The following is a 55,370-nucleotide window of genomic DNA, read 5'->3' as shown; positions in this document are numbered from 1 at the left end:
GGCTTGAGATCGGTCACCTTGTGGACCATGAAACCCCGGGTGATCTGAGGCTGATACGCGGTCCAGCGCTTCGAGCCTCCGCGGTGGAATATCCAGCGGTGTGCTTCAAGCCAAGTGAAAAGCTGGTTCGGGGAAAGCTGGAGCTGTTTGGCGGCATCGCTTATGCAAATCGAGCCGCCGGCGGCAGCAAGGCGATTGATTGCCGCGACTTTGGGCGCCTGATGGTCAACCAAAAGTTGGAGGCGCTGGCTCTCCTTCGCCTGATCAGCTGCCAACTGCAGGGCTTCGGCGTAGTTAGCCGGGATATGGAGACGGCCATCGGCCTGATCTTCCAGTTCCTGCCAGCGGTCGACGAGTCGTGCCGTGAATTCGGGGCTGAGCTGGGCGACCACCACAAAGCTGTCGCGCTTGCACAGGTAGTAAACCGATTCAGTGCGCGGGCGGCCCAGTGAGTCGTTGTTTTGTTCGTCCCCCACTGGGGGTTGGACGATAGTTCCGCGCTGAACTAGGCGTGCGATCGACTGCTTCACCTTGTCATGGCGAGAAGTCAGCAGATCGGATATTTCGCGCGACGACATAGACTGACGCGCCATGTTCTGGCGCATTGGGAAAACTGACGAATCAGTTCGCCTCGAAGCTGGCGGGACGCTCGATGAATAGTTCATTGAGCACCACCACAAATAGGTGAGAGCTGCCGTGATAGCATTTCGGCGCCACCAAGCACCAAAACAACCAAAACGGAGCTCTCATGAACGCAGATGACGATGTCGATTACAAAACTCAGGTACCTCCTTTCCGCAATCCGCCGCCACCCCCTACGCCGGCACCAAACCAAGGAAGCTAAGCCATGACCTACAACCGCACCATTTACGAGGCAGGAATGGACATCGACTACGCCATCGAGCTGCACTCCCGGCACCTCAAGCTTTACAGGCACATGAAGTGGATATTCAGTCTGGTTTTCTTGGCCAGTGGTGCGGCTGTTTTCAGCAACCTTGCTGCACTTGGGGATTACGCGAAATGGCTCGGCGCTGCTATCGCCCTGTGCGCAATTGTCGAGCACCTGCTTGGACCAGCAGAGAAGATTGCCAAGCATGCAGAGTTGAAGCGTGAGTGGTGCGTACTTCGAAGCGAGAAAGAAAATGCCAGCTTGAACGACATCGACAGAAAGATCAGCCTGCTGACCGGGGAGGACGTACACATTGTCAGCGCGCTTGAGGTCCCAAGCTTTAACGCAAACTTGCGACGGCACGGGCGAGAAGAGCTTGTCCGGAAGATCGGCGTGTGGGAGTGGTTTGTTTCTGCCATTGCGTAGCGCGGTATGTGTCTGCATAATCGAGCCCTCAGTGTTGTTGAAGAAGCCGGTCTAGCCACCGGCTTTTTTTTGCCTGCGATTCAGGCGATGTAGGTGTCCGGCGCATCCGTGGTAGCTTTTGGCTTCCACACGAAAAGGCCTCGGAGGCCGGACATGACTGAAAAAATCGAAGAATTGGTTGTCAGACTCCACCAGCAAAAAGGTGAGATTGTCGGGATAAACACCATGCTGACTGCGATGGCCAGGTGCTTGCCTCCAGTGCTCCTTGCAAGACTTTTGAACGAATTCGAGCAAGAACTGAAGCACGCAAAATCCGAGCTTTCGTACCAAGCCATTCCTGACGAAGTCATTTCGGGTCTCGATGATTACGGTCGGATGTGGGAGGGCTTTCGGTCCGACACACCCCGTTCTTAACCATCGCTGCGTACCAGATCTTCCGCGCCGGCTCATCGTCTCTGAGAAATGCTTCCAGGTGGCGACCGCGCCCCGTTGAGTAGCCAAGGCTGTATGCGAACATCAGCGCCACGATGCAAACGAACACCTGAGTGATTTCTGTCATCTCAGGCCACCTTCACGGATGCTTTGAGTTGCGCCAGGGCATTCTCAGCGTGAGCGATCTCTTTCAAGATTCGGGCGCGCTCGACCTGATCGACTCGACCGTCAGCCATTGCCGAGTGCGTCTCGACAGTCACTTCAGCGAATTCGAAAGCGGCCCGGCCAAGCGCTTGGTGAATGTCGATCGCCACTGGCTGCTCGACTTTGGCGATTGAGTAGCCGAACTCGCCGGCAAGTGCAGCCAATGGGCGCATGTCATCTGTGTGCAGTAGCAGCGCGTACAGATGCTTTACGTTGAACCACGCGTTGTCGTAGTTCGCGTTGGCACGCTGGAGCAGGCTCACTGGGGGCATGTTCATCAGCGTGGCGAGATTCTTGGTTTCCGCCTCTTCAACGACGACGTCGCATGCCCTGAGAAAATCCTGCATTCCTAAAACCTCACGTTTGTTTATGTGGCTTGGTGCCATCACGCATTGCAAAATGTTTCTACCAACTCACTGATCAAGGACGCTCCATGACCGACTCTTCCGAACTGCAGGGCGAGATAGCTGCCCTTCGCTGCTTTGTGGCTGCCTTGGCATCCCCCCTTCCCTTGGCTTGTCAGATCAGGTTGTGGCCTTCGTTCGAATCAAAAGCCGGTCCGTTGCGTGATCTGTTGAGCAGTGAGGCATCGCGGGGCTTTGAGCAGACGACCGTGTCGCTAAGTACGAAGCGCCATGGTTAAGCCGCAGATTTTTTCGCTTGCTTCTCTGGCTTTGCGAGCTCGTCATGCATCAAGTCAATAGCTCGGCCAGCGATGTAGCTGGGGTTGCTGATTTGGCCGTTACGGATTCGGAAGATCGTGGAAATGTCGCAGTTAGCTCGGGTCGCGATAGCTTTGTAGGTCATGCCCGAGCCCAGCAATGCATCCAGTTTGATCGGGAGTTCGGTAGCGCTCATGGCTGCCTCCTGTGTGGTTATGCACATAATCATGCACCAGTGCATATCTGTCAACGATATGCACTATTGATGTATGCACCGCCCAAGGCGACGATTGCACTCATGCATAAATCTATCGATAAAATTCTTGCTGAACTGATGCGCCGGCAAGGCTTAAGCCAGGTTCAGGTGTCGGCTCGCGCCAAAGTAGGTCAGTCGACGATTTCCAGAATCCTCAAGCCAAACGGTCCAAAAGGAATCAAGGAACCAACTGACAAGCAGGTTCGCCCATTAGCAGAGTTGTTTGGGGTTACCACAGACCAGATGCGCGGGTTTTCGCCTTTAGATGTGGGCGCTCCACCAGCGGAAACTGCCGAGGCGCCGTCGGCCTCTTCGGCGGCGGACAAGCTGCGCGAGATGTTGGCAGGCAAGTCTCTGGGTGATGAGAAGCTGCAAAAGCTTCTGGCGATCGCAAACGGTGATGAGGTCGAGATAGCTGGCGGCGTACTGGTTCATGACGCCTACAAGCCGAGCAAGGTTGGCGACGAAGTGTGGATTGCGCACTACGACGTGAGGGGTGCGCTCGGAGGCGGCGAAATTGCGCACGACTTCCCGGAGATGCTCCAGGACGTGCGCGTCAGCCCTTCCCAGCTCCGCTCTATGGGTGTTGAGTTCAAAGAGCACTACCACCTGAAGATGATTACCGGCTGGGGTCAATCCATGACGCCAACTATCAAGCATGGTGACCCGTGCCTGGTGGACATCAGCATCAAAGAGTTCATTGGCGATGGGATCTATTTTTTCTCGTACCAAGGCTTTCAGTACATCAAGCGTCTGCAGATGAAGGGCAAGGAAAAATTCAAGATGCTCTCGGACAACAAAAAACACCCCGCCGATGACATTTTCATCAACGAGACCTACATCCAGGCGCGCGTTTTGTTCGTCTGGAATGGGAACTTAGTTTGAGTGACGCTAGCATCATTCGAACCCGAGGAGGCGCACCGGATGGCGCGAAGTGATTGGGTGGCATTTGTCGACGAAAGTGGCGACCACAGCCTTGAGTCTATCGACGACAATTATCCTATTTTCGCTCTCACGTTTTGCCTGATCCATAAAGACGAATACGTCGACCGGCTAATGCCTAAGGTCAACCGACTGAAATTCGATCTCTTCGGGCACGATCACGTGGTTTTCCATGAGTCTGAAATTGTCCGAAAGAAAGGGCGTTTCGCGAAGATGGGAAAAGAAGACAGGGAGAGCTTGCTCGGACGTCTTTCAGAGATAATCGATGAAAGCGACTTTCATATTTTTGCGGTAATCATCGACAAGAAGGCTCATAAAAGCCGTTACTCCGACCCAGGGCATCCATACCACCTTGCGATGCAATTCGGGCTCGAGCGGATATACAAGCACCTCATGGGGCTAGGGGCCCACGCTAAGGAAACGCACTTCGTTTTCGAGGCTAGAGGCGGGAAGGAAGATGCGGATCTAGAGCTCGCCTTTAGGCGTGTTTGCGACGGAAAGAACTGGAGCCAAAAAAAATATCCATTCGAGATATGCATAGCCGACAAGAAAACAAACTCCGTCGGTCTTCAGATTGCCGACCTCACAGCACGGCCCATCGGGCTGTCCGTATTGCGCCCAGACCAGCCTAATCGGGCATACGACATTCTAAAAAAGAAGATTGGACGCTACGGAAAAAAGGTTTTCCCATAGTCCAGAAAGCGAAAGGCCCCTGAGTCAAAGTCTCAGGGGCCTAGCGCCGGCCGCGTAGTCGCAACCCATTTATCTGTAAGCTAATCGGAACAATACCGCAATCGGTATTTCCCGTGCTTGTAAGACGATTAAAGCATCTGCTAAGTCACGCGTACACAAAATTCTCATAATTTTAGAAAGGGGCGGTGGTTTCCTCGGCATCGTAGTCATTTGCCTCTACCGGGCGCTCATCATCACTGATCGGTTCCCACTTCACCGTGACATTCCCATCGTCGTCAAAGATGGTTTCCAGCTCGTCGGTGGCTGCCAGAACACCCATCACCTCTTCCCACTCTCGATCACCGTCCGTGTCCAGCCGGTGGATCGTTACCGTACGCCTCTCTTGCGCAATGGGATGGTTGATCATCCCTGAAACCCTTAGACCAAGTCTCTCGATTCCACTGATTTGCTGCCGTACTGCCGGTATAGCCTGCTGTTTTGCCATGTCATGCCCTCCCTATAAATGCTGTATATCCATACAGGTAACTCCGATCATAGCCCAGCAGTTTCTGGAATGTGAAACGCTTTCTCGGGAATATTCCTACAAACAAATATGCACTAGTGCATTGACGCATGGATTGCACTAGTGCATATTTTGTTCATCGAGACGCAACAGCCCCTCAACAGGCCTGCGAATCGAACCGCTCTTTACCACCGCCAAGATCCTCGCGACCGACTACCCCTCCACAGGTAAATGCGAGCAATAAACAGTCGGCCCATGCCAGCTCTGGAACTGGCCGTGAACTCCATATGAGGTCACGCGAAGCCACACAAGCCAGCCGGAAGAACATCGGACACGAAATGTGCGACGCCGGCCAGAGATACGAATCGGGCGATGGGTGTGGTGGAGAAAACAGATTTCACTGGCTGGCCTTGGCGACAGGGCCAGACGGGAAATCAAAGGAGTAAACGCATGGCTTACAAACGAGGAAGTGAAATCAAGGTAGGTGACGTCATCTACACCGGCCTGGGTAACAAAACCGGGCGCATAGCGAGCTTCAAAGAACACCCTCAGCTGGCCCAACGCAATCCCGGGTACACAGGTCGTGTCGCGATCACTGATCGCGGCTCCATCACCGTTATCAACGAAGAGCAGATCCGCATGCCGGATTGAGAATTTCACTGATGCAGCTTGGCAACAGGGTGCATTGGGAAATACCTTACCCCATCCGAGGTAACCCAAATGTTAGGCAAATTGTTCGGCAAGAAGTCGGGACAGGCCCGCGCGGCAGTCTCGAAGCTGGCGAATCGCGACTTGATGGAAGCGGTTGTGTACGGCGCGATCTACGTGGCCGCGGCTGATGGCGAGCTGGAAGACAGCGAGCTCAGCAAGATCGAAACAATCCTCAGCAACAACCCGGCGCTGCAGGGCTTCGGCCCGGAACTGTCGAACACCATCGACCGTGCCAAGACCGATTTCAAATCTGGTGCTCGCATCCTTCGGCAGAATGCCGAGAAAGAACTGGGCGACCTGGCCCACAGCCCGCAAGAAGCGCTCACCGTGTTGAACGTGATGCTCACCGTGGCCGAGGCTGACGGTGAGATTGAAGACAGCGAGCTCAAAGCCCTGGAGCGTTCGGCAAAACTGCTGGGGCTGAACCTGAAAGATCACCTGTAATTGGCCTGGGTCAAGGAGGTACGGAGTCGCCTGCGGGCGGTTCTCATTCTTGCCCTGCTCTTCGGCGTGGTGGTGATCGATTCGGTATCTCGAATCATCAGCATGTGCGCCGACGGGTTCCTGGCGGTTTTGATCTGTGTGCTGATATGGCCACTGATCAAGAAACGGTAGGCACAGGTCAACGGCATGGCAAAGCGATCAACCAACCGCATCAAATTCCATATGTGGCAACCCGCCAGCGAGACGAAGTATGACGGCCCCGCCGCTGACGGCGTGTTCCACGCGGCATGCAGGCTGCCCGGTACAGAGCGATTGGAGCTGATCGCCAAGCTGCAGGCGAAGCACGCAGAGCTTGAAGCGGTCGGACGATAGAACAACCAGCGCCAGCGTCAGCCTGACGTTAACTGCCCGAGCACCTGGTACTCCCCAGCACCAGGCCGCATCGGCCTGCAATTTCGCCGGAACGTGAATACCGGTTACCCGCCAGCCTGTCACGAGGCATCCAATACGGCGGGTAGAGGGTGCGCCCTCTGAGATTGCAGGACCGATGCGGACGACCACCACCGCAATCGCGGCCACCTGCATCACCACTTCATCGGAGATACACATGCTCCAGATCATCCTGATCGGTGCCACGCTCAGTTTTGAAAGGCCAGAACCTTCAACGCTTGCAAGCGTGTCAGGCGATCCATTGCGTTCCCATGCCGAGCGCTGGCGAACGACCATCGGGGTCTCTGCGTTCTGGCGCTGACTGATCCCGCCAAAAACCTCGCCTCTGAACTGCTGCACCTGTGAAAGGCCCGAACGTCAAACGGGCCTTTCTTTTGCGCCGCGATTATCCGTCAGCCCTCCCCAACCAGAGCGCTGACGAATAGACGCAACACTACAAGAGGAAACCTCATGCATCAGGCATTTCAGGATCGTATCGTTGAGCTGGGGGATTTGCTCCAGCGCTCAAGCGCCGCACGCGGCGAGTTCGGCAAGCGCACCGACCGGGCATTGCCTGGTAGTAAGGTCCGCTTCCAAATCCTCAACCACTCCCGGGACTCGTACCAGGTCGTCGAACTGACTACCCGCGTTGTGCGCGAGACCTTCACCAATTGGAAAGAAGCGAGCAACTTCGCTCGGTGCCTCGAATCCCAGCCCACTTTGAGGCTGGTGCAATGATTGGCGAGAACATGCCCGACCAGCACAAGCAGCTCGCCGCGCAGATAGCGAACCAGGTCGATGCTTATTTTGCCGCCGGCGGCATCACGCAGGAAATCGCACCGGGCGTCAGTGCCGAAGCGCCGATGTTGGGCACCACCACTCACCACGAAAAGCTTAAAGCCCGCCGCACGGCCCTGGCGCCCAAGGTCAGGGCTCTGGTTGATAAGGGCATGACCCTGCGCGATATCGGCAATCAGATCGGGCGTGACACCCGCACAGTCAAGCTGATTGCCAGTGAGAACGGCATCAACATCACGGGCACCTGATGCGACGCGCCATATTCAACGCAAGCAGTCGTCGTCGCCCATCCCAACACCAACTCCCACCCAGCGGGCTCAAAGCCCAACCGGAGCATCACGCATGTCCACTCCTACAGATACCACCGAATTTCTCAATGAACTCAACGGCGGGGCTTTCGCCAGCCAGATCGGGCATGCCCTCTCGGAAGTAGCCGCGGGTGTGGTTGACCACGGTAAGGCTGGGAAGCTGGTGATTACGCTGGACTTCACCCAGGTCGGCGAATCCACCTCGGTCAAGATCAAGCACAAGCTCGACTACAAGGTGCCTACCAAACGTGGCACCCGCAGTGAGAACACAAGCCTTGAGACGCCGATGAATGTCGGTAGCGGCGGACGGATTACGCTTTTCGCCGAGAAACACGACCAGATGTTTACCCGGGACGAGGCGCCCATTCCACGTCGCACCTGATTAACCGATAGACCATCCTTCCCCAAGAGACTTTGAAAATGTCCCTGAGCAAAGAAGCAATCCAACTCATCACCGATACCGCGCTTGAAGCAACCGGAAAGCCGCTGGACACACTAGTGCCTACGGTGGTGCTGCCCGAAAGCGCCCGCGTGATCGATCTGGAGAAATACCAGGCGCTACGCAGCCGCTTTCGCGGCATCTTCTCCACCCACTCCCTGGCCGATTTCAGCACTTATGTGACTGACCGCGCCACGGACGCGGCTCGCGGCTTCATCAATCAGGACGACATGAGCTGCGTGTTGCTCTTCAACCTGGGCGACACCGAGACGCCAGGCCACGCCGATGACCGTGCCGTGCTGAAGCTGAAGGCCTCGGCCGGCTACACCGCAGCACAGGCGATCGGCGGCCGGGCGCTTTCGCAGAAGGACCTGAGCGACTGGATTGAAGACTGGCACCAGTATCTGACGCCCGTCGACGACGCGGGCACGGAGATTCCCATTGCCAAAGCGATCGCCGCGGTTCGCACAATCACCATCAAGGCCACCAGCGAGTCGGAAACGAAGGTGGGCGATACCAGCGCCAGCCGTAGTGCAATGGACCAGATTGAAGCGCGCAGCAAAGAAACCCTGCCGGCGGCGCTGCAGTTCCACGTCGTGCCATTCGAGGGCCTGACCGAGCAGCTCATCATATTGCGCATTTCGGTCATCACCAGCGGATCGGTACCGGTTCTGAAACTGCGCTGGGTCGGCGAGGAAGTGCAGCGCGAGGCCATCGCTCAGGAATTCAAAGCAGTGCTGGAGGACAAGATTGGCGACGCGGCCAAACTAGCCCTTGGCTCATTCGACCCAAGATAAATCAAGCCCCCGTTTAAGGGGGGCTTCAATCTCAGTCAGGTACCAGCATGTATGCCAAGTGCCTGAACATCTGATCGTAGGCCTCATAGTAGTTAGCGCAGCTGTTGAAAGTTTGAAAGTGCTTTACATCTGTCTCCTTCAATAGCTTCCCGACAGAGGTGCCTTGAGGCAATGAGGCAGTGGGAGCTAAGCTTAAGTATCGTTTAGCAACTTTTGCGAAGTCTTTAATGCACTTTTCTGAACTATGAGCAACACGATTACGAATTACGATTGCGTCGGCAATTCGGTCTTTGTATACGGGTGGAATTTTTGTAAAAGGCTCGCCACGCTCGAAAAAGATCGTCGCCTTTGAGCATACATCTGCGAACCTGGTCCAGGTTAAATAGCCAGTTGTAATATCATAGTCACTTTTCCCCGCGAGAACATCGATTGCATGATCCATGCTGTTACAGGAGCCAATTTTAAGTACGGGAGCATACGAAGGGCTACGTGCACCAGCCATATATCGGATGAATACTCGACCAAGAAACTCCTCCCAGGCGCCGATGTTGGACATGAAGCAAAGACCAATTACTCTCGTAGCTTGTGAGGGATGAATTGCCGACTTGTTGGCGTGATACGAGTAAGTCGCGTGAGGAAGAATCTGTTCGAACAGGTCAAGGTTGCTGTTCAGCGCTTCGATAAATTTCTTTCTTGATGAGACGACGCTCAAAGCCTTGGCCACTACCCACTCCTTGTGCCCGGCCCCATGCCGGTCAACACGTATAGCCCAACACCAACCTATTCGCCACCGTCCCGTATAGGAGGACGGCGCAGGCGTGATAGTGGGCAGATCGACGCCCCGTCGGCTCCTCGAAATTGACACGCAGCTCCGATGCTCCCTCAGCTAACTCCGCAATCGAGGTTGGCTCATACCACATGGCCAGAAAGCGCATCGACTGCTCCTTCTATTTCAAAAATGGCTAGAGGCACCTGCTCAGCGTTATAAGCCCGGTACTGCAGCAGCTCATCCACGGCTGCCTCTGACACTTCGTCGAGGCCCAAGCCCCGTTTCGCAACCACGCTTAACACGGCGCTCAGCGCCAATGCCAATGCCAATGCCCTGTCTCCGCTCATGACCCATTCCTCCCTGTGGAGGATAAGCGTAACCCATCCTCGAAGGACTCACATGACCATCACCGCACCGGTTATCCGATACCACGGTGCCAAGTTCCGACTTGCTCCGTGGGTGCTCCAGCACTTTCCGCCCCATACGTGCTACGTCGAGCCTTTCGGCGGTGCCGCCGGGGTGTTGATGCAAAAGCCCCGGTCCTACGCTGAGGTGTACAACGACCTCGACGGCGACATCGTCAATCTGTTCCGCGTGCTTCAGGATCCGGTGACGCGATCGGGGCTCACCGATCGCCTGGTGTTTACGCCCTACTCCCGCGCCGAATTCGAATTGTCGTGGGAACCAAGCAACGAACCGATCGAGCGCGCACGGCGGACGATCATCAGGGCGCAGATGGGTTTCGGGTCAGCGGGCGCAACCAAGGGTGTGACCGGGTTCCGCATAGACACGAAACGGCAATACGGAACCGCCCAGTCGTTGTGGGCTGAGTACCCCGACCAACTGGCGGAGGTTGGTCAGCGCTTGAGCGGCGTGCTGATCGAGAACCGTCCGGCAGTGGATGTAATCAAGGCACACGACGCGATCGGTACCCTTCACTACGTGGACCCGCCGTACGTCCACGACACCAGGTACAAGGGCGCATCCAGCGGCCGCTACTACAGACACGAAATGGACGATGGCCAGCACCGATCGTTGCTGAACAGTTTGCTCGAGCTAGACGGAATGGTGGTGCTGTCCGGATACCCGAGCGAGATCTACTCCGACCTGCTGACGGATTGGGCCTGCTACAGCACGTCCGCCCGAATATCAGCAGGGCGTGGCACAGCGAACCGCACCGAATGCATCTGGCTGAACCCGGCATGTGTTGATCGCGTCAGCCAGATCGGGCTGGACCTGGGCGAACGAGCCTGATCACCCCGCCGCCGACCATTGGTGCTCCAGCGCACAGATGGTGCGCTCTATCTGATTGGCTGCGTCGGTGAGGTGTTGCGACTTGTACGCCTCGTACTTCAGCAGTCCATCAATCGCGGCTTCTGACAGATGCTCTACGTCTATCCCCTGCTCGCGCGCCGTGCTCAATACGGCCTTCAAAGCCATTTCCAGCGCAATCACTTTTTCGTCGTTCATGACGCTCATCCTCCCTGTGGAGAGTTAAGCGTAGCCGATCAAATAACGATTAGCTGAAGCGCAATCTGCGTGTCGATCAAAGGGACGGTAGTTGGGGTTTGCCTGAAAACCCATTGACGCACGCGATCAGGATCGAGCCGGCATCCATTGTGTTCGAGAGTCGTCAAAGCCGTTCGGGTGATTTTGTAAAGCCCACACCTGGGGCACGCGCGCTGCTCGTAATCGCCTGCAGAATCGATCGGATTGGTTTCATGTCCGCAGATTAAGCATTCCATACCGCCTCCTTAATGCCTCCAACTGACTCTAGCCGATCACGGCAAGGACCCCTATGTCCGCACATCAGAAGAAACACCCCTTCGACTTCAAAACTCAATACGGCCTTGGCTTCGATCCGCAAGACGATGAAATCGTCGTGGACTTTTTCTGCGGTGGCGGCGGCGCGGGCACTGGTTTGGAAATGGGCCTGGACCGGGCGGTGAGCGTGGCCAAGAACCACAGCGCTACCGCTATCAGCATGCACACCATCAACCACCCTGGCGCGCAGCACTTCACCACGGATGTGTTCGAAGGTGATCCGGACACAGAGTGCGGCGGCAAGCCGGTCGGCTGGTTCCACATGTCGCCAGACTGTACGCATCACAGCCAGGCCGCCGGCGGCCAGCCGCGCAAGCGAGAGATTCGCAACCTGTCGTGGATTGGGCTGAAGTGGGCCGGCATGAAACGTCCCCGGGTGATCAGCCTGGAGAACGTAAAGCAGATTTTGCAGTGGGGCCGCCTGATCGCGAAGCGCGATAAAGCTACCGGACGGGTGATCAAGCTGGGCGGCGCGATCGCTGCACCTGGTGAGGTCGTGCCGGTAGGTCAGCAGTTCCTGATTCCAGACCCGAAGCAACGCGGCCGGACATGGCGCCGATTCGTTGCCCTTCTCGAAGACATGGGCTACGTCGTCGAATGGAAGGTAATCAGGGCGTGTGACTTCGGCGCGCCGACCAGCCGTGAACGGTTGTTCATGCTCGCCCGTTGCGATGGACAGCCAATCATCTGGCCGGAAGCTACCCACGCCAGGAAGCCGGCAAAAGGGCAAAAGGGCAAAAGCCTTGGCGCACAGCCGCGGAATGCATCGACTTTACTGACCTGGGGAAAAGCATCTTCGGCCGCAAGAAAGACTTGGCCCCGGCCACGCTCCGCCGTGTAGCCAAAGGCATGAAGAAGTTCGTAATCGACAACCCAGCGCCCTTTATCGTGCCCATTGCCAACTGGTCCGGGGAAACGGTGCAGTCGGCCAACCAGCCGCTGCGCACCGTCACCTCCTACCCCAAAGGCGGCGCGTTCTCAGTGGTAAGCCCGGTCATTGCGCCAGCCACTCACCAAGGCAGTGACCGCATCAACGATCCGATGGAGCCGCTGCCGACTGTGACGTGCGCCAACCGTGGCGAGCTGACATTGATCAGCCCTACGCTGATTCAAACAGGATATGGAGAACGTGTGGGACAGTTGCCGCGAACACCGGGGATCGAAACCCCGCTCGGCACTGTAGTGGCCGGCGGCGTGAAACACGCAGTCGCCGCTGCGCACTTAGTGAAGTTTCGGTTTGACGATGCTGGCAAGGCGCTGGACGAACCGCTGCCGACGATCACCAGCGGCGGCAACTATCAACGCCCGGCCGGTGCCGCTCACGCGATGGGCATCTCGACTGTGTTTATGGCGCAGATGAACGGCGGCTTCAATATCACCGACGCTAAGGGCGCCGACGAGCCACTGACTACAGTCACCAACACCGGCAGCCAGCAGCAACTGGTGGCGGCGAACCTAGTGCACCTGCGCGGCAACTGCGATGCCCGCGACGTCAACGACCCGCTGCACACAGTCAGCGCAGGCGGAACCCACCACGGTCTGGTGTCGGCCTTCATGGAGCGTCAGTTCGGCGCCAGCGTAGGCCAGAGCCTGGATGATCCAGCGCCGACGGTGACGGCCGGCGGGGGCGGCAAAAGCTCGGTCGTGTCGCTACGGCTGTCGCCAGAGCATGAAGAAGGCGCCCTCCGTGTAGCGGCGTTCCTGATCAGCTACTACGGCACGGAGAACATGAGCGGCTGCGGCCAGCCCGCGCCGACGATCACCACCAAGGATCGCCTGGCACTCGTAACGGTGATGGTCAAGGGCACGCCCTATGTGATCATCGATATCTGCCTGCGGATGCTGCAACCCGCCGAGCTGTACAAGGCGCAGGGCTTCCCGCCCGACTACATCATCACGCACGGCGCAGACGGTAAGCCCTTCACGAAAACCCAGCAGGTCCACATGTGCGGCAACAGCGTCAGCCCTCCGCCGATGGCCGCCCTCGCCCGCGCCAACGATCCGTGGCGCCAGGCTGAACGCCAATCGGCAGCCGCTTAAATCCCAGAAGTAGCCTCTAGAGGCTACTTTTCCAATAGTAGCCGCCGAGGCTACATTGAGGTAAACGTGCATCCCAAACCTCAAAGAGTACACCCGTACTCCTCTCGTAATTCCGGCATCAGAGCCACCATCTACCAGCTCTCTGAAGGCGGCCCGGCCATCAGCCTGCACCGTCTACCCATGTCCAGCATTACGCCCAAACAAGCCCGTGAGTTCGCTCGCCAAATCAACGAAATCGCCAACGCTGCCGACCAGGGTGAAGTGGGCGTGTATCCACAGGAGGGGTTATGAGTCAGACAAAGATCGAATCATTCATCGAGACCTGCATTAACACGGCAATTGGCTACCTCGTAGCTCTCGCATCACAGCTCTTGGTGTTCCCTCTCGTTGGAATCCACGTTCCATTCAGCACCAACCTGGTAATCGGCGCCTGGTTCACGGTTATCAGCATCGTTCGAGGCTACGTGATACGGAGGTGGTTCAACACAAGGCTGAAAAATGCGGCCCGTGTTCTGTCCGGAGGGCCACACTCATGAGCGGCTGGGAGCTGGCTGCACTGATCGTTCTCGGGTGGTTGTTCTTTGCCTGCCTTCTCATCATCCCCGCCGCACGCTTCTGCGCCACCAACATTTATGATGAGGTACCGAGCGCTGAGTCAACCATACCTTAAGGCTTAAATAGCCGGGAGCCCTGTCGCGGCAGTTTAAGAGACTTCGCAGCCACAATCGGAGTAACAGGCCCATCACCAGCAAGTTTCTTAGCTCTGCCAACTCCCCACTCAATTGCCTGAGTCATCGTCTCCCCAGGCCGAGACTCATAAATCTCTTCAATAATCATGACCCCCTTCTCGCCGTATAAGCCGACGAAAAGCTGGGTCCCAGCTGACGCCGAGTGTCGGACCTGAATGTTCACAAAAACCCCCGAACTCAGCCGCTCGTCATGATTCCGGACGTGGATATCCGCTTCAGACCATTGCCAGTATTTCTGACCACGTTTGCGCATCCCGCACCCCTAGAAAATGACGGCGGGATTATCGGTCCGAACAGGTGAATGCGGAATAGCCATTCGACGGGATTGGCAACGATGTGGAAGTTTTCTAAAGATACTTAAACCACCAGCTGCACGTCGTTTAAGAACAAACCCACTTAACTGGCGATTTGGTGATTCGCATACGCACCGTCTGGGATGGCCCAAGCTTGCTAAAGGCTCATAAAACCTTCGCTGATGCTCAATCTTCTAGCGCTGCAAGGCAGCCATCAAATCCGCTGCGCCGGGCTTTTCAAGGTGCAGATGAAGAGCTGCATAAGCCGCGTGATGAGCGCGTACCTGTGCGTGCCATTCAACAGATCCCATGCCGGACGCGGCTACCAGTTTCATCATCTGGATTGTGGATGCGTCGAGGGCGAGCAAGAGCTCGTGAGAAGTAAAACGAAAATCGTAAGCGGCTTGCATGGAACGGCCTTTTTTCCCGCAATCGATAATCGACCGCCTGTTGTATTGACTGTCCAGAGCGCTTGTTAATTCAACAATCCCGGATGGAAGGTCCATACCGTCTGCAGCAACCCTGATAACCCTACCCATAAAGCCTGCTGCATTAGCGGCGAGGACGAAGTCATGCCTGACAATAAACTGGTTTTTGTGAATGGAAACCCGAAGAACTGCACTTGCTCGCTCGACCACGACTCGGGTGGTGGACAGTATTCGGAAGTACACAGCATTACCCTCTGTGCCACCCACGCTCCCAGGCCCTTTGGGCCAGTAGAGGTGGTGCGTGACACTGGCGGATGGTGGTGGCACCCAGACATTCCAAACTTCGGCGACGGCGAAGACCCTGCGCCGTACACGGCATGGGTGGCAGAACAGCGCTTGCAGGTTAAAGGCTGGCACTCCGGGGACGAGATTTACGACCTCCCAGATGAAGACGCCGCTTGCACAGCCTGGAATCCTGAATCGCCAGCTCCTGAATGGTTTCTGCTGGGCATCTTCGATACCGACGACGGTCCCTATGTGCAATGGGCACGCCGAGTGGTGAGGCCATGATCATCGACGACATCATGACTGACAAAATCACGCTGCACGGCCTGGGTTTCGTCCAGGTGCAGCTCGAAGCAAGTCAGCGCCTGCATATCTGGCACCCTGACTTGCCACGCCGTTCCTGCTTCGAACATTCGGCCATCCACGATCACCGTTTCGACTTCGTGTCGCGGGTGCTGGTGGGGACGCAGCGCAACATCGAGTATGCCGATGTCTGGGACGATGACGGTGACTACGTGATGTATCTGCATGAAGGCGCCCGTACCGCGTGCGGCGGGCGCCCCTGGGTTCCGGACGGACGAACTAAAATGATCGCCATGAACGACGATCTCATCGGCGCCGGCCAGTGCTACCGGCAGGGCGCATACAAATTTCATAGGACCGAGCCACAAGGGGATGGCAAAGTCGCCACGATCATGCAGAAAACCTTCGAAGGCCAGAAAGGTGCTCACTCAACCTGCTTGGTTGGCGTTACGCCAGACGGCGAGTTCGATCGCTATCAGTGGTCGCCAGCGAAACTCTGGGAAGTGGTCACCGACGTGATGCTCGGTCAGCGCTTGAAGGTTTCGGAATGAGTCTGCCTTACCAGAACGCCACCAGCGGTGACAAGGCCTTCGCTGAAATCCAGAAGATCCTCGGCCGGTTCGGCTGCGACAACTACGGGATCATGCACAAGGCGCGCGAGCAAATAACCCTGGTGCAGTTTGAGCACCGCGGCCGGACTGTTCAGTTGCCAGGGCATTGGGGCGGCTACGCAACGGCCTGGCTGAAGGAGCACCCACACACCAGTCGGATGCGATCCACGCTGGCCGAACATAAGCAGAAGGCCGCCGACATCGCGCAGATCGCGGTGTGCTCACTGCTTCGCGACTGGGTGAAGGCCCAAGTCACAGCGGTTGAGTGCTCGCTGATGACCTTCGAAGAGGTGTTCATGCCGCATATGTTGCTGCCCGATGGCCGCCGCATGGTCGAAGCTGCGCAAAAGCTACTGCCGCCGCCGGCGGAGTAACCCCTTCCCCATCCTTCCAATCAAGCCAGCCGGTGTACGGCGGGCGAGGAATTCCTATGTCTGCAACTCAACGATTTCACGAAGTCGCCAACGATGCGCTGGTTCAGATCAGCGACCACCTTTGGCCGGGGGCGAAGCTTTGCCTGGTGGTCTACGCCGAAGGCAAGCCTGACCTCGACATCGTACTGAAGGACAACGGCATCAGCCTGGATGAGGTCATCAGCACTCTCCGGCGTGCGGACCTGAGCATCGATGGCGAAAACGCCTACAAGAGCGGCCTGTGCGACATCATCGCCACGGCGATGGCCTGTGGTTACCAAAGAAACAACCAGCCACCTGCCGGGCACTGGGCAAATAGGTTCTGGGATATGGGCCTTGCCGAAGGCGCGATGCGGGAAGAACTCACCGCCGCGCTCAAGCTGAACCGAGAAAATTTGCGTGCATGCCAGGCCACTATCCACCTGTGCGGCGGTTTCGATCCGGCCTATGTGAACGACGCCCAGGCCGCGATGAAGGTTGCCGACGAGGTTCTGGCGAAGTACCCACCACTAAACCCTGCATAGACCCCGGACGGAGAACGCCATGACAAAGCTGACACTTGAGGAATGGGCGACGGACCAGTTCAAGTCGCCGCCGAATCTCAACACTCTTCGGACCTGGGCGCGCGAGGGCAGGATTTCGCCGGCACCCGTCAAACACGGCAAGCGGTACTACGTTGAATCGGACGCCTGCTACCGTGTACCCGAGAAGATGGAAAGAGCCCCGACGGGCACAAGCCTGATTAGCAGAATAGAGAGTGCTCGACATGGCGCCAAGGCCGCGTAGTCCAGGTTCCAAAGATTTGCCGCCAAACCTGTATCGCAAAACTGATCAGCGAAACGGCGTGACCTATTACACCTACCGTGACCCAGTGACCGGACGCGCGTTTGGCCTGGGCAAGGACAAGGACACCGCGATACGCGAGGCTGTGGCGGCAAACCACGCAGAGGTCTTGAAGCCAACGCTCGCGTCGCGAATATCTGCGCCGCCCCTTGAGAAAGCCCGGTGCTTCGCTGACTGGATTGTTGAACACAAGGTTATCTATGCGGAAAAAGGTCTCTCACCTCACACAATGCACAGCTACAAAAGCCGAATTCAGCGTTTAGAAGATGAGTTCGGGGAAAAAGAGCTGCGGAGCATTCGAACGATGGATGTGGCGAGTTTTCTCTCCGCGCTCAACAAGGCAGGCAAGGCCAACATGTCGAGGGCCCTACGTTCGCTTTTACGCGACGTCTTTGCGGAGGCGATCGCCGCGGGCTGGTGTGATCAAAACCCTGTAGATGCGACCAAAGCGGCACGCGTCCAGGTAAAACGGGAACGTTTAAGCCTGGCTCTTTGGAAAGCAATTTATGAAGAAACTCAAAGACCGTGGCTTAGGCGGGCAATGGAGCTGGCTTTGCTCACTGGTCAACGCCGGGACGACATCGCGTCGATGCTTTTCAAGGACGAGGTCGACGGTCATCTGCATGTCATTCAGTCCAAAACGAAGGCCAAGATCCGCATCAGTGTCGGTATTCGGCTGGAGGCAATTGACCTCGATCTGGCCACCGCAATCAAGCGCTGCAGAGACCGAGTAGTTTCGAAGCACATGATCCACCATTCGAAGACTGTCGGCAGCGCCCGGGCGGGGACAAAGATCAAGCTGGATGGCCTTTCGTCAGCGTTCGCCGAAGAGAGGGACAGGGCTGCGGCGAAGATAGGTCTGACGCTGAGCGACAGCCCGCCAACGTTCCATGAAATGCGGTCTCTCGCGGCGCGCCTGCATGCTGCCGAAGGGCGCGACCCTCAGAAATTGCTTGGCCATCGAACAGCAGCCATGACCGACCTTTATAGGGACAGCCGCGGTACCGAGTGGATCGAAGTAGCCTAAGCCTGGAGCAGGAATTTCGGGGATATATTGGGGAGGATTTGGGGAGGATTATTTTCCTCTTCAAATCAGTTACTTGCGCGACAGGCGTATCTTGGAGCAGGACACACCACTGGTACTGGATCGGTCGCTGCACATTGGCGATCAGCACCTGACCATCTATCACTGGATTCTGCCGTTCCGCGACTCACTGGGCAAAGTCCAGGGCATCATCGGCGGCTGGATCGACATCAGTGACCGGCGCCGGTTGATCGAGGAACTGCAAACCGCCAAGGACCTTGCCGATGACGCCAATCGTGCCAAGAGCACGTTCCTGGCGACCATGAGCCACGAGATCCGTACGCCGATGAATGCCGTCATCGGCATGTTGGAGCTGGCGCTGATGCGCGCCGATCAGGGTCAGCTGGACCGGCCCGCCATTGAAGTGGCCTACAGCTCCGCCAAGGACTTGCTGGAGCTGATCGGCGACATCCTCGACATTGCCCGGATCGAGTCCGGCCGATTGAGCCTGAGCCCCGAACGCGCGAATCTGCGGCAATTGGTGGAATCGGTGGTGCGTGTATTCGACGGGCTCGCGCGTCAGAAAAGCCTGACGCTGGCCCTTGATCTGGACGCCAGTATCAATGCCGATGTCCTCATCGACCCGTTGCGGTTCAAGCAGATTCTGTCGAACCTGATCAGCAACGCCATCAAGTTCACCGAGCAGGGCCAGGTCAAGATCAGCCTGCACACCGAGGACCGTCCGACGCCCCAGCGATTGCGGGTGCACGTGATGATCCATGACAGCGGCATCGGCATCAGCCAGGAGGATCAGCAGCGACTGTTCGAGCCCTTCGCCCAGGTCGACAACTCGGGTCAGCTGGCACGCACCGGTGCCGGGCTGGGCCTGGTCATCTGCCGCAGCCTGTGTGAAATGATGGGCGGCACGTTACGCCTCGACAGCCAACCCGGGCACGGCACGCGGGTGGACATGACCCTGGACCTGACCACGCTGGACGCGCTGCCCCCCCAAAACCTGCCCCGGGAGACGGTGCCGCCTGTGGCCAGACAGCTGGAGATTCTGATCGTCGACGACCACCCGGCCAATCGCCTGCTGCTATTGGAGCAGCTGTGTTTTCTCGGCCACCACTGCGAAATGGCCGTGCACGGTGCAGAGGGACTGCAACGCTGGCGCAGCGGGCACTTCGACCTGGTGATCGCCGACTGCAACATGCCGGTCATGAATGGCTATGACCTGACCCGCAGTATCCGCGAACTGGAGCGCAGCGAGTCACGGCAGAGGTGCACCGTGCTGGGCTTCACCGCCAATGCCCAGCCGGAGGAAATACAGCGCTGTCGTGACGCGGGGATGGACGACTGCCTGTTCAAGCCCATCAGCCTGACCGCGCTCAATGAGCGCCTGTCGAAGGTGGAAGCCCTCCCCCCACCCGCCCTGGCCGATGATCCGGACACCTTCGCCCCCGACAGCATCACCGCGTTGACCGGTGGCCGCGAAGGCATGTCCCGGCGCCTTATCGAGCAACTCATCACCAGCAACCGTGACGACCGCGAAGAGCTCTCGGCGTTGACACCCGACGGCCACCGTCAGCAACTGCGCGACATCGGCCACAAGATCCGCGGCGCCGCCCGGATCATCACCGCCCGCCACGTCATCGAGATGTGCGAAGCGCTGGAAGACGCCTGCGACGAGCATGCGCCGGACGAGGTGATCGTCGCCCGCCAGACCGCGCTCGCCCTGGCGCTGGAAAAACTGGAACGCGCCCTGCGCTCCCACCTGGAGAAGACCGGTGACCGTGAACAATGAGCAGAAGGAGGTCTCGCCATGCTGATGCAGCCCATGACTGAAAACGAATTCGATGCGTTCATCGGACAGTCCGTCGCGGGCTACGCCCGAGACCTTGAACGCACCTACCAATACCCGCCAGCGCGGGCCCTGGAATGCGCTTTCAGCAATCTCGACGCGCTGCTCCCCAACGGCCAGCACACTGAAGATCACTGTTTTTTCAACCTCTGCAGCGACACCGGAGACATCGTGGGGGAACTGTGGCTTGAAGTCAGGTTGCAGCCGGGTGAACCGGCGACGCTGTTCATCTGCGACCTGGAAATCCGCAGTCAATTCCAGCGACAAGGCTTCGGCCAGCGGGCGTTGGAGGCAGCCGAGAAATGGGCGCTCGCGCGCGGCATCCGGCGTCTGGAACTGAACGTGTTCGCTGACAACGAAGCGGCACTGGCGTTATACAAAAGTGCAGCGTTCGTCCCCTGTGAAATCACGATGGGGAAACAGCTGGGGTGAGCGGGCAACAGAACTCGAACGCGACGGCGTCGAGGTAAAACACAGGAAGCGGGCGCGATGCCCGCTTCCTTTATGCCATCAGGCAGCCGGATTGATCGGTACCTTGAATATCAGCTCTTTGCATTGACAGACTAGCTCTCAACGTGGCCTGACGTATCCTCGCCGAAACTAAGGCCTTCACGCGAATTAATCGTCGTGATCCTCTTGCTTCTTTCAGTTTGTTCTGTGCCGCCAGCCGACTCGTCATATTAAATGGCTTTATGATAGGCTACGCCATTGCGTGACTTTTCACAGAAACGCGCTTGTGCATGCGATGGCGGCAAGCCGACCATAGTATTAGACATTACTGTTCATAACTGAGCCGAGACATGGATATTTCAAATAAAGTAAAACCCCTCGATGCAAGTTTTCTGGGACGATGGGCTGCAGTTTTCTTTTTAGTGGGGATTGCTTTAAGCGGACTTTTATATTATTCGTCTTTTAGCAGAGCGTCACTGGTCGTTGAAGTTGAAGCTTCAACGCCAGGGAGGTCACAGTTATTCTTCGGCAAAGACCAAGCTTACTCGCAGGCAAACAGCTCATGGGAAAATATAAAACTGGGGCATAATAAATTAATATTCCCGCTTAGCGGCGAATACTCCTCTATCAGATGGGACCTTCTGCAAGAGCCAGGCACATTAAAAGTGACAGATATTTATGTATTAGCTTTTGAAGAAAAACTGAAGCCGGGCGTTATCAAGCTGGAGGCTCTTAATGATATTGCACAACTGGAGCAAGTCAACTCAGGTGGCATCATCAGCACTACCGCCGATGCTAAAGATCCTCAGGTCAATGTGTCGCTGGATTTTCACGGACTGGCTAAAAAACGGTTTCTGAAAAGTAGCTTTATTGGCTTCCTGTTGGCAATTTTGGTGATGCTGGGTCTATTATTCAGAAGCTCACTTTATACCTTACTAAACGACATCGAGATGCTAATAGAGCGTATTCAAGAAATATTTCGCCGGGACGGCTTTAACTACAAGGAAGTCGCTTGGCTCATTGGCATAGGCTGCATCTTTTATTCGTATTTTTTATCGTCGTTTTCTTTTTCTATTGACGACGAAATGGCCGCCGTCAGACAAGATCCGGCAGTCTGGGTTTCCCAGGGCCGTTGGTTTGTATATCTAACGGAAAAATATATATTTCCGCAGTCCGCCATACCATTTGCCCCTTACGTCTTTCTCGTCATTAGCTTTGCACTTTCCTATGCACTCATCCTCCGAGCACATAACTATATTCCAAACTGGAAGAGCTATGCGATTTATCCGGTATTCTGTGCCTTTCCAACGTGGTGGTTTATATCTGAATTTTATTCCAACGTAGCCGCAGTTGCGTTCGGCATATTTTTCATCAGTCTTAGCCTCTATATGGTCTTCATCAAGACCCAGCTAAAACGCGGTACCTTGCTGTTAGCATGCGTGAAAAATTTTATTATTATTCTAATGTTGGCATGCGCCACAAGTGCATATCAGTCACTGTTGCTCGTTTACATAACTATGATCTTCGGTGCGTTACTGATCAGGTCGAGAAACGAAGTAGGTCATGGCGGTGCACTGCTTAAGGCTTCATCATTCTTCCTCCTTAAAAATGCATTAGTAGTCGTCGCGTCCATCATTTGTTACGGGCTCATCAATTTACTGTCACAGAAATATATTGCAGCTGACAGCGGATATGTCGGGAAATTCCTGAACTACAAAGTTATATTAGAGCAACCAGTAGAGGTTCTGCTGGCCATCTTCAATGAAATGCGCAACATCTATGCCGGGGATAGCGTCAGGTATGGCACTGATATCGGGCTGGCGACACTGGTTGTCGCGTGCGCTACGTTAAGCATACTTTCGAGGCGCCTTGGTAAAACTGCAGTGAGGCTGGTGCTGTGGATAGGGGTGTTGACAGCCCCGTTTACTCTGCACTTCCTGTCAGGCGGCGCGCCGCTCCCGATGCGCGCCATGTTGGCGATTGCGTACGTGAGTTGGCTGGCATGTCTTATCGTGCTTTCCAATCAGCGACGTTTAACGCTTGTGTTTGCCGTCCTCTTGGTCAGCGTGTATCAGCTGCAGATATTTAGTGTGACATCTCAGTATATTGCCTCAGCAACCATCACACAGGCCCATGACAGGGCACTCGCGGCAGATATTTATGAAAAAATTGGTGCGCTTAGCTCAGATTTTGACAGGACTTCGCCGTTAGAGATTGATATCTACGGTTACAAGTTGGTTAAGACCCTTTATGCCACTGGCTGGTGGGCAACCATGCAAGGTTCTTTCTTCGGATGGGACGATGGCAGTCTCGACCGCATGCTTAATTACATGAAGGTCATGGGCTACGAAAACCTGTCTGCACCGCCTGACGATCAGCGAGTTGCGATGACGCCCATATTCAGAGATATGCCAGTATGGCCTGCTGCCGGGTCAGTTAGAAAAGTGGGTAATCGCTATCTGGTCAGGTTAGGTAAAGAGCCTGACCCCATGCACGCCCAATTTAAACCATAGGAGGTACCTATGGCACCTCGCCTATCTTTTCTGAATTAAACTATCCAGAAAACATATACCGGCACTGGGTTGAATGAGTGCCGGCCTTGGTGAAAAGATTATATAGACTTGCCTTCGTCTCCAAGCTTTCAAAGGCCCAGCGCGACAGAGTTGATAACATTGAGACTTGCAATCGCCGTCCCATCCCGCGGAAGATTATCTTCCGCGATTTTCTCAGTGTGGAATGGCTATAGCTGATCCTTTCGTGATGGCGGGGAGAATAAAACTTTTGAAAGTACGTAGGTTATCGGGATCGTGATGACAATCGACGCCAACGGAGCTAAGGAGGCATAGAACCCGATCTTTTCAACCCAAAGCCAGATAACACACAAGCTAATAACATATTGGATAGCGTAGATGAACGGAAAAAGTATCGCAGATGTAGCGCCTCTGTGGCTCTGAAACACAAAATAACGGCTCATCACGAACGCAAGCAGGATTCCCATTGCGTAAGCGATGCTAAAGGCCACTGTATAGCTAAACTCTTTGAGTAGTAACAAGTAGGCGACATAGGTCACAGCCGTATTGACGCCGCCTGAAACCAAGAAGCGTGCAAAACTGAAGCTGACTAACTTCTTAATCAAGTTATTAGTAATCAAGATTTTGTTTTTTCAATGATGTGAACTCGTCGTAGTTACGGATGTAGTCCGCCGAATCATAGTAATGGGAGGCGAAAACCAATAATACGGCGTCGCTCGAATAACGGTACTGAATACCCCACGTCATCGGCGGTAGATGGATGCCCATATTGGGTTTATCTAGTATGAACTCCTCCCTATTCAAGCCGTCGTCCGCAACCACATGAACACTACCTTTGACTGCAATGAGAAATTGGTGACAGACGCGGTGAGCATGTTCACCACGAGTTTCTGCGGTAGGAACGTCATAAACCAGGAAGTACCGTTCGGCTTTAAACGGAATGGCTCGGTCAAATTCGCCTACTGACAAGCTACCGCGTATGTCTGTTACTTCTGTGAGAGAATGGAATGTCACATTCTCTACAGAGGTGGCTATTGATGTTTGCCCGGTAGGTATTGACGCTTCATCCTTGGTGCTCCCGGGTTTGGCATTAACGTAACCAATGATTTTGGCTGGATTGCCTACCACAATCGCATTAGGCGGCACTGACCGGGTGACCACCGCTCCTGCGCCAACCATGGCATTCGAGTCAACCGTGATACCTGGCAGAATGGTGCAATTTGCACCGAGAGACGCGCCCTTACGGATCACGGTTTTCGGAAAAGCATCCGGGTATATCTTGCTTCTTGGGAAGCGATCATTCGTAAAAGTTACGTTGGGGCCTATGAACACGTCATCTTCAATTTCGATGCCGTCCCATATCTGCACGCCGCATTTGATCGTCACACGGTTGCCGATGACTACATCGTTTTCAATGAAGACCTGATCACAAACGTTACACTCCTCGCCCAGTCGGGCTGATGGAAGAATATGCGTAAACGCCCAGACTCGTGTGCCTTTCCCGATATGTTGGCTCTCGCAAAGCGCATGCGAGTGTACGAAATAATCACGTGCTGATTCAGTCATTGCCCACCCTCGTAACTTTCAATACGCATTGGAATGGCCAATGGACGTTTTTTGGTATTTTCATAAGTACGCCACGCGTAAGAACCAACGATACCCAAGCCCATGAGGTTCGCGCACCCCAAAAAGGTTACGGTGAGCATTATCATTGCGTAGCCGGGCACTTGAATCATCCCGTTAAGTTTGGCAAAAGCAACAATTATGCCCAGTAGCGCCGCCACCGCCGCGCCAGCCCCGCCCACCCGCGTCAGTACCCTAATGGGTAGGTCGGTGAACGAGAAAACGCTGTCCATCAGATAATTCACTTTCTTGCGAAACGTCCACGCCGACGAGCCATGCTCACGCTCATTGCGGGTGTATGTAATGCATTTGCGTCGGTAACCGAGCCAGAAAATCTGTGCGATCAAAGAGCTGTGGCGCTCTTCCAGCGTCAGAAGGGTGTTACGGAAAGCAAGATTGCAACCAAACATATCAATACCGCCAGGCGGTATCTCCGGAACCACGTAACGACGATAAAAGCCCCAGAATATTCTTGATGCTATTCGGGATGTCAGGGGATCGTTCCGACCTTCGCGTGCGCCGACTACGACATCTATCGGCTCTGTTCGCAAGGCGCGGTCCATGGCTTCGACCAATTCAGGCGGCTCCTGCAGATCAGCCGCCATGACCGCGAAGCGCGTGCCGGAACCGTGCTGAAGACCGGTACGGATTGCCATAAAGGACCCGAAGTTTCGAGACAGCAATATCAGCTTCGAGATGAAACTCTGGGAGGGCAAGGCATTACTCAAAAGTTCAAAACACCGGTCAGGACTGCCGTCCACGACGAAAACAACCTCGAGCTCGCCGTTCATTCTGGTGTTCAATCCCGTGACTGCTTGGAGCAAGTCAGGGATTGATCCTTCGTTTTTGTAGACCGGTATAACGAGCGTGAGCAAGCTTATCTCCTTATGATATGTGTGTGACCCGCAGCGATAATCAGGTCGCTTGAACCATCCGACAGCCTTCGGACACAGGGCTGCGATGTTACCTGATTGCTTAACTTTTCGGTAATCAGGAGCAAGTGGAGAAGTCGCTTGCGGTTTGCTTTATCCCAGCGGATTCAACCGATTGCTATTGAAACTGCACGCCTGATTAACGGACGGCGTGAAACCGCCGATCACCCCCGCAACTAAGCCAGATCGATGCTAAAACCCAATAACCCCCACGAGACAAGCGCGGTACGTATGAAGCTGCTAGACTGCGCGCCGTATTTACCCAATAGGATTTTTTCATGGCTACCAACCGTTCCCGCCGTCTGCGCAAAAAACTATGCGTGGACGAGTTCCAAGAATTGGGGTTCGAGCTCAATCTGGAATTCAACGAAGGTTTGGATGATGAGGCGATTGACGCATTCCTCGACGCATTCCTTGTAGACGCCATGGATGCCAACGGCCTGGACTATGTCGGCGGTGATGACTATGGTCTTGTCTGCCTGGCCGATCGCGGCTCTGTTACCGAAGAGCAGCGCACAACTGTAGAAGCCTGGCTTAAAGCCCGCAGCGAGCTGACCAAGGTTGAAGTCAGCCCACTGCTGGACGCTTGGTATCCCGAGAAGCCGATCACCCCTGCTGCCTGATATCGATCCAGCTTCAAAAAAACCACCTTTCGGGGTGGTTTTTTTTGGGCGGCGAGCGCTGGTCTGTCTGATCGGCTCGGCAGCCAGCCTTCAGAAAGCGCTATTAGCGCCTCAAACCTCCGCCCGCGCCCTTGTCTGCTCCCGTCTTGGGTGCGCGGATGCAAAAGCCCGTCACCAGACCTATATTCTTGGAATGCAAAAAATAGCGCGATTCGACGGGTTTCATCCGGCGCAAGTCACGCCCGCTTGGGGCATAATGCCGCGTTATTACCGGTGCCAATTGTAACTTTCTGCACAAACGGCGTCGGACGTACCTGATATTCACCTCACGTCGGCTTGCCGCCTAGTCTTTAACGGCGTTGGGCGTGAGTGCACGGTTTGAGCGACATGAGTCATGAGGGAATCCATCCCCTCTTTATTTCCCCCTCTTTTGCAGTAGGGTTTATTTAATGATCAAATCTTTACGTCCATTGTTTCTCGCCACCCTTCTCTTGCCTTTGTCCTTGCCCGCTTTCGCTATTCCGGTCAACACCGCACTGCCCCCCAAGATCCAACAGGCCATCAAGGCCAGCAAACTGGACAACGACGCGTTGTCACTGGTCATGCTGCCGCTCACCGGTCCAGGCACGCCAACCGTCTTCAATGCCGACGTCTCGGTAAACCCGGCGTCGACCATGAAGCTGGTCACCACTTACGCGGCGCTGGAAATGCTCGGCCCGACCCATCAGTGGAAAACCGAATTCTTTACCGACGGCACCCTGAGCAATGGCGTGCTGCGGGGCAACCTGTACCTCAAGGGTGGCGGCGACCCGAAGCTGAACATGGAAAAGCTCTGGCTGTTGATGCGCGATCTGCGGGCCAATGGCGTGCAGCAGATCACCGGCGATCTGGTGCTGGACCGCACCCACTTCGTGCAGCCGCAACTTCCCGTGTTCGATGACGACGGCAACGACAAGAACAAGCCGTTCCTGGTCAAGCCCGACTCGTTGATGGTCAACCTCAAGGCCCTGCGTTTCGTGACCCGCAACGACGGCGGCAAGATTCTGGTCTCGGTCGAGCCACCGATTGCCGCCATCCACATCAACAATCAGGTCAAGGCACTGTCGTCCACCAAGTGCACCGGCGATGTCGCGTACAACCCGGTGCCGGGCGCGGATGGCGGCATCACCGTGACGGTGACGGGTCAGTTGGGCGATGGCTGCAACTCCCAGACGTATCTGTCGCTGCTGGACCACCCTACCTACACCGCCGGCGCAGTCCGTGCGATCTGGCAGGAACTGGGCGGCACCCTCCTGGGCAAGGATCGCCTGGACGTCGTACCTGGCAATGCCAAGCTGTTGGCCAAGGCCTTCTCGCCGGATCTGGCGGAGATCATCCGCGACATCAACAAATTCAGTAACAACACCATGGCCCAGCAGTTGTTCCTGAGCCTGGGGTCGGAATTCCGCAACGAAGCCGACGGCGACGACGCCAAGGCCGCGCAACGGGTGATCCGCCAGTGGTTGGCGAAGAAAGGCATTATCGCGCCGCACCTGGTCATGGAAAACGGTTCGGGCCTGTCCCGGGCCGAACGGGTGAGCGCACGGGAGATGGCGCAGATGCTCCAGGCTGCCTGGAACAGTCCGTATCAAGCTGAATTCATGAGCTCCCTGCCACTTGCGGGCATGGACGGCACCATGCGCAAACGCCTCAAGCGCACCGCCATGCGGGGTGAAGCGCACATCAAGACCGGGACGTTGAACACCGTGCGTGCAATTGCTGGCTTCAGTCGTGACAGCAATGGCAACACTTGGGCGGTGGTCGCGATCCTCAACGACCCACGGCCATGGGGCGCCTCTTCGGTGCTCGATGAAGTGCTGGTCGACCTGTATGCCCAGCCTAAACTGGCCAACACTGCCGTCTCTATTGCCCGCTAGTTGATCATGCGTCAACCGACAGGCCCATCTTCGGATGGGCCTTTTTTATGCACACGGGCTCTATTGGCGTGAATGGAGCTGTCCGCGAGAAGGATTGTGCAGGCGCAAGATCGCCAGGGGTCACGCAGGCCTCTTCGCGGACGGGTCCGCTCCCGCAGGGTGTCTGCGCCGCACCCGACTCAAGGCAGCTCGGGTTCAATCCGGTCACGTCCGGCCAGCTTGGCCGCGTAGACGCCGGAATCGGCACGCAGCAGCAACGCATCGCCTTTTTCATTGGGTCGCCAACTGGCGAGCCCGAAACTCGCCGTCACCTGCCCCACACCCTCGATCGGGGCATTGCGCAGCTCGCCCCACAACTCTCTCGCCAGCTGATAGGCCTGCGAAGGATCGGTGTCGGGACACAAAATCATGAACTCCTCGCCACCCAGTCGGCAGAACACATCGCTGCGCCTGAGCCGCTGGCTGATGCGCTGACAGATGATCTGCAACACCAGGTCCCCGGTGGCGTGACCTTGCTCGTCGTTGATGGCCTTGAAGTGGTCGATGTCGAGCATGATCACCGAGAATCGACCGCCATGCCGGTCAGCGCGCAGCAGCTCCGCTTGCAGCCGCTCCTGGAAATAGCGACGGTTGTAGACCCCGGTCAACGCGTCGGTGACCGACATCGTTCGCAGCTCTTCCTCAACGCGCTTGCGCTCGGTCACGTCCAGGCACACCGCCAGGTAGCCGACCCACTGATCGTCCTCATCCACCACAGCACTGACCTGCATGCTCACCAGCAACGTATTGCCATCCTGCCGGACAAACGTCCAGTCACGCGCCGGCTGTCCGGGTTCGTCGACCGCTTCGACCAGCATGGCCTCGCTCGGCGCCACGGTGCGGCCGTAACGCTGGCTCAATTCCCGGGTGTGGGCATCCAGCTCGGCAGGAAGGAGCAACTGCTGCAGGGTCAACTGGCTGCACGCGGTGGCGCTGTCGTAGCCCAGCATCCGCTCGGCACCCACGTTAAAGGTGATGATGACGCCTGAGAGGTCGGTGGCGATGATCGCCACCTGTGTGGCGGCGTCGAGTACGTTGCGCAATTGCCCGTGCGCCTCGCGCAGCTGCAACTCACGCTGGCGCAACTGACCAGTGCTCAGTTCAACCAGGCGCAGCGCCCGCTTGCGCTGGCTGATCAGCACGTACAACAGGGTGCTGAGCATGAAACTGAGCAAGCAGCCAAGGATCACCACGCTGTCGGTGGCAGACGGGTTGGCACTCAGGAACATGGCGGTGGGGCTGATTTCCAGCAGGTACTTGCGGTCGGCAAAGGTCAGCTCGCTGCTGATGTGCAGCGAACTGATCGCCGCGACACCGCTCGACCGATAAACCACTTCAGGCGATTGCGGCGCGGTTACGTCGCGCAGGGTCAGGGACAGATTGTCCTGCTCCTGTTGCGGCAGCCCTTCGGCCATCAGCTTGCGCAGGCTGATGACCGCCGTGACGAAGCCATCCAGCATCGAGGCATCGATCACCCCGGTTCGACTGCGGCTCACCACAGGGGCGACCAGCAAAACGCCGTTTCGGTACTGCGGCTCGACGCCCATCAGGTCCATGAGCGGCGAGGCGGCCATGCTCATCGAGCGCCGCGCCCGCTCCAGCGTCGCGTGTCGAATGGCTTCGGAGTCCAGATCCAGGCCCAGCGGCGGCATAGACGCCGTGCGCGTTTGAGTGAATCGAATCGGGTGATACATGTCCCGGCGGGGCGACCTTTCAAGTTCACCGGAGGGGCCAATCACAGTCACCGAGTAACCGGTCAACCCATCGCGGCGGGCCTTGGCTTCAAACTGCGGGCGATCGGCATCGCGCAACTGCGGCGACCATGAATACGCCTCGGTCCAGATCACCATGGAACTGGCAAAGCCATTGAATTCGTCTTGGGTGACTTCGTCGGAATAGACGAAGAAACGCCGCAGGTTGTCCAGGCGTTGTACCTGGCCATCGAGACGTTCCTGGACTCGACTGAAACGTTCGTTGGCCAGCAGCTCGAAGCGCTGGGTCAATTGTTGTCGGTACAGTTCGACGTTGGCCATGGCCAATAGTGCAGTCAGCACCGCCCCGCCGGCAAACGTCAGCAAAGCAACCGCCCACGACGACGCATCTTCGCTGATGAAGCCCAATATCTTGGCGCTAGGTGGAGGCGACGACATACCCGAAACTCATGACGCCACTGTGTTGCCCCGAGACATGGCCAAGGTTAACTTATAGCGATTCGCCATCAGCTTGCCTAGTGCAGTGTGTCGGGGACGTCTCACAGCGCCCACCTGGCCGACGAAACGGCCGTCCAGCCAGGTGAACGGTCATGGGGCTTAGCGTGCGGTGATTTTCCAGGCACGGTGAATCTTGCTGTTGCGGGCGAAATCCGGATCGAGGGTTTGCGCGGTGATCTCCTCCACGGCGTAACGCTCGGCCAGGTTTTCCTCGAGCTGGAACTTGCGGAAATTGTTCGAGAAATACAGCACGCCGCCCGGCGCCAGGCGCGCCATGGCCAGGTCGATCAACTGCACCTGATCGCGCTGTACATCGAAGATGCCTTCCATGCGCTTGGAGTTGGAGAAGGTCGGCGGATCGATGAAGATCAGGTCGTATTCGTCACGGCTGGTTTCCAGCCAGACCATGACATCGCCCTGCTCCAGGCGGTTCTTGTCGGAGAACCCATTGAGCGACAGGTTGCGCCGCGCCCAGTCCAGATAGGTTTTCGACAGGTCCACACTGGTGGTGCTGCGCGCACCGCCCTTGGCCGCGTGCACACTGGCCGTCGCCGTGTAGCTGTAGAGGTTGAGGAAGCGCTTGCCGGCCGCCTCGCGCTGAATCCGCATGCGCATCGGGCGATGATCGAGAAACAGGCCGGTGTCCAGGTAGTCAGTCAGGTTGACCAACAGCTTGACCCCGCCTTCCTTGACCTCGACAAATTGCCCCTGGGCACTCTGCCGCTCGTACTGCTTGGTGCCGCTCTGACGCTCGCGGCGCTTGATCACCACACGGCTCTTGTCGATGTTCAACGCCTGAGGAATGGCGGCCAGGGCGTCGAACAGACGCGCCGAGGCTTTTTCAGGGTCGATGGATTTAGGCGCTGCGTATTCCTGGACGTGAACCCAGTCCTCGTAGAGGTCGACTGCCAGCGAGTACTCGGGCATGTCCGCGTCGTAGACCCGATAGCAATCGATGCCCTCGCGGCGCACCCATTTGCTCAGCTGCTTGAGGTTCTTCTGCAGGCGGTTGGCGAACATCTGCCCGCCTTCGCTCAGGCGCGCCTGCTCGACCACAGGCTGCGGCTCACGAATCGGATTGCCGTTCTTGTTCAGCTTGACCGGCTCAGCTGGCACCTCGTGCTCGGCCTGTTCGCGCTCGATCTGACGTTGCTCGGGGGTGCGTCGTTCGCCAGTAACGAACTGATCAGGTTGAACCTTGATCAGCAGCAGCTTGCACGGCAAGGCGCCGTTCCAGAAGGCGTACTGTTTGTGGCTGCGAATGCCCATGCGCTTGCCCAGATCAGGCGCGCCGGTAAACACCGCCGCTTCCCAGTTCAGGCAGGCCTGACGCAGGCGCTCGCCCAGATTCTGATAGAGGTACAACAGGCTCGCTTCATCACCCAGACGCTCGCCGTACGGCGGGTTACAGATGACCAGGCCTTTCTGGTTCTGATCGGGGCGCGGCTCGAAGGTGGCCACTTCGCCCTGGTACACCTTGATCCATTCGCTCAGGCCCGCGCGTTCGATATTGTTGCGCGCCGGTTGAATCAAGCGGGGGTCGGCTTCGTATCCGCGAATCCACAGCGGCGTCTTGGCCAGGCCCGCCTGGGCCCGGGCCAGCGCTTCATCATGCAGCTTGCGCCACAGCGCCGGGACGTGCCCGAGCCAGGCTGAGAAACCCCAGCGCTCACGCTTGAGGTTGGGGGCGATATCGGCGCCGATCATGGCCGCCTCCACCAGGAACGTCCCCACGCCGCACATCGGGTCGGCCAGAGCGCCGCCTTCGGCCGCAATACGCGGCCAGCCGGAGCGAATCAGGATCGCCGCCGCCAGGTTTTCCTTGAGCGGCGCGGCACCTTGCTGCAGGCGATATCCACGCTGGTGCAAGCTGTGGCCGGACAGGTCCAGGGACAGGATCGCTTCGCCGCGGTCCAGTCGCAGGTGAATGCGCAAATCGGGGTTGAGCTTGTCGATGGAAGGGCGCAGGCCGTCGGGCGTGCGCAGCTTGTCGACGATGGCATCCTTGACCTTCAGGGCGCCGAAATGGGTGTTATCGATGCCGGAACCGTGGCCACTGAATTCAACCGCCAGCGAACCATCGGGCTCGAGATGGTCTTGCCACTCGACGTCGAGCACGCCGTGATACAGATCTTCAGCGTCCTTCATCGGGAAGCGCTTGAGCACCAGCAGTACACGGTTGGCAAGACGCGACCACAGACATAAGCGGTAGGCTGTTTCCATGTCGGCGGTGCCACGGATGGTCGAGGTGTGCTCGCGGGTGTCCTCGAGGCCAAGCGCAGTGGCTTCCTCGGCCAGCAGGCCTTCGAGGCCTTTAGGGCAGGTGAGGAAAAGTTCGTAACGGTCCGACATGATCATTCCAGAGCCTTGGGCTTGAGCGGCGGGACAACGCATTGTCCGGCCCGATTTATAACAGACGTCTTTCTTGGAGAACGCCTGCGTGGCACACACATGTGCCGGTCCACCACACAGCCGCTTTAATGAAACCTGGCGCTGTGGCAGTCGATGGACCTGTCCAGTGACCGGTCCGAATCTGATATTAAAAAACCACTATTGAGCCCGACGCCAGCCGCAATAAAAAGCCATGCCATGACCCTTCGTCGCTTTAATCCCTGCTACCAACCGTCGGACAGCGAACTTGAGAACACGTCTCGGTATCGGCGCAGAGGCCCGCATCAAGGGCATCACAAAATAAACTGGCTGTGAAAGCATCCGACGCTTATGGCCTTTAAGTGCCAATCATGACCTTCTTATGACAAAACGATCATTCACAGCGCCGGGCGCATTGGTTAGAAATCACCACAGGTTGTCGTTGCAATGACGGCAGCACCAAGCCCGCGACGCCGGCAGCGGGTACCAACGGCAGATGATTTTCTGCCCGACCTCAACCTGAGGTCTCCAGGGACATTACAGTCAACAGACGAGGGCAACACCCTATGAGAAGACTTAAGCGTGATCCGTTGGAAAGAGCATTTTTACGCGGATATCAATTTGGCGTTCATGGAAAATCCCGTGAGCTTTGCCCCTTTACTCTACCGTCAGTACGCCAAGCCTGGATCAACGGCTGGCGAGAAGGACGCGGCGACAACTGGGACGGTATGACCGGCACTGCGGGAATCCACAGACTCAACGAACTTCACGCGGTCGGCTGACACACAAGGTAGCTCCCGACTAAAACATTTCTCGATCCCAACGCACCATGCGTGCCCCATCCGGGCCGCGGGCCAAAGCCCAGGGGGTTCCTTCGCGGAACCCCCTTTTTGTCAGCCAGGATTCAGACCGTAGGGCGTGGCATCGCCGCAATGGCATCCACCGACTGGCGAATCAGCGCCGGCCCCTTGTAGATGAAGCCTGAATAAATCTGCACCAGGCTGGCACCGGCGGCGATCTTCTCAGCCGCATGCTTGCCCTCGGTGATCCCGCCTGCCGCGATGATCGGCAACTTCCCGCCCAGCTCCGCCGCCAGCACCTTGACGATACGGGTGCTCTGTTCCCGCACCGGCGCACCAGACAGCCCGCCCGCCTCGTCGGCATGGGGCAGGCCTTCGACGCCTTGACGACTGAGGGTGGTGTTGGTTGCGATGACAGCGTCCATGCCGGACTCGAGGAGCGCGGCGGCCACCAGCGCGGTCTCTTCGTCACTCATGTCCGGCGCAATCTTGATCGCCAGCGGCACGCGCCGGCCATGAATCGCGGTCAGCGCTTGCTGGCGAAGCTGCAAGGCTTCAAGCAACTGCTTGAGCGAGTCGCCGAACTGCAGGCTGCGCAGGCCCGGCGTGTTAGGTGAACTGACGTTGACGGTGACGTAACTGGCGTGGGCGTAAACCTTGTCAAGGCAGATCAGGTAATCGTCAACGGCGCGCTCGACCGGGGTGTCGACATTCTTGCCGATATTGATGCCGAGGATACCGCTGTACTTGGCGGCCTGCACCCGACTGACCAGATGATCAACGCCGAGGTTGTTGAACCCCATGCGGTTGATGATTCCTTCAGCGTGAGGCAAGCGGAACACGCGTGGCTTGGGATTACCTGGCTGTGGACGCGGGGTCACGGTGCCAATCTCAACGAAGCCAAAGCCCAACTGTGCAAAGCCATCGATGGCCGCGCCGTTCTTGTCTAGCCCTGCAGCCAATCCGACCGGGTTCGGGAACTCAAGACCCATGACCGTCGTTGGCAACCTGACCGGGGCTTTGTTGAACAGACCATTGAGCCCCAACCGCCCGCCCGCGCCGATCAGGTCGATCGACAGGTCATGGGACGTTTCCGGGGAGAGTTTGAACAGTAACTGGCGGGCCAGGTTATACATGGGGAGCGCGGCTCGTTGCGGCTGAATTCAGCGGGCGATTATAGACGCCGCACCGGTGCAGCGCGAGACCTGTCCTGAACATTGCGAAATAGCCCCGACGCCACTGGGTTTCGCGGCGCGCAAACAGTCAAATGGCGGACATAAAAAAACCCGGCCGAGGCCGGGTTCTTCTGAGGCTTGGGCTAATTACTTAGCTTGAGCTTCTACTTCAGCTTCTACGCGACGGTTAACAGCGCGGCCAGCGTCAGTTGCGTTGTCAGCAACTGGACGGGTTTCGCCGTAGCCAACCGAGTTCACGCGGTTAGCGCCAACACCGTACTGGTTAACCAGAACTTGTTTAACGGCGCTTGCACGACGCTCGGACAGTTTCTGGTTGTAAGCGTCAGGACCGACGGAGTCAGTGTGACCTTCAACAGTGGTGGTGGTTTGTGGGTACTGAGTCATGAAATCAGCGAGATTTTTGATGTCGCCGTAGCTGCTAGGCTTGACTACCGACTTGTCGAAGTCGAATTTCACGTCCAGCTCAACACGTACAACTTCAGCAACTGCCGGGCAACCGCTAGCATCAACAGTTACGTTGGCTGGGGTGTCTGGGCACTTGTCGACGTTGTCGCACACGCCATCGTTGTCGCTGTCGGAGCAAACGTCAGCTACTGGAGCTGGAGCTGCTTCTACTTTCTTGGAGCCGCCACCGAAGTTCACGCCGATACCGACGCTAGGTGCCCACTCGGTGTCGCCCTGGTCGATGTTGTACTGAGCTTCAACGCCAGCACGAGCATAGAAATTGTCGGTGAAGTACAGCTTCGCACCGCCGCCAACGTTGGCGAAAGTGGAACGGTTACGACCGCCGCTGCCGTTCTGACCGATGCTTTGGTCAGAGAAACCTGCGGAGACGTATGGACGCAGCATGTCGCCCGGGTTGTTGAAGTGGTACAGAGCGTCAAGAGCGGTGTTAGCGCCTTTGATGTTCTTGCCGTCATCGCTGCGAACGTTGTGAACTTCGTCGTAGCCAAGACGCAATTCAACGTCGTCGGTCAGGAAGTAGCCAAGCGAACCGCCGAACAGGTTGCCGTCATTCTTGAAATTACGAGCGCTGTCGAACTGTTCTTTCTTGGCGAAGCCTTCGATTTCGACTGCGCCTTGGCCTTGTGCCAGAGCGCCGAACGAAGTTGCGGCAACAATAGTACCAATGGCCAAGCCCAAGGTGTTTTTCAGTTTCATCCGTTAAATCCCCATCTGGTGATTGTAAAGCAGTCCCGCATAACGGGGACAACTCATCGGCAAGTCTATCAGAACTTGCCTGCTCGTTAGAGATATTTGCACCGAGTTAAGTTTCGGTAACGCCTGCAAATTTCTCACGTAATTTATCAAGTGCCCTTTTATACCGCATTTTCGTGGCACTCAAGCCCATATGCATGATGTCTGCGATTTCCTGAAACTCCAGCTCTGCGACAAAACGCAGCACCAGAATTTCGCGGTCAATCGGGTTCACATACACCAGCCAGCGATCCAGCCCACCTTTCTCATCCGGCTTGGGCGCCTTTTCTTCAGACGCTTCTTCCAGCGGATCCAGGCTCAGGGCATCCATCAATCGCCGCTTTCGTCGCTCCTTACGGTACTGCGTGATGCATTCGTTGTACGTAATGCTGTAGAGCCAGGTTTTGAACTTCGATTTACCCTCGAAATTCTTCAAGCCATACAACACCTTAAGCATCACTTCCTGACAGACATCGTCAGCATCGCGATCGTTCCCTAAATAACGTGCACAGACGTTAAAAAGTGTCCTCTGATAGCGACGCATCAGCTCTTCATAAGCCCGCGTCACATGGAACAGCTCGGCATGCGCGCGCGCGACCAACTCCTCATCAGAGAGCTCGCGGGGATCGTAACGCAGAGAGAGCGGTTGGGGTCTATTCAAAACAAGTCGTGCCGACAGTCAGGTGAATGTCCGCCACCCCGGATACACCGGGATTTCGCGGCGGCATACATTAGCAGATTCGCCGGTTCAGCGGCTGCTCACTCGTTGCTCGAGAAGGACCCGGTTGGACAATGACACCAACTCCCCTTCATCGGTCAGCAATGTAGTTTTCACCGTACCTATTTCTTCGATCTGTCCTTCGACCTCTCCAACACGCACTTGTTGCCCTACCTGATACAACTCCCGCACATAAATTCCGGCCAGTATCTGCCCCGCGATCTCGCGGCTTCCCAGGCCCATGGCCAGCGCAACGGCCAGACCAACGGTAATCAATCCGATCACGATCACGTGATTGAGCAGATCGGTCTTCACTTCCAGCTGACTGATGGCCACCGAGATGCTGATGATGATGACCAGCCACTGCGCAAGGCGCCCCAGGCCCGCCGAGTAATCCAGGCCGACGCCTTCGGCCGCCCCTCGAACGATTCCGTTCACCAACTGCGCCAGCAGCACGCCCACCAGCAGCACCAGGGCTGCGCCAAATACTTTCGGCAGGTACAGCGCCAGCATGTCCAGCGTCGCGGAAACCCGCTCCAGCCCAAGGGACTCTGCGGCCGAGACCAGGAAAATCAGCAGCACAAACCAATACACAATCTTGCCGATCAGGGTCGAGATCGGCACTTGCACACCGGCCCGGCTGAGCAGCTTGGTCAAGCCGGTGCCGCCCATCAGGCGATCGAGTCCAAGCTTGGCCAGCAATTTCGATAACAGGGTGTCAAGCAGCTTGGCTACGACAAACCCCAGCAGTACCACGACCAGCGCGCCGAACAGGTTCGGGATGAAATTCGCGACTTTGGTCCATAACGCAGTCATTGCGGTAACGAGGCTCTGTGTCCAGAGATCCAATTCCATATTCAATCAGCCTTGTCTGAAGTACTGGCGCGTGCCGCCTTGTGACGAGAAACCGGTGACACATGAGCCGAACCGTTGTTCACCGCAATCATGAGGGCCTGTGTGCAGCGGCCCAGCAATCCAAACAGGTCACCTGCGCCCACCTGTCGATTGGCGGTTTTCAAAACACGGCCCAGGCATGCATCGTCATCCCGGCTGGAGGAAGACGCATTAAGCATGTCGCGCAGTGATTCTTCAAACGGATCGTGCATACGGTACCTCACGCAATGTCAGTGAAAAGACGCAGCCATATTTGAGCGAGTCACAACTGCGTCGTCATTGATGTAGGAAATTTCCGAATCAGACCCACTTCAGACGCCTGAACATCCACCATTGCCCCAGTGCAACCACCACCATCAGCGAGCAGGCCATGAGGAATCCATACGGATTGTCCGACCCCGGAATACCCCCCACATTGATGCCCAGCAAGCCCGTCAGAAAGCTCATCGGCAGGAAGATGCCAGTGATGATCCCAAACCGATACATGGTCCTGTTCATGCGCTCGTTCAAGCGTCGATCTTCGGACTCAAGCACCAGCCCCACGCGCTCGCGGCTCAATTCCAGCTCTTCGAGATAACGCGTCAGACTGTTGTTCAACTCGTTCCAGTAGTCCGCATCGTCAGCGACAAACCACGGCATTTTCAGACGCGTCAGCTGTGCATAGATCTCACGTTGCGGGGCCAGGAAACGGCGCAGTCCGGCCGCGCGACGACGGATGTGCAGCATCGTGCCGTGCTCGGGCACATGCCGTTCGTCGGCATCCATCGCTTCTTCCACTTCATCGACCAGTTCGGTCAGGTCGCTGACCACTTTCTGGACCTTGTCAGTCAGGTACTGGGACAGATACAGCAGCAACTCCGAGGCGGTTTTCGGTCCTTTACCGTGATGAAGCTGCTCAAGCAATTCATCAGTCGCGCGCAATGAGCGCAGCCGAAGGGAAATCACCTGCTGGGCGGCGGCGAAAATCCTCACCGAGACCATGTCCTCCGGCTCGGCACCGGGGTTGAGGTTCACTCCACGCAAGAACAGCAGCAGCTCGTCCTCCGGCAATGGCAACAGCCGCGGACGGGTGTTTTCCTCCAGCAACAGGTCACAGACAAATTCAGTCAGACCACTGGCGGTGCGCAGCCAGGTCTGGGTGTGCGGATGGCTGCGGTCCCAGTGCAGCCACACGCTTTCGTGCGGCTGCAGTTGCAGGCCATCCAGTTCGGTACGAGCGATTGAACGCGATCCGCCTTTACCATCCAGTACCAGGGCGTGCAGCAGCCCCCATTGCGCGTTTGTCTCGTCGAACATTCAGTGTCCTGTTTTGCGGCGATCAGTCGGGCATCTTCAAAGGGCTGGGCGAGACGATGATGCCGTTGTTGTCGGCGTACACGTACTCTCCCGGGCGGAACGTCACGCCAGCGAAGGTCACCACGACGTTGAGGTCGCCGATACCGCGCTTGTCGGTCTTGAGCGGGTGGCTGGCCAGCGCCTGGACGCCGAGGTCGGTCTGCGCGATGACATCGACGTCGCGAATGCAGCCGTAGATCACAATCCCTTCCCAGCCGTTGTGGGAGGCCTTTTCGGCGAGCATGTCGCCGAGCAGCGCGCGGCGCAGTGAACCGCCGCCGTCCACCACCAGTACCTTGCCCTTGCCGTCCTGTTCGACCTGCTCACGCACCAGGGAATTGTCTTCGAAGCATTTGACGGTGACGATTTCGCCGCCGAAAGAATCGCGGCCGCCGAAGTTGCTGAACATCGGCTCCACCACGGTGATCAGTTCAGGGTAGGCGTCGCACAAATCCGGAGTGAGGTAGTGCATGGGGTAACTCCTGTCGGTGATGAGCAAGGATAAACCTGTGGTCACAAGGCTTGTGTGGCTCGTCAGTCGGACCACACCCAATCACGTTTGGCTTCCTTATCAAGCTGCCTTTGAGCTGGAACGTAGCTTAGCCGCAACTGGCGCACAGCGAAACGCTCCACGGCATCACGCCTCAGGGAGTTACCGAGGCGTTCAGCGTCGATTCAGCCACCGGCGCCAGCGATGGAGGGTCCAGCCACGCCAGCACCAACGGCCACACCTGCGTTTGCGCCGCCTTGCTGACCAGCATCTGCACGTGACCGAAGTCCTCGGTGAAGCCCTGCTCGCGCCCCAGGCAGAGGAATTGCTTGCGCGCGCTGCCGAACTGCTCGAACAGTTCGCGGCAGGCCCAGGCCGGGTCCTGATGATCACCCGCAGCGGTGACCGCCAGCAGCGGCACCTGGACCTCGCGCAGCCCGGCCCACCAATCCTCCTTTTTATCCCCGAACCGCCCGAACAGGCCGCGCCAGCGCAGGCTTTCGAGGATCACGCCCATGGGCTCGTCCTCCGGCCCGCGCTTGAAGCGGGGGCCGGATACATGCTCGAAGCGCTTGAGCACCCAGCGCCCGATCCACTGCACCGGCGGAATCTTCAGGGGCCAGAAGCCGCGAGTGATCTGGCTGCCGAACAGCGCCACCGACGCCGCCTGCTCAACGCCGAGGTGTTGACCCGCCAGCGCTGCCGCCAGTGTCGTGCCACCCAGCGAGTGACCGATCCAGTGAGGAATCCGGCCGCTTTGCTCGCGCACGAACGCGGCGATGGCCGGCAGATCGTAACGGGCGTAGTCCGCCACGCAGTTATGCCGGTAGGCCTGATTGCGCGCGGACAGCCCGTGGCCGCGCATTTCCGGGATCCACACGTCCAGCCCGGCGCGTGCCAGGTATGCGCCCAGGCCAATGCCCTTGGGCGAATACCAGAACCGGCGGTTGGTAAAGCTGCCATGCAGCAGGATCACGGGCGTGCCGCGCACGTCGGGGCTGTCCGCCAGGCCCAGGCGGGTGACGGCCAGCTCCACGGTGAAATCAATGCTGTTGCCGGGCTTCAAACGGTAGACATCCTCGATCAGGTCGCCACGGCGTTCGGCGCTGATCAAGGCCACGGGAAAGAGATCGCTGCTGCTTTGCATATCGTCTTGCTGGGCTCTGAAAGCTCATCGCCTGGCCGGTGGTCTTGGCAGACACACCGTCCGGCGCTGAAAAAATCGCACAAAAAAGGGCGGTATCGGCACACCGCCCTTCCAGAAAAAAGCTGACCCACCGAAGTGGGCCCGCATTTTACTCAATTTACATCACGTCGGTGCGTCTTCTTCCGACAGGAAGAACCAGGTTTCCAGCACCGAATCCGGGTTCAGGGACACGCTCTCTATGCCCTGCTCCATCAGCCAACGTGCCAGATCCGGGTGATCGGACGGGCCCTGACCGCAGATGCCGATGTACTTGCCGGCCTTGTTGCACGCCTGAATGGCGTTGGACAACAGCTTCTTGACCGCCGGATTACGCTCGTCGAACAGGTGGGCGATGATCCCGGAATCACGGTCAAGGCCCAGGGTCAGCTGGGTCAGGTCGTTGGAGCCGATGGAGAAACCGTCGAAGAACTCGAGGAATTCCTCGGCCAGGATCGCGTTGGACGGCAGCTCGCACATCATGATGATGCGCAGACCGTTTTCGCCACGGGCCAGACCGTTTTCCGCCAGCAGGTCGATGACCTGGCTCGCTTCGCCCAGGGTCCGCACGAACGGCACCATGATTTCAACGTTGGTCAGGCCCATCTCGTTGCGCACGCGCTTGAGGGCGCGGCACTCCAGCTCGAAGCAGTCGCGGAAGTTTTCGCTGATGTAGCGTGACGCGCCGCGGAAGCCCAGCATCGGGTTTTCTTCTTCCGGCTCATACAGCTTGCCGCCGATGAGGTTGGCGTATTCGTTGGACTTGAAGTCCGACAGGCGCACGATGACCTTCTTCGGGGTGAACGCGGCGGCCAGGGTGCTGATGCCCTCCACCAGCCTCTCGACGTAGAAACCGACGGGATCGTCGTAGCCGGCGATGCGCTTGTCGACGCTGTCCTTGATGTCCTGCGGAAGGTTCGGGTAGTTGAGCAGCGCCTTGGGGTGCACGCCGATCATGCGGTTGATGATGAATTCCAGACGCGCCAGGCCGATACCGGCGTTGGGCAGCTGGGCAAAATCGAACGCGCGGTCGGGGTTGCCGACGTTCATCATGATCTTGAACGGCAGCTCCGGCATGGCGTCGATGGAGTTCTGCTTGATGTCGAAACCCAGCTCGCCTTCGAAGATGTAACCGGTGTCGCCTTCGGCGCAGGAGACGGTGACGCCCTGGCCGTCCTGCAGCAATTGAGTCGCGTTGCCGCAACCCACGACGGCCGGGATGCCCAGTTCACGGGCGATGATCGCCGCGTGACAGGTCCGGCCACCGCGGTTGGTGACGATGGCGCTGGCGCGTTTCATCACCGGTTCCCAGTCCGGGTCGGTCATGTCGGAGACGAGCACGTCGCCCGGCTGAACCTTGTCCATCTCGGACACGTCCTTGATGATCCGCACCTTGCCGGCGCCGATGCGCTGGCCGATGGCGCGGCCTTCCACCAGCACGGTGCCCTTCTCTTTCAGCAGGTAACGTTCCATGACGTTGGCCGACGTGCGGCTCTTCACGGTTTCAGGGCGCGCCTGAACGATGTACAGCTTGCCGTCGTCGCCGTCTTTGGCCCATTCGATGTCCATCGGGCACTGGTAGTGCTTTTCGATGATCATCGCCTGGCGCGCCAGGTTGCTGACTTCTTCGTCGCTCAGGCAGAACCGCGCGCGATCGGCCGCGTCCACGTCGATGACCTTGACCGACTTGCCGGCCGTGGCGACTTCGCCGTAGATCATCTTGATGGCTTTGCTGCCCAGGTTGCGGCGCAGGATCGCCGGACGACCGGCTTCAAGGGTTTGTTTGTGAACGTAGAATTCGTCCGGGTTGACCGCGCCCTGAACGACCGTCTCGCCCAGACCGTAGGCGCCGGTGATGAACACCACGTCACGGAAGCCGGACTCGGTGTCCAGGGTGAACATCACGCCGGCAGTTCCGGTTTCGGAACGGACCATGCGCTGCACGCCGGCCGACAACGCGACCAGCTTATGGTCGAAGCCCTGGTGAACGCGGTAGGAAATGGCGCGGTCGTTGAACAGTGAAGCGAACACTTCCTTGGCCGCGCGGATCACGTTTTCCACGCCACGGATATTAAGGAAGGTTTCCTGCTGACCGGCAAAGGAGGCGTCGGGCAAATCTTCGGCGGTGGCGGAAGAACGCACGGCAACGGCAATGTCCGGGTTGCCGGCCGACAGTTCGGCGAAGGCGGTGCGGATTTCGGCGTTGAGCTTATCGGGGAACTCAGCCTCCATGATCCACTGACGAATCTGCGACCCGGTTCTGGCCAGGGCGTTGACGTCGTCGACATCCAGGGCATCGAGTGCCGCGTGTATCTGATCGTTCAGACCACTCTGCTCAAGAAAATCACGGTAGGCCTGAGCGGTAGTGGCGAAGCCACCCGGGACGCTGACACCTGCGCCTGCCAGGTTGCTGATCATCTCGCCGAGGGATGCGTTCTTGCCCCCCACGTGCTCAACATCATGTTTGCCGAGCTTATCGAGGGAAACTACGTACTCTACCAAGGTGATCTCTCCACTAACTGAGTGTTGTTGTTGGGAAACGCTGTGGGCCTGAACCCGGGCAAAACCGGGTGCTGCGACCTTGTGGTCCGGATCTGCAAAATAAGTAAGAATGCGGCGGTCACGGCTCGCAAGCGGGCCTATCATAGCCAACAATCGTTACCAGCTTAAGAGCCCAAGGCGCAAATGAAACGATCCGCTTTCTTTATCTCCGACGGCACCGGCATCACGGCCGAAACCCTGGGCCAGAGCCTGCTGGCACAGTTTGAAAACATTACCTTCAACAAGTTCACGCGCCCCTATATTGACAGCGTCGAGAAGGCGCGGGCAATGGTCCAACAGATCAACAAGGCTGCCGAAAAGGACGAGGTGCGTCCGATCATCTTCGACACCATCGTCAACCAGGACATCCGCGAGATCCTGGCTACGTCCGACGGCTTCATGATCGACATTTTCTCGACCTTTCTGGCCCCGCTCGAGCTGGAGCTTAGTTCACACTCCTCCTACTCGGTGGGGAAATCGCATTCCATCGGTCACAACTCCAACTACATGGAGCGCATCGAAGCGGTGAACTTCGCGCTGGACAATGATGACGGGGCCCGCACCCATTATTACGACAAGGCGGACATCATTCTGGTGGGCGTGTCGCGCTGTGGGAAAACCCCGACGTGCCTGTACATGGCCATGCAGTTTGGCATCCGCGCCGCCAACTATCCGCTGACCGAAGACGACATGGAGCGCCTGCAACTGCCGCCTGCGCTCAAGCAGCATCGGGACAAGCTGTTCGGCCTGACCATCGACCCGGATCGACTCACCGCCATCCGCCACGAGCGCAAACCCAACAGCCGCTATTCGAGCTACGCCCAGTGCGAGTTCGAAGTGCGTGAAGTGGAAAGCCTGTTTCGGCGGGAGAACATCCCGAACATCAACTCCACGCATTACTCGGTGGAAGAGATTTCAGCGAAGGTGCTGGTGGAGAAAGGGGTTGAACGGCGGTTTAAATAACCCACAATCCTTGTTGGAGCGAGGCTTGCCCGCGAAGCTTACGACGCGATGCACCTGACACACCGCAGCGCATCCTTCGCGGGCAAGCCTCGCTCCAACGGGACCGTTGCGGGTTCGTTTGAATGGCGCTCAGGCAACATCACCCCGGCACCCGAACAACCCCCTCCATCAACACCCGCGCGCTACGGCTCATGATCGCCTTTTTCACTGACCACTCCCCGTCCACCTGCACCGCCTCGGCGCCCACCCGCAAGGTGCCCGACGGATGCCCGAAACGCACCGCACTGCGCGCTCCGCCGCCCGCCGCCAGGTTGACCAGCGTGCCGGGGATCGCCGCCGCCGTGCCGATGGCCACTGCCGCCGTGCCCATCATGGCGTGGTGCAGTTTGCCCATGGACATCGCCCGCACCAGCAGATCGGTGTCGGAAACGGCCACCGCCTTGCCGCTGGACGACACATACGCAGCCGGCGGCGCCACAAACGCCACTTTAGGCGTGTGCTGACGTTTGGCCGCTTCGTCGACGTGTTTGATCAAGCCCATGCGCAGCGCGCCATAGGCGCGAATGGTCTCGAACGTGATCAGCGCCTTCGGATCGCCGTTGATCGCGTCCTGAAGCTCGGTACCGGTGTAACCGAGATCCCCGGCGTTGAGAAAAATGGTCGGGATGCCGGCGTTGATCATCGTCACCTGCAGCGTACCGACACCGGGCACCTCCAGATCGTCCACCAGATGCCCGGTGGGAAACATCGATCCACCGGCGCCCTCTTCCTCTGCGGCCGGGTCCAGGAATTCCAGTTGCACTTCAGCGGCCGGGAAGGTCACGCCGTCGAGTTCGAAATCCCCGGTCTCCTGCACGGCGCCGTCGGTGATCGGGACGTGGGCGATGATGGTTTTGCCGATGTTGGCTTGCCAGATGCGGATCACCGCCATGCCGTTCTGCGGAATGCGGTCAGCGTCAACCAACCCGTTGCTGATGGCGAACGGACCGACCGCCGCCGACAGATTCCCGCAATTACCGCTCCAGTCCACGAACGGCGTGTCGATGGACACCTGACCGAACAGGTAATCGACGTCGTGATCGGCCCGGGTGCTTTTCGACAGAATCACGGTCTTGCTGGTGCTCGACGTCGCGCCGCCCATGCCGTCGATCTGCTTGGCGTAGGGATCGGGGCTGCCGATCACGCGCAGCAACAAGGCATCGCGGGCTGCGCCATGGACCTGCGCCGCGTCGGGCAGGTCCTGCAGGCGGAAAAACACGCCTTTACTGGTGCCGCCGCGCATGTAGGTGGCGGCGATTTTGAGTTGTGCTGGGTGGAACATAAAAATTCCTTCCTTTATATAAGCGCCTACAACGCCCTTTCGGACGCAGCTTCTGTAGGAGCGAACTTGTTCGCGAAACGAGCTACCTGACACCGCTTCGCCAACAAGTTGGCTCCTACAGGGGATGTTGCGCGATACCGTCTCAAGCCACCGCCGCCGACTCCAGAAAATCCTGGGCAAAGCGCTGCAACACGCCGCCCGCCTCGTAAATTGACACTTCTTCGCCGGTGTCCAGACGACAGGTCACCGGCACGTCCAAGGTTTCGCCATTTCGGCGGCGGATCACCAGGGTCAGCGTGGCGCCCGGGGTGCGGTCGCCGATCACGTCGTAGGTTTCAGTGCCGTCGATGCCCAGGGTGAGGCGATTGGTGCCGGGTTTGAACTCCAGCGGCAGCACGCCCATGCCCACCAGGTTGGTGCGGTGGATGCGCTCGAACCCTTCGGCGGCGATCACCTCCACACCCGCGAGCCGCACGCCTTTGGCCGCCCAGTCCCGGGACGAGCCCTGGCCGTAATCGGCACCAGCGATGATGATCAGCGGCTGCTTGCGGGCCATGTACGTTTCGATGGCCTCCCACATGCGCAAGACCTGGCCTTCCGGCTCGATCCGGGCGAAGGAGCCCTGTTTGACCATGCCGTTCTCGCGCACCATCTCGTTGAACAACTTCGGGTTGGCGAACGTGGCCCGCTGCGCGGTCAGGTGGTCGCCGCGGTGGGTGGCGTAGGAGTTGAAGTCTTCTTCCGGCACGCCCATGTGCGCCAGGTATTCCCCGGCCGCGCTGTCGAGCATGATGGCGTTGGACGGCGACAGGTGATCGGTGGTGATGTTGTCCGGCAGCACCGCCAGCGGGCGCATGCCCTTGAGCGTCCGCTCGCCGGCCAGCGCGCCTTCCCAATACGGCGGACGGCGGATGTAGGTGCTCATCGCCCGCCAGTCATACAGCGGCGGGACTTTCGGGCCGGTGTCTTCGTGAATGGCGAACATCGGGATGTACACCTGACGGAACTGCTCGGGTTTGACCGAGGCCTTGACCACCGCGTCGATTTCGTCGTCACCGGGCCAGATGTCCTTCAAGCGGATGTCCCGGCCGTCGACCACGCCCAGCACATCTTTCTCGATGTCGAAGCGGATCGTGCCCGCGATGGCGTAGGCCACCACCAGTGGCGGCGAGGCGAGAAAGGCTTGTTTGGCGTAGGGGTGAATCCGCCCGTCGAAGTTGCGATTGCCCGACAGCACCGCCGTGGCGTACAGGTCGCGGTCAATGATTTCCTGCTGGATGACCGGGTCCAGGGCGCCGGACATGCCGTTGCAGGTGGTGCAGGCAAACGCCACGACGCCGAAGCCCAGTTGCTCAAGTTCGGGGGTCAGCCCGGCTTCGTCCAGGTACAGCGCCACGGTTTTCGAGCCCGGCGCCAGCGACGACTTGACCCACGGCTTGCGGGTCAGCCCCAGTCGGTTGGCGTTGCGCGCCAGCAGCCCGGCGGCGATCACGTTGCGCGGGTTGCTGGTGTTGGTGCAACTGGTGATCGCCGCGATGATCACCGCGCCATCCGGCATCTGGCCGGGCACCTCGTCCCAGGCACCGGAAATCCCTTTTGCCGCCAGATCACTGGTGGCGACCCGGGCATGGGGGTTGGAAGGCCCGGCCATGTTGCGCACCACGCTGGACAGGTCGAAGCGCAGCACGCGTTCGTACTCGGCGGCGACCAACGTGTCCGCCCACAGGCCGGTTTCCCGGGCGTAGGTTTCCACCAGCTTCACTTGCTCGTCTTCGCGGCCGGTGAGCTTGAGGTAATCGATGGTCTGCTGGTCGATGGCGAACATCGCCGCCGTGGCGCCGTATTCCGGCGCCATGTTGGAAATGGTCGCGCGGTCGCCCAGGGTCAGGGCGCTGGCGCCTTCGCCATGGAATTCCAGCCAGGCGCCAACGACCTTCTGCTGGCGCAGGAACTCGGTCAACGCCAGCACCACATCGGTGGCGGTGATGCCCGGCTGCGGGCGGCCCGACAGCGTGACGCCGATGATGTCCGGCAGGCGCATCCACGACGCGCGGCCCAGCATCACGTTCTCCGCTTCCAGGCCGCCGACGCCGATGGCCACCACCCCCAGCGCATCGACATGGGGGGTGTGGCTGTCGGTGCCCACCAGGGTGTCGGGGAACGCCAGCCCGCTCTGCACTTGAATCACCGGGGACATCCGCTCCAGGTTGATCTGGTGCATGATCCCATTGCCGGGCGGGATGACTTCGACGTTCTTGAACGCCTGCTTGGTCCAGTTGATGAAATGGAAACGGTCTTCGTTGCGACGGTCTTCGATGGCGCGGTTCTTGGTGAACGCGTCAGGGTCGTAGCCGCCGCACTCCACCGCCAGCGAATGGTCGACGATCAATTGCACCGGCACCACCGGATTGACCTGCGCAGGGTCGCCGCCCATATCGGCAATGGCGTCCCGTAAGCCGGCCAGGTCCACCAGGGCGGTCTGGCCGAGGATGTCGTGGCACACGACGCGAGCAGGAAACCACGGGAAATCCAGATCGCGCTTGCGCTCGATCAATTGCGTCAGCGACGCCTTGAGGGTCAGCGGGTCGCAGCGGCGCACCAGATTCTCGGCCAGCACCCGGGAGGTGTACGGCAGCGTGGCATAGGCGCCGGGCGTGATCGCCTCGACCGCTGCACGGGCGTCGAAGTAATCCAGTTCAGTCCCCGGCAGGCGTTTGCGGTGTTCAGTGTTCATCATCGGCACTCGGTCACGGTTATTCAAATGAAGGCGCTTCAGCGCGAGGCTCATCTGTAGGAGCGAACCTGTTCGCGAAGGCGTCATGCCTGACACACCACATCAAGCGTTCGCCAACAAGTTGGCTCCTACAGAGAGCAGCGTCCCTCCCACCAGCCCCCCGCTTCTAACGTTGTTCGATGGGCACGAACGTGCGCTGTTCGACGCCGATGTATTCGGCGCTGGGACGGATGATGCGGTTGTTGGCCCGTTGTTCGAACACGTGGGACGCCCAGCCGGTCAGGCGCGAGCAGACGAAAATCGGCGTGAACAGCGGCGTCGGGATGCCCATGAAGTGGTACGCCGAGGCGTGATAGAAGTCGGCGTTGGGAAACAGTTTCTTTTGTTCCCACATCGTTTTGTCGATGGCCTCGGACACCGGGAACAGCACCGTGTCGCCCGCCTCGTCCGCCAACTGCTTCGCCCAGCCCTTGATTACTTCATTGCGCGGGTCGTTGTCTTTGTAGATCGCGTGGCCGAAGCCCATGATCTTCTCTTTACGCTCCAGCATCCCAAGGGTGCCGGTGACCGCTTCTTCAGCGGAGCCAAACTTCTCGATCATGGCCATGGCCGCTTCGTTGGCGCCGCCGTGCAGCGGGCCACGCAGGGTGCCGATGGCGGCGGTGATGCAGGAGTGCAGGTCGGACAAGGTCGAAGCGCAGACCCGGGCGGTGAAGGTCGAGGCGTTGAATTCGTGCTCGGCGTACAGAATCAGCGACACGCTCATGACCTGGCGGTGCAGTTCGCTGGGGGTCTTGTCCAGCAGCAGCTTGAGGAAGTGCCCGCCAATCGAGGGTTCGTCGGTCACGCAGTCGATGCGCTTGCCGTCGTGGCTGAAGCGATACCAGTAGCACATGATCGCCGGGAAGGCCGCCAGCAGCCGGTCGGTGGCGTCGTGCTGCTGGTCGAAACTGCGTTCCGGTTCAAGGTTGCCCAGCATCGAGGCACCGGTGCGCATGACGTCCATCGGGTGCGCGTCGGCGGGGATGCGTTCGAGCACTTCCTTCAGCGCTGGCGGCAGATCACGCAGGCCCTGGAGTTTCGCCAGGTAGGCGTCCAGTTCGCTTTGTGTCGGCAGATTGCCGTACAGCAGCAGGTAGGCGACTTCTTCGAACTGCGCATTGGCAGCCAATTCGCGTACGTCGTAGCCACGGTAGGTCAAACCGGCGCCGGCCTGGCCGACAGTGGACAAGGCCGTCTGCCCCGCCACCTGGCCCCGCAGGCCGGCGCCGCTCAATACTTTTGCTTCAGCCATTGCTGTCTCCAATTTTGAATTTATTAGGGATTTGGCAACTTATGGATCAATGAATGCGGACTCGTGGGAGCGGACCTGTCCGCGAATACAATTGCTCATCTGCCGGAAATGTGTCGAATGTACCGGCCTCTTCGCGGACAGGTCCGCTCCCACAGGGGACTATCATTCAGCCCCGCCTCGCAGTCTCAACCCTTCTTCTGCGCAAACAACGCATCGAGCTTCTGCTCGAACGCGTGGTAATCAATGCGCTCGTACAGCTCCATGCGGGTTTGCATGGTGTCGACAACATGCTGCTGCGTACCGTCGCGGCGGATGGTGGTGTAGACGTTTTCCGCCGCTTTGTTCATGGCGCGGAACGCCGACAGCGGATACAACACCAGCGCCACCTCGGCGGCTTTCAATTCGTCGGTGGTGAACAGCGGTGTCGCGCCGAACTCGGTGATGTTGGCCAGGATCGGCGCCTTCACCCGGCTGGCGAACAGTTTGTACATCTCAAGCTCGGTGATGGCCTCCGGAAACACCATGTCGGCCCCGGCTTCGATGCAGGCTGCCGCCCGGTCCAGCGCCGACTCCAGCCCTTCCACCGCCAGCGCATCGGTGCGCGCCATGATCACAAAGCTGTCGTCGGTGCGCGCGTCCACCGCCGCCTTGATCCGGTCGACCATTTCCTGCTGCGAGACGATCTCCTTGCCCGGCCGATGACCGCAGCGCTTGGCGCCCACCTGATCCTCGATGTGCATCGCCGCCGCGCCGAACTTGATCATCGACCTGACCGTGCGCGCGACGTTGAACGCCGACGCGCCGAACCCGGTGTCGACGTCCACCAGCAGCGGCAGATCGCAGACGTCGGTGATGCGGCGCACGTCGGTGAGCACGTCGTCCAGGCCGGTGATCCCCAGGTCCGGCACACCCAGCGAGCCTGCCGCGACGCCGCCGCCGGACAAATAAATGGCCTTGAACCCGGCGCGCTGAGCGAGCAAGGCGTGGTTGGCGTTGATGGTGCCGACCACCTGCAGCGGGTGTTCGCTGGCGACCGCGTCACGGAAACGCTGGCCGGGCGTGTTTCTGATCGAACTCATTTTTGTTTTTCACCTCGGTCGGGGGCAGCCTGGTAATGCTGCTCGATGTTGCGCTTGGATCCGCCGATATGACGGCGCATCAGCAATTCAGCCAGTTCGCCGTCACGGTCGGCGATGGCGTCGAGAATGCGGTGGTGTTCGGCGAACGCCTGACGCGGACGGTTGGGCGTGGTGGAGAACTGAATCCGGTACATGCGCACCAGTTGGTACAGCTCGCCGCAGAGCATTTGCGTCAACGTGCTGTTTCCGGCGCCCTGGATAATCCGGTAATGAAAGTCGAAATCGCCTTCCTGCTGGTAGTAACCGACGCCCGCCTGGAAGGCTGTATCGCGCTCATGGGTGTCGAGCACCCGGCGCAAATCATCGATCTGCGCCACGGTCATGCGCTCGGCGGCCAGCCGACAGGCCATGCCTTCGAGGGATTCGCGGATTTCGTAGAGTTCGATCAATTCGGCCTGGCTGAGGGACACCACCCGGGCGCCGACATGGGGGATGCGCACCAGCAGGCGCTGGCCTTCGAGCCGGTGAATGGCCTCACGCAACGGCCCGCGGCTGATGCCATAGGTGCGCGCCAGTTCAGGCTCGGAAATCTTGCTCCCCGGCTTGATATCGCCTCTGACGATGGCGGCCTGAATGCGCCGAAAGACGTTTTCGGAGAGGGTTTCCGAGTCGTCCAGCGCCGGGGGTGCGGTTTCGATGGCATCCAACATTGTTGACACCTTTTTAATTTATAGCGCTAAAGCTAGTCACTTCGACCCGATTAGTCAAAGCCAAACGCCTGATTGTTGACAGTACACCCGTTCTGTAGGAGCGCGCTTGCCCGCGAACATTTATTTGAACCCATGCATATGTGTCGTCAAACCCATCCTTCGCGGGCAAGCGCGCTCCTACAAGGCGATCCGGGCTCGTCGGTGATTTCCCGGACCACCAAAACCTTCATGCTAGAATGCGCCGCGCTCGGCCCCGACTTTACGACGGCTAATTCCCGCCTCTTTTTACCTTGCCAGGACCTATGAGCCCCCAACGCCTCCTTATCCTTCTTTGCCTGCTGCTGCCCGGCCTGTCTTTCGCTGCGGACAAGACCGTCTACGGCCTCAACGAGTACGCCGAGCTTGCCGACATCGATCTGCAAGTGGCCGCAAAACTCGACACCGGCGCAAAAACCGCTTCACTGAGTGCTCGTGACATTCAGCGCTTCAAGCGCGACGGTGAGTCGTGGGTACGTTTCTATCTGGCCATCGATGATGCACACGCGCACCCTATCGAACGCCCCCTGGAACGGCTCAGCAAAATCAAGCGCCGGGCCGGGGACATTGATCCGGATGATGACAAGAAATACACGGCACGCCCGGTCATCAGCCTGAAGGTCTGCATGGGTTCATCATTGCGAACCGTGGAAGTGAACTTGACCGACCGAAGCGCATTCCAATATCCGCTTTTGATCGGCTCCGAAGCACTGAAACACTTTGATGCGCTGGTCGATCCCAGCCTTAAATACGCAGCGGGCAAACCCGCCTGCGCGACCGATGCTTTAACCGCTGAGTAATTAAATGCGCGCGCTCACCCTCCATCTGAAAATCCTGATCACAGTCCTGGTGGGACTGGGCATTGCGATCACGGCCTATCAGATACTGGTTCTCGGCATCCCGGTGACCGAAGACGAAACCGACGACCTGTGGAACATCGACGCCAAGGTCGAGTTCGTCGCCAACCCCAAGGACCCGGTCAAGGTCCAGATGTTCGTGCCGCCCCTGGCCCGCGACTACATCAGCCTCAACGAGAGCTTCATCTCCAACAATTACGGCGTCAGCGTCAATCGCGCCGACGGCAACCGCAAAGTCACCTGGTCGGCACGCCGCGCCACCGGCAACCAGACGCTGTACTACCGGCTGGTCCTGACCAAGCGCTACAGCGGCGAAAAAGCCAAGATCAAAGGCCCGATCTTCCGTGACAGCATCGTCGTCGAAGGCCCGGAAAAGATCGCCGCCGACGCCCTGCTCGCCCCGATTCGCCAGCACTCGGCCGACGTCGAAACCTTCGTCACCGAAGCCATCAAGCGCGTCAACAACCTCAGCGATGACAACGTCAAGCTGCTGCTGGCCGGCGATCAGTCGGTGGGCAACAAGGCGCGCATCACCGAAGTCCTGCTGTCCATCGCCCACGTGCCGGTAGAGAAGGTCCACACCATTCGCCTGGTCGCCGATCAGCCGCAGACCCCCGAACTGTGGCTGCGCAGTTTCAATGGCAAGGACTGGCTGTACTTCAACCCCGACACCGGTGAAGCGGGCCTACCCCAGGACCGCCTGCTGTGGTGGATCGGCGACGACAACCTGATCTCCGTCGAGGGCGGCAAGAAAGCCACGGTCAGTTTCAGCCTGAACAACAGCGAGATGAACGCCATCCGCCTGGCCAAGCTGACAGACGAAAACACCGACGCGGACTTCCTCGAATATTCGTTGTACGGGCTGCCGCTGCAGACCCAGCAAACCTTCATGATCATGGTGATGATCCCGATCGGCGTGCTGGTGATCCTGATCCTGCGCAACCTGATCGGCCTGCAGACCCTGGGCACCTTCACCCCGGTGCTGATTGCGCTGGCGTTCCGCGAGACCCAGCTGGGCTTCGGCATCGTGCTGTTCACGATCATCACTGCGCTGGGGCTGTCACTGCGCTCGTATCTTGAGCACCTCAAGCTGCAAATGCTGCCGCGCCTGTCGGTGGTGCTGACCTTCGTGGTGGTGCTGATCGCGGCCATCAGCCTGTTCAGCCATAAGCTGGGCCTGGAACGCGGCCTGTCGGTGGCGCTGTTCCCCATGGTGATCCTGACCATGACCATCGAACGCCTGTCGATCACCTGGGAAGAACGCGGCGGTGGCCATGCCATGAAAGTCGCCATCGGCACCCTGTTCGCGGCGTCACTGGCGCACATCATCATGAGCGTGCCGGAACTGATTTATTTCGTGTTCACCTTCCCGGCCGTGCTGCTGATTCTGGTGGGCTTCATGCTGGCCATGGGACGCTATCGCGGCTACCGGCTGACGGAGCTGGTCCGGTTCAAGGCCTTCATCAAAGAAGATCAAGCGCGGGAAGACGCCAAATGATCGGCTGGTGGAAAACCTGGAAGGCACTGGAAGCCAAGGGGATCATGGGCATCAACCGGCGCAACGCCGACTACGTGCTCAAGTACAACAAGCGCAGCCTGTACCCCATCGTCGATGACAAGATCATCACCAAGGAGCGGGCCATCGCCGCCGGCATGCAAGTGCCGGAGCTGTACGGGATCATTTCCACCGAAAAGCAAATCAGCCGGCTGGATGACATCATCGGCGGGCGCAATGACTTCGTGGTGAAGCCGGCCCAGGGCGCGGGCGGAGATGGCATTCTGGTGATCGCCGACCGCTTCGAGGAACGGTTCCGCACCGTCTCGGGACGGATCATCAGCCGCGACGAAATCGAGCACCAGATCTCCAGCATCCTCACCGGCCTGTATTCCCTGGGCGGGCATCGCGACCGCGCGCTGATCGAGTACCGCGTGACCCCCGATCAGATTTTCAAAAGCATCAGCTACGAAGGCGTGCCGGACATTCGCATCATCGTCCTCATGGGCTACCCGGTGATGGCGATGTTGCGCCTGCCAACCCGCCAGTCCGGCGGCAAGGCCAATCTGCACCAGGGCGCCATCGGCGTGGGCGTCGACCTCGCCACCGGCACCACCCTGCGCGGCACCTGGCTGAACAGCATCATCAGTAAACACCCGGACACCACCAATGCCGTGGACGGTGTGCAGTTGCCGAACTGGACCGGTTTCATGGCCCTGGCCGCCGAGTGCTACGAGCTGTGCGGCCTGGGCTACATCGGCGTCGACATGGTGCTGGATCAGGAGCGTGGCCCACTGATCCTGGAACTCAACGCCCGTCCGGGGCTGAACATCCAGATCGCCAACGACTGCGGCCTGACCCATCGCACCCGCGCGGTGGAAGACCGCCTGGAGCAATTCGCCGCCAGCGGTCGCGTGGAAACCCCGATAGAGCGGGTGAATTTCGTGCAGGAATTGTTCGGGCACGTTTGAACCCTAAACCGACGCCACCCTGCTTCCCGCACACAACCCGCTATGAGCTGACTTGTCTGCAAAGCGGCCGTAGACACCGTCACCTCCATTGACCTGATGCACCGCAAGCACAGGTTTTACTGCCGGTGCCCGGCAGATCGCAGGCAAGCCAGCTCCCACGCCTTCGGCAGAAGCGGGATTCATGCAGCGCCGGTTTCTCAGTCTGGCCGAGAGGCGCCAGAGGCTGTCACCTCCATTGACCTGATGCACCGCAAGCACAGGTTTACTGCCGGTGCCGGCAGATCGCAGGCAAGCCAGCTCCCACGCCTTCGGCAGAAGCGGGATTCATGCAGCGTCGGTTTTTGATTCTGGCCGAGAGGCGCCAGAGGCCGTCATCTTCATTGACCTGATGCACCGCAAGCACAGGTTTTACTGCCGGTGCCCGGCAGATCGCAGGCAAGCCAGCTCCCACGCCTTCGGCAGAAGCGGGATTCATGCAGCGCCGGTT

At 58.4% G+C, this 55,370-nt stretch carries 61 protein-coding genes (1 of these 61 cut by a window edge); 32 read left to right on the top strand and 29 right to left on the bottom strand.

Annotated elements, in window-relative coordinates:
* Positions 1 to 665, bottom strand: the 5' portion of a protein-coding gene (locus tag ABQX22_RS13600) for a phage antirepressor KilAC domain-containing protein (protein WP_349800309.1). The gene continues 100 nt to the left of window position 1, outside the view; the window shows 665 of its 765 coding nt (coding positions 1-665); its start codon is at positions 663 to 665; the stop codon falls past the left edge of the window.
* Positions 666 to 847: 182 nt separating this feature from the next.
* Between ABQX22_RS13600 and ABQX22_RS13595 the strand changes: the two genes are divergently transcribed.
* Both ABQX22_RS13595 and ABQX22_RS13590 read left to right on the top strand, forming a co-directional pair.
* Entirely contained in the window at positions 848 to 1,315 is a 468-nt protein-coding gene (locus tag ABQX22_RS13595) for a hypothetical protein (RefSeq protein WP_349800307.1), read from the top strand.
* 153 nt (positions 1,316 to 1,468) lie between these two features.
* Entirely contained in the window at positions 1,469 to 1,729 is a 261-nt protein-coding gene (locus tag ABQX22_RS13590) for a hypothetical protein (RefSeq protein WP_349800305.1), read from the top strand.
* A gap of 146 nt (positions 1,730 to 1,875) precedes the next feature.
* Here ABQX22_RS13590 and ABQX22_RS13585 read toward each other — a convergent pair whose 3' ends face one another.
* Positions 1,876 to 2,298, bottom strand: a complete 423-nt coding sequence (locus tag ABQX22_RS13585; protein ID WP_349800303.1) for a phage regulatory CII family protein — start codon at positions 2,296 to 2,298, stop codon at positions 1,876 to 1,878.
* Positions 2,299 to 2,590: 292 nt separating this feature from the next.
* Positions 2,591 to 2,809, bottom strand: coding sequence for a hypothetical protein (locus tag ABQX22_RS13580; RefSeq protein ID WP_349800301.1), 219 nt, complete (start codon positions 2,807 to 2,809; stop codon positions 2,591 to 2,593).
* A 102-nt stretch (positions 2,810 to 2,911) separates the two neighbouring features.
* Between ABQX22_RS13580 and ABQX22_RS13575 the strand changes: the two genes are divergently transcribed.
* Positions 2,912 to 3,754 carry a LexA family transcriptional regulator gene (locus ABQX22_RS13575; RefSeq protein WP_349800299.1) on the top strand — a complete coding sequence of 281 codons (843 nt, stop codon included), beginning with the start codon at positions 2,912 to 2,914 and terminating at the stop codon, positions 3,752 to 3,754.
* 39 nt (positions 3,755 to 3,793) lie between these two features.
* A complete protein-coding gene (locus tag ABQX22_RS13570) occupies positions 3,794 to 4,504 on the top strand; it encodes a DUF3800 domain-containing protein (protein ID WP_349800297.1) in 711 nt (236 codons plus the stop codon).
* Positions 4,505 to 4,676: 172 nt separating this feature from the next.
* On the opposite strand, the gene ABQX22_RS13565 is transcribed toward ABQX22_RS13570, so the two are convergent.
* Positions 4,677 to 4,988: a DUF1654 domain-containing protein gene (locus tag ABQX22_RS13565; RefSeq protein ID WP_349800296.1), complete on the bottom strand. Its 312-nt coding sequence runs from the start codon at positions 4,986 to 4,988 to the stop codon at positions 4,677 to 4,679.
* A gap of 468 nt (positions 4,989 to 5,456) precedes the next feature.
* Between ABQX22_RS13565 and ABQX22_RS13560 the strand changes: the two genes are divergently transcribed.
* The 3 genes from ABQX22_RS13560 to ABQX22_RS26915 all read left to right on the top strand — a co-directional run bounded on the left by ABQX22_RS13560 (position 5,457) and on the right by ABQX22_RS26915 (position 6,332).
* Positions 5,457 to 5,657, top strand: coding sequence for a hypothetical protein (locus ABQX22_RS13560; RefSeq protein ID WP_349800294.1), 201 nt, complete (start codon positions 5,457 to 5,459; stop codon positions 5,655 to 5,657).
* A gap of 69 nt (positions 5,658 to 5,726) precedes the next feature.
* Entirely contained in the window at positions 5,727 to 6,161 is a 435-nt protein-coding gene (locus ABQX22_RS13555; RefSeq protein WP_349800292.1) for a tellurite resistance TerB family protein, read from the top strand.
* Entirely contained in the window at positions 6,162 to 6,332 is a 171-nt protein-coding gene (locus ABQX22_RS26915; RefSeq protein WP_441005279.1) for a DUF3927 family protein, read from the top strand.
* 27 nt (positions 6,333 to 6,359) lie between these two features.
* Here ABQX22_RS26915 and ABQX22_RS13550 read toward each other — a convergent pair whose 3' ends face one another.
* A complete protein-coding gene (locus ABQX22_RS13550) occupies positions 6,360 to 6,950 on the bottom strand; it encodes a hypothetical protein (RefSeq protein ID WP_349800290.1) in 591 nt (196 codons plus the stop codon).
* A gap of 111 nt (positions 6,951 to 7,061) precedes the next feature.
* Between ABQX22_RS13550 and ABQX22_RS13545 the strand changes: the two genes are divergently transcribed.
* The 4 genes from ABQX22_RS13545 to ABQX22_RS13530 all read left to right on the top strand — a co-directional run bounded on the left by ABQX22_RS13545 (position 7,062) and on the right by ABQX22_RS13530 (position 8,932).
* Entirely contained in the window at positions 7,062 to 7,328 is a 267-nt protein-coding gene (locus ABQX22_RS13545; protein WP_349800288.1) for a hypothetical protein, read from the top strand.
* An 11-nt stretch (positions 7,329 to 7,339) separates the two neighbouring features.
* Positions 7,340 to 7,636 carry a hypothetical protein gene (locus ABQX22_RS13540; RefSeq protein ID WP_349800286.1) on the top strand — a complete coding sequence of 99 codons (297 nt, stop codon included), beginning with the start codon at positions 7,340 to 7,342 and terminating at the stop codon, positions 7,634 to 7,636.
* Positions 7,637 to 7,730: 94 nt separating this feature from the next.
* Entirely contained in the window at positions 7,731 to 8,078 is a 348-nt protein-coding gene (locus ABQX22_RS13535; RefSeq protein WP_349800284.1) for a hypothetical protein, read from the top strand.
* 38 nt (positions 8,079 to 8,116) lie between these two features.
* Entirely contained in the window at positions 8,117 to 8,932 is an 816-nt protein-coding gene (locus ABQX22_RS13530) for a DUF2303 family protein (protein ID WP_349800282.1), read from the top strand.
* Between the two features lie 31 nt (positions 8,933 to 8,963).
* Here ABQX22_RS13530 and ABQX22_RS13525 read toward each other — a convergent pair whose 3' ends face one another.
* Positions 8,964 to 9,656: a hypothetical protein gene (locus ABQX22_RS13525; protein WP_349800280.1), complete on the bottom strand. Its 693-nt coding sequence runs from the start codon at positions 9,654 to 9,656 to the stop codon at positions 8,964 to 8,966.
* A 185-nt stretch (positions 9,657 to 9,841) separates the two neighbouring features.
* A complete protein-coding gene (locus ABQX22_RS13520; RefSeq protein WP_349800278.1) occupies positions 9,842 to 10,048 on the bottom strand; it encodes a hypothetical protein in 207 nt (68 codons plus the stop codon).
* Positions 10,049 to 10,100: 52 nt separating this feature from the next.
* On the opposite strand from ABQX22_RS13520, the gene ABQX22_RS13515 reads away from it, so the two are divergent.
* Positions 10,101 to 10,955 carry a DNA adenine methylase gene (locus tag ABQX22_RS13515; protein ID WP_349800276.1) on the top strand — a complete coding sequence of 285 codons (855 nt, stop codon included), beginning with the start codon at positions 10,101 to 10,103 and terminating at the stop codon, positions 10,953 to 10,955.
* On the opposite strand, the gene ABQX22_RS13510 is transcribed toward ABQX22_RS13515, so the two are convergent.
* Entirely contained in the window at positions 10,956 to 11,171 is a 216-nt protein-coding gene (locus ABQX22_RS13510) for a hypothetical protein (RefSeq protein WP_349800274.1), read from the bottom strand. It lies immediately after the preceding gene.
* 328 nt (positions 11,172 to 11,499) lie between these two features.
* On the opposite strand from ABQX22_RS13510, the gene ABQX22_RS13505 reads away from it, so the two are divergent.
* The 4 genes from ABQX22_RS13505 to ABQX22_RS26910 all read left to right on the top strand — a co-directional run bounded on the left by ABQX22_RS13505 (position 11,500) and on the right by ABQX22_RS26910 (position 14,101).
* The gene (locus ABQX22_RS13505; RefSeq protein ID WP_349800273.1) at positions 11,500 to 12,366 is read left to right on the top strand and encodes a DNA cytosine methyltransferase; all 867 of its coding nucleotides are present in this window, start codon (positions 11,500 to 11,502) and stop codon (positions 12,364 to 12,366) included.
* Positions 12,367 to 12,374: 8 nt separating this feature from the next.
* A complete protein-coding gene (locus tag ABQX22_RS13500) occupies positions 12,375 to 13,565 on the top strand; it encodes a hypothetical protein (protein ID WP_349800271.1) in 1,191 nt (396 codons plus the stop codon).
* A gap of 66 nt (positions 13,566 to 13,631) precedes the next feature.
* Positions 13,632 to 13,856 carry a hypothetical protein gene (locus tag ABQX22_RS13495; RefSeq protein ID WP_349800269.1) on the top strand — a complete coding sequence of 75 codons (225 nt, stop codon included), beginning with the start codon at positions 13,632 to 13,634 and terminating at the stop codon, positions 13,854 to 13,856.
* Positions 13,853 to 14,101, top strand: coding sequence for a DUF7220 family protein (locus tag ABQX22_RS26910; RefSeq protein ID WP_441005278.1), 249 nt, complete (start codon positions 13,853 to 13,855; stop codon positions 14,099 to 14,101). The genes ABQX22_RS13495 and ABQX22_RS26910 overlap by 4 nt, the downstream gene beginning before the upstream one ends.
* Before the next feature lie 700 nt (positions 14,102 to 14,801).
* Here the strand turns inward: ABQX22_RS26910 and ABQX22_RS13490 are convergent.
* The gene (locus ABQX22_RS13490; protein WP_349800267.1) at positions 14,802 to 15,113 is read right to left on the bottom strand and encodes a hypothetical protein; all 312 of its coding nucleotides are present in this window, start codon (positions 15,111 to 15,113) and stop codon (positions 14,802 to 14,804) included.
* A 66-nt stretch (positions 15,114 to 15,179) separates the two neighbouring features.
* On the opposite strand from ABQX22_RS13490, the gene ABQX22_RS13485 reads away from it, so the two are divergent.
* The 9 genes from ABQX22_RS13485 to ABQX22_RS13450 all read left to right on the top strand — a co-directional run bounded on the left by ABQX22_RS13485 (position 15,180) and on the right by ABQX22_RS13450 (position 23,338).
* Positions 15,180 to 15,605: a hypothetical protein gene (locus ABQX22_RS13485; RefSeq protein ID WP_349800265.1), complete on the top strand. Its 426-nt coding sequence runs from the start codon at positions 15,180 to 15,182 to the stop codon at positions 15,603 to 15,605.
* The gene (locus tag ABQX22_RS13480; protein WP_349800264.1) at positions 15,602 to 16,174 is read left to right on the top strand and encodes a hypothetical protein; all 573 of its coding nucleotides are present in this window, start codon (positions 15,602 to 15,604) and stop codon (positions 16,172 to 16,174) included. Before ABQX22_RS13485 ends, ABQX22_RS13480 begins: the two co-directional genes overlap by 4 nt.
* Positions 16,171 to 16,608 (top strand): hypothetical protein, encoded by a 438-nt coding sequence (locus ABQX22_RS13475; protein ID WP_349800262.1) that lies wholly within the window; start codon positions 16,171 to 16,173, stop codon positions 16,606 to 16,608. Before ABQX22_RS13480 ends, ABQX22_RS13475 begins: the two co-directional genes overlap by 4 nt.
* A 56-nt stretch (positions 16,609 to 16,664) precedes the next feature.
* Positions 16,665 to 17,171 carry a hypothetical protein gene (locus ABQX22_RS13470; RefSeq protein ID WP_349800260.1) on the top strand — a complete coding sequence of 169 codons (507 nt, stop codon included), beginning with the start codon at positions 16,665 to 16,667 and terminating at the stop codon, positions 17,169 to 17,171.
* 19 nt (positions 17,172 to 17,190) lie between these two features.
* Positions 17,191 to 17,433: an excisionase gene (locus ABQX22_RS26905; RefSeq protein ID WP_441005277.1), complete on the top strand. Its 243-nt coding sequence runs from the start codon at positions 17,191 to 17,193 to the stop codon at positions 17,431 to 17,433.
* Positions 17,414 to 18,517: a phage integrase Arm DNA-binding domain-containing protein gene (locus ABQX22_RS13465; RefSeq protein ID WP_349800566.1), complete on the top strand. Its 1,104-nt coding sequence runs from the start codon at positions 17,414 to 17,416 to the stop codon at positions 18,515 to 18,517. The genes ABQX22_RS26905 and ABQX22_RS13465 overlap by 20 nt, the downstream gene beginning before the upstream one ends.
* A 91-nt stretch (positions 18,518 to 18,608) precedes the next feature.
* Complete coding sequence (locus tag ABQX22_RS13460) at positions 18,609 to 20,318, top strand: ATP-binding protein (RefSeq protein WP_349800258.1); 1,710 nt, start codon at positions 18,609 to 18,611, stop codon at positions 20,316 to 20,318.
* Between the two features lie 18 nt (positions 20,319 to 20,336).
* Positions 20,337 to 20,807 carry a GNAT family N-acetyltransferase gene (locus ABQX22_RS13455; RefSeq protein ID WP_349800256.1) on the top strand — a complete coding sequence of 157 codons (471 nt, stop codon included), beginning with the start codon at positions 20,337 to 20,339 and terminating at the stop codon, positions 20,805 to 20,807.
* Between the two features lie 368 nt (positions 20,808 to 21,175).
* Complete coding sequence (locus tag ABQX22_RS13450) at positions 21,176 to 23,338, top strand: glucosyltransferase domain-containing protein (protein WP_349800254.1); 2,163 nt, start codon at positions 21,176 to 21,178, stop codon at positions 23,336 to 23,338.
* Between the two features lie 227 nt (positions 23,339 to 23,565).
* Here the strand turns inward: ABQX22_RS13450 and ABQX22_RS26900 are convergent, their stop codons facing one another.
* From ABQX22_RS26900 to ABQX22_RS13440, 3 genes are read right to left on the bottom strand one after another with little or no spacing between them, the layout of a single operon-like run.
* Positions 23,566 to 23,922, bottom strand: coding sequence for a GtrA family protein (locus ABQX22_RS26900; protein WP_441005288.1), 357 nt, complete (start codon positions 23,920 to 23,922; stop codon positions 23,566 to 23,568).
* A gap of 43 nt (positions 23,923 to 23,965) precedes the next feature.
* Positions 23,966 to 24,922 (bottom strand): WxcM-like domain-containing protein, encoded by a 957-nt coding sequence (locus ABQX22_RS13445; RefSeq protein ID WP_349800253.1) that lies wholly within the window; start codon positions 24,920 to 24,922, stop codon positions 23,966 to 23,968.
* Positions 24,919 to 25,854, bottom strand: coding sequence for a glycosyltransferase family 2 protein (locus ABQX22_RS13440; protein WP_349800251.1), 936 nt, complete (start codon positions 25,852 to 25,854; stop codon positions 24,919 to 24,921). Before ABQX22_RS13440 ends, ABQX22_RS13445 begins: the two co-directional genes overlap by 4 nt.
* Positions 25,855 to 26,189: 335 nt before the next feature.
* On the opposite strand from ABQX22_RS13440, the gene ABQX22_RS13435 reads away from it, so the two are divergent.
* Complete coding sequence (locus tag ABQX22_RS13435) at positions 26,190 to 26,534, top strand: YggL family protein (protein ID WP_349800249.1); 345 nt, start codon at positions 26,190 to 26,192, stop codon at positions 26,532 to 26,534.
* A 449-nt stretch (positions 26,535 to 26,983) separates the two neighbouring features.
* Positions 26,984 to 28,450 (top strand): D-alanyl-D-alanine carboxypeptidase/D-alanyl-D-alanine endopeptidase, encoded by a 1,467-nt coding sequence (dacB, locus tag ABQX22_RS13430; RefSeq protein WP_349800247.1) that lies wholly within the window; start codon positions 26,984 to 26,986, stop codon positions 28,448 to 28,450.
* Positions 28,451 to 28,629: 179 nt separating this feature from the next.
* Here dacB and ABQX22_RS13425 read toward each other — a convergent pair whose 3' ends face one another.
* Both ABQX22_RS13425 and rlmKL read right to left on the bottom strand, forming a co-directional pair.
* Positions 28,630 to 30,639, bottom strand: a complete 2,010-nt coding sequence (locus ABQX22_RS13425) for a sensor domain-containing diguanylate cyclase (protein ID WP_349800245.1) — start codon at positions 30,637 to 30,639, stop codon at positions 28,630 to 28,632.
* Between the two features lie 159 nt (positions 30,640 to 30,798).
* Entirely contained in the window at positions 30,799 to 33,051 is a 2,253-nt protein-coding gene (gene rlmKL / locus ABQX22_RS13420; protein ID WP_349800243.1) for a bifunctional 23S rRNA (guanine(2069)-N(7))-methyltransferase RlmK/23S rRNA (guanine(2445)-N(2))-methyltransferase RlmL, read from the bottom strand.
* 584 nt (positions 33,052 to 33,635) lie between these two features.
* Between rlmKL and rmf the strand changes: the two genes are divergently transcribed.
* Positions 33,636 to 33,851, top strand: coding sequence for a ribosome modulation factor (rmf, locus tag ABQX22_RS13415; RefSeq protein WP_080290409.1), 216 nt, complete (start codon positions 33,636 to 33,638; stop codon positions 33,849 to 33,851).
* Positions 33,852 to 33,973: 122 nt separating this feature from the next.
* Here the strand turns inward: rmf and ABQX22_RS13410 are convergent, their stop codons facing one another.
* From ABQX22_RS13410 to ppsA, 9 genes are all read right to left on the bottom strand, one after another.
* On the bottom strand, positions 33,974 to 35,005 hold the full coding sequence (locus ABQX22_RS13410) for a quinone-dependent dihydroorotate dehydrogenase (RefSeq protein WP_349800241.1): 1,032 nt from the start codon (positions 35,003 to 35,005) through the stop codon (positions 33,974 to 33,976).
* 186 nt (positions 35,006 to 35,191) lie between these two features.
* On the bottom strand, positions 35,192 to 36,226 hold the full coding sequence (locus ABQX22_RS13405; RefSeq protein ID WP_349800239.1) for an OmpA family protein: 1,035 nt from the start codon (positions 36,224 to 36,226) through the stop codon (positions 35,192 to 35,194).
* Positions 36,227 to 36,332: 106 nt separating this feature from the next.
* Positions 36,333 to 36,923, bottom strand: coding sequence for an RNA polymerase sigma factor SigX (gene sigX / locus ABQX22_RS13400; RefSeq protein ID WP_441005276.1), 591 nt, complete (start codon positions 36,921 to 36,923; stop codon positions 36,333 to 36,335).
* Positions 36,924 to 37,010: 87 nt separating this feature from the next.
* Complete coding sequence (locus ABQX22_RS13395; RefSeq protein WP_441005275.1) at positions 37,011 to 37,796, bottom strand: mechanosensitive ion channel family protein; 786 nt, start codon at positions 37,794 to 37,796, stop codon at positions 37,011 to 37,013.
* Positions 37,797 to 37,837: 41 nt separating this feature from the next.
* Positions 37,838 to 38,086: a CrfX protein gene (locus ABQX22_RS13390; RefSeq protein ID WP_349800235.1), complete on the bottom strand. Its 249-nt coding sequence runs from the start codon at positions 38,084 to 38,086 to the stop codon at positions 37,838 to 37,840.
* A gap of 88 nt (positions 38,087 to 38,174) precedes the next feature.
* On the bottom strand, positions 38,175 to 39,170 hold the full coding sequence (locus ABQX22_RS13385; protein ID WP_349800233.1) for a zinc transporter ZntB: 996 nt from the start codon (positions 39,168 to 39,170) through the stop codon (positions 38,175 to 38,177).
* A gap of 22 nt (positions 39,171 to 39,192) precedes the next feature.
* The gene (gene rraA / locus ABQX22_RS13380) at positions 39,193 to 39,681 is read right to left on the bottom strand and encodes a ribonuclease E activity regulator RraA (protein ID WP_349800231.1); all 489 of its coding nucleotides are present in this window, start codon (positions 39,679 to 39,681) and stop codon (positions 39,193 to 39,195) included.
* Between the two features lie 172 nt (positions 39,682 to 39,853).
* A complete protein-coding gene (locus ABQX22_RS13375) occupies positions 39,854 to 40,846 on the bottom strand; it encodes an alpha/beta fold hydrolase (RefSeq protein ID WP_349800229.1) in 993 nt (330 codons plus the stop codon).
* Between the two features lie 162 nt (positions 40,847 to 41,008).
* A complete protein-coding gene (ppsA, locus tag ABQX22_RS13370; protein WP_349800227.1) occupies positions 41,009 to 43,384 on the bottom strand; it encodes a phosphoenolpyruvate synthase in 2,376 nt (791 codons plus the stop codon).
* Positions 43,385 to 43,567: 183 nt separating this feature from the next.
* On the opposite strand from ppsA, the gene ppsR reads away from it, so the two are divergent.
* A complete protein-coding gene (gene ppsR, locus ABQX22_RS13365) occupies positions 43,568 to 44,386 on the top strand; it encodes a posphoenolpyruvate synthetase regulatory kinase/phosphorylase PpsR (protein WP_349800225.1) in 819 nt (272 codons plus the stop codon).
* Between the two features lie 139 nt (positions 44,387 to 44,525).
* Here ppsR and prpF read toward each other — a convergent pair whose 3' ends face one another.
* From prpF to ABQX22_RS13340, 5 genes are all read right to left on the bottom strand, one after another.
* Positions 44,526 to 45,707 carry a 2-methylaconitate cis-trans isomerase PrpF gene (gene prpF, locus ABQX22_RS13360; protein ID WP_349800223.1) on the bottom strand — a complete coding sequence of 394 codons (1,182 nt, stop codon included), beginning with the start codon at positions 45,705 to 45,707 and terminating at the stop codon, positions 44,526 to 44,528.
* A 142-nt stretch (positions 45,708 to 45,849) separates the two neighbouring features.
* A complete protein-coding gene (gene acnD / locus ABQX22_RS13355) occupies positions 45,850 to 48,441 on the bottom strand; it encodes a Fe/S-dependent 2-methylisocitrate dehydratase AcnD (RefSeq protein WP_349800221.1) in 2,592 nt (863 codons plus the stop codon).
* Between the two features lie 166 nt (positions 48,442 to 48,607).
* Positions 48,608 to 49,735 carry a bifunctional 2-methylcitrate synthase/citrate synthase gene (gene prpC, locus ABQX22_RS13350; protein WP_349800219.1) on the bottom strand — a complete coding sequence of 376 codons (1,128 nt, stop codon included), beginning with the start codon at positions 49,733 to 49,735 and terminating at the stop codon, positions 48,608 to 48,610.
* 185 nt (positions 49,736 to 49,920) lie between these two features.
* Complete coding sequence (prpB, locus tag ABQX22_RS13345; RefSeq protein WP_349800217.1) at positions 49,921 to 50,814, bottom strand: methylisocitrate lyase; 894 nt, start codon at positions 50,812 to 50,814, stop codon at positions 49,921 to 49,923.
* The gene (locus ABQX22_RS13340; RefSeq protein WP_349800215.1) at positions 50,811 to 51,524 is read right to left on the bottom strand and encodes a GntR family transcriptional regulator; all 714 of its coding nucleotides are present in this window, start codon (positions 51,522 to 51,524) and stop codon (positions 50,811 to 50,813) included. Before ABQX22_RS13340 ends, prpB begins: the two co-directional genes overlap by 4 nt.
* Positions 51,525 to 51,826: 302 nt before the next feature.
* Here ABQX22_RS13340 and rloA point away from each other — a divergent pair, with 302 nt between their 5' ends.
* From rloA to ABQX22_RS13325, 3 genes are read left to right on the top strand one after another with little or no spacing between them, the layout of a single operon-like run.
* Positions 51,827 to 52,360, top strand: a complete 534-nt coding sequence (gene rloA, locus ABQX22_RS13335) for a retropepsin-like aspartic peptidase RloA (RefSeq protein ID WP_349800213.1) — start codon at positions 51,827 to 51,829, stop codon at positions 52,358 to 52,360.
* Positions 52,361 to 52,364: 4 nt separating this feature from the next.
* Positions 52,365 to 53,915, top strand: coding sequence for an osmotic stress tolerance membrane protein RloB (gene rloB / locus ABQX22_RS13330; protein WP_349800211.1), 1,551 nt, complete (start codon positions 52,365 to 52,367; stop codon positions 53,913 to 53,915).
* Positions 53,912 to 54,883 carry an alpha-L-glutamate ligase-like protein gene (locus tag ABQX22_RS13325; RefSeq protein ID WP_349800209.1) on the top strand — a complete coding sequence of 324 codons (972 nt, stop codon included), beginning with the start codon at positions 53,912 to 53,914 and terminating at the stop codon, positions 54,881 to 54,883. Before rloB ends, ABQX22_RS13325 begins: the two co-directional genes overlap by 4 nt.
* A gap of 262 nt (positions 54,884 to 55,145) precedes the next feature.
* Here ABQX22_RS13325 and ABQX22_RS13320 read toward each other — a convergent pair.
* On the bottom strand, positions 55,146 to 55,370 hold a 225-nt coding region (locus ABQX22_RS13320; protein ID WP_349800207.1), incomplete at its 5' end, for a hypothetical protein.

The organism is Xanthomonas sp. WHRI 1810A (genome assembly GCF_040202885.1).
Classification (GTDB): Bacteria; Pseudomonadota; Gammaproteobacteria; order Pseudomonadales; family Pseudomonadaceae; genus Aquipseudomonas.
The sequence above is the reverse complement of the archived record's forward strand: the minus strand, read 5'-3'. Positions and strand labels throughout refer to the sequence as shown.

Coding starts and splice junctions, on each gene's coding strand:
- dacB (WP_349800247.1), top strand. CDS start 26,984: ATGATCAAATCTTTACGTCCATTGTTTCTCGCCACCCTTCTCTTGCCT.
- ABQX22_RS13445 (WP_349800253.1), bottom strand. CDS start 24,922: ATGACTGAATCAGCACGTGATTATTTCGTACACTCGCATGCGCTTTGC.
- prpF (WP_349800223.1), bottom strand. CDS start 45,707: ATGTTCCACCCAGCACAACTCAAAATCGCCGCCACCTACATGCGCGGC.
- ABQX22_RS13340 (WP_349800215.1), bottom strand. CDS start 51,524: ATGTTGGATGCCATCGAAACCGCACCCCCGGCGCTGGACGACTCGGAA.
- rloA (WP_349800213.1), top strand. CDS start 51,827: ATGAGCCCCCAACGCCTCCTTATCCTTCTTTGCCTGCTGCTGCCCGGC.
- ABQX22_RS13590 (WP_349800305.1), top strand. CDS start 1,469: ATGACTGAAAAAATCGAAGAATTGGTTGTCAGACTCCACCAGCAAAAA.
- ppsR (WP_349800225.1), top strand. CDS start 43,568: ATGAAACGATCCGCTTTCTTTATCTCCGACGGCACCGGCATCACGGCC.
- ABQX22_RS13375 (WP_349800229.1), bottom strand. CDS start 40,846: ATGCAAAGCAGCAGCGATCTCTTTCCCGTGGCCTTGATCAGCGCCGAA.
- ABQX22_RS13545 (WP_349800288.1), top strand. CDS start 7,062: ATGCATCAGGCATTTCAGGATCGTATCGTTGAGCTGGGGGATTTGCTC.
- prpC (WP_349800219.1), bottom strand. CDS start 49,735: ATGGCTGAAGCAAAAGTATTGAGCGGCGCCGGCCTGCGGGGCCAGGTG.
- ABQX22_RS13405 (WP_349800239.1), bottom strand. CDS start 36,226: ATGAAACTGAAAAACACCTTGGGCTTGGCCATTGGTACTATTGTTGCC.
- ABQX22_RS13510 (WP_349800274.1), bottom strand. CDS start 11,171: ATGAACGACGAAAAAGTGATTGCGCTGGAAATGGCTTTGAAGGCCGTA.
- ABQX22_RS13575 (WP_349800299.1), top strand. CDS start 2,912: ATGCATAAATCTATCGATAAAATTCTTGCTGAACTGATGCGCCGGCAA.
- prpB (WP_349800217.1), bottom strand. CDS start 50,814: ATGAGTTCGATCAGAAACACGCCCGGCCAGCGTTTCCGTGACGCGGTC.
- rloB (WP_349800211.1), top strand. CDS start 52,365: ATGCGCGCGCTCACCCTCCATCTGAAAATCCTGATCACAGTCCTGGTG.
- ABQX22_RS26905 (WP_441005277.1), top strand. CDS start 17,191: ATGACAAAGCTGACACTTGAGGAATGGGCGACGGACCAGTTCAAGTCG.
- ABQX22_RS13390 (WP_349800235.1), bottom strand. CDS start 38,086: ATGCACGATCCGTTTGAAGAATCACTGCGCGACATGCTTAATGCGTCT.
- ABQX22_RS13490 (WP_349800267.1), bottom strand. CDS start 15,113: ATGGACCTTCCATCCGGGATTGTTGAATTAACAAGCGCTCTGGACAGT.
- ABQX22_RS13555 (WP_349800292.1), top strand. CDS start 5,727: ATGTTAGGCAAATTGTTCGGCAAGAAGTCGGGACAGGCCCGCGCGGCA.
- ABQX22_RS13540 (WP_349800286.1), top strand. CDS start 7,340: ATGCCCGACCAGCACAAGCAGCTCGCCGCGCAGATAGCGAACCAGGTC.
- ABQX22_RS13475 (WP_349800262.1), top strand. CDS start 16,171: ATGAGTCTGCCTTACCAGAACGCCACCAGCGGTGACAAGGCCTTCGCT.
- ABQX22_RS26910 (WP_441005278.1), top strand. CDS start 13,853: ATGAGTCAGACAAAGATCGAATCATTCATCGAGACCTGCATTAACACG.
- ABQX22_RS13585 (WP_349800303.1), bottom strand. CDS start 2,298: ATGCAGGATTTTCTCAGGGCATGCGACGTCGTCGTTGAAGAGGCGGAA.
- ABQX22_RS13395 (WP_441005275.1), bottom strand. CDS start 37,796: ATGACTGCGTTATGGACCAAAGTCGCGAATTTCATCCCGAACCTGTTC.
- ABQX22_RS13480 (WP_349800264.1), top strand. CDS start 15,602: ATGATCATCGACGACATCATGACTGACAAAATCACGCTGCACGGCCTG.
- ABQX22_RS13580 (WP_349800301.1), bottom strand. CDS start 2,809: ATGAGCGCTACCGAACTCCCGATCAAACTGGATGCATTGCTGGGCTCG.
- ABQX22_RS13515 (WP_349800276.1), top strand. CDS start 10,101: ATGACCATCACCGCACCGGTTATCCGATACCACGGTGCCAAGTTCCGA.
- ABQX22_RS13570 (WP_349800297.1), top strand. CDS start 3,794: ATGGCGCGAAGTGATTGGGTGGCATTTGTCGACGAAAGTGGCGACCAC.
- ABQX22_RS13505 (WP_349800273.1), top strand. CDS start 11,500: ATGTCCGCACATCAGAAGAAACACCCCTTCGACTTCAAAACTCAATAC.
- ABQX22_RS13435 (WP_349800249.1), top strand. CDS start 26,190: ATGGCTACCAACCGTTCCCGCCGTCTGCGCAAAAAACTATGCGTGGAC.
- rraA (WP_349800231.1), bottom strand. CDS start 39,681: ATGCACTACCTCACTCCGGATTTGTGCGACGCCTACCCTGAACTGATC.
- ABQX22_RS13530 (WP_349800282.1), top strand. CDS start 8,117: ATGTCCCTGAGCAAAGAAGCAATCCAACTCATCACCGATACCGCGCTT.
- ABQX22_RS13385 (WP_349800233.1), bottom strand. CDS start 39,170: ATGTTCGACGAGACAAACGCGCAATGGGGGCTGCTGCACGCCCTGGTA.
- ABQX22_RS13595 (WP_349800307.1), top strand. CDS start 848: ATGACCTACAACCGCACCATTTACGAGGCAGGAATGGACATCGACTAC.
- ABQX22_RS13485 (WP_349800265.1), top strand. CDS start 15,180: ATGCCTGACAATAAACTGGTTTTTGTGAATGGAAACCCGAAGAACTGC.
- ABQX22_RS13500 (WP_349800271.1), top strand. CDS start 12,375: ATGAAGAAGTTCGTAATCGACAACCCAGCGCCCTTTATCGTGCCCATT.
- rmf (WP_080290409.1), top strand. CDS start 33,636: ATGAGAAGACTTAAGCGTGATCCGTTGGAAAGAGCATTTTTACGCGGA.
- ABQX22_RS13465 (WP_349800566.1), top strand. CDS start 17,414: ATGGCGCCAAGGCCGCGTAGTCCAGGTTCCAAAGATTTGCCGCCAAAC.
- acnD (WP_349800221.1), bottom strand. CDS start 48,441: ATGAACACTGAACACCGCAAACGCCTGCCGGGGACTGAACTGGATTAC.
- ABQX22_RS13520 (WP_349800278.1), bottom strand. CDS start 10,048: ATGAGCGGAGACAGGGCATTGGCATTGGCATTGGCGCTGAGCGCCGTG.
- ABQX22_RS13565 (WP_349800296.1), bottom strand. CDS start 4,988: ATGGCAAAACAGCAGGCTATACCGGCAGTACGGCAGCAAATCAGTGGA.
- ABQX22_RS13535 (WP_349800284.1), top strand. CDS start 7,731: ATGTCCACTCCTACAGATACCACCGAATTTCTCAATGAACTCAACGGC.
- ABQX22_RS13560 (WP_349800294.1), top strand. CDS start 5,457: ATGGCTTACAAACGAGGAAGTGAAATCAAGGTAGGTGACGTCATCTAC.
- ABQX22_RS13450 (WP_349800254.1), top strand. CDS start 21,176: ATGGATATTTCAAATAAAGTAAAACCCCTCGATGCAAGTTTTCTGGGA.
- rlmKL (WP_349800243.1), bottom strand. CDS start 33,051: ATGTCGGACCGTTACGAACTTTTCCTCACCTGCCCTAAAGGCCTCGAA.
- ABQX22_RS13470 (WP_349800260.1), top strand. CDS start 16,665: ATGTCTGCAACTCAACGATTTCACGAAGTCGCCAACGATGCGCTGGTT.
- ABQX22_RS13425 (WP_349800245.1), bottom strand. CDS start 30,639: ATGTCGTCGCCTCCACCTAGCGCCAAGATATTGGGCTTCATCAGCGAA.
- ABQX22_RS13325 (WP_349800209.1), top strand. CDS start 53,912: ATGATCGGCTGGTGGAAAACCTGGAAGGCACTGGAAGCCAAGGGGATC.
- ABQX22_RS13410 (WP_349800241.1), bottom strand. CDS start 35,005: ATGTATAACCTGGCCCGCCAGTTACTGTTCAAACTCTCCCCGGAAACG.
- ABQX22_RS13455 (WP_349800256.1), top strand. CDS start 20,337: ATGCTGATGCAGCCCATGACTGAAAACGAATTCGATGCGTTCATCGGA.